The organism is Mesorhizobium sp. M0898 (assembly GCF_040319695.1).
Classification (GTDB): Bacteria; Pseudomonadota; Alphaproteobacteria; order Rhizobiales; family Rhizobiaceae; genus Mesorhizobium.
This window is the reverse complement of sequence record NZ_JAMYOE010000027.1, coordinates 54,334-95,634: the sequence shown is the minus strand read 5'-3', so window position 1 is coordinate 95,634 and position 41,301 is coordinate 54,334. Positions and strand designations below refer to the sequence as shown.

The window sequence follows — 41,301 nt, the reverse complement described above, 5'->3', positions numbered from 1 at the left end:
ACTTCCATTGTGGACGCTCCCTCTCTTACGGTGGCTGTCAAACACCACCATTCTGGCACATCGATGCCGTCGAGGGGGCGTCCACATGGGGTAATCGCGGGAGCGACGCGCCCTGAACCGATCATAGCCTTGGAGGGTGGCTGTTCCCCGATAAGATGAAATACGGGCTCACGACTGGACGCCGGGCCCAGCATCAACGGAGAACAGCCATGGAAGAACATATCGGTCTCGACGTGTCGATGAAAGAGACGGCAGTGTCGATCCGCCGTGAAGGCGAACGGATCTGGCGCGGGAAGTGCGCATCTGATCCCAGGATCATTGCCGAGCTTGTCCGCACGCGGGCGCCGGCCGCAAAGCGCGTCGTGTTCGAAACCGGCCCGCTGTCAGTTTGGTTCTATCATGCGCTGCGCGCCGAGGGATTGCCAGCCATCTGCATCGATGCGCGCCATGCCAAAGCCGCTCTCGATATGGCGGCGAACAAGACGGATGCGAATGACGCCGATGGTTTGGCGCGTCTTGCTGAAGCAGGATTCTTTCGCGAGGTGCGCGTGAAAGGCTTCGACAGTATGTTGACCCGCACGCTCGTGGCAGCACGCACTCGGCTGGTCCGGATCACCGTCGAGCTTTCCAACCAGATCCGAGGGATCATGAAAACGTTCGGCTTGCTCGTTCCCGCCGGTAAGGGAACTACATTCGAAAAGAATGTCCGGAGCCTTCTTATCGATCAGAGCGAGCTTGCTCCTGTCGTCCTACCGATGTTGGAAGCCTGGCGCAGCATTCGCATCCGTGCCGCCGAGCTTGGGCGCCAGCTTGTCGCAGATGCACGTCAAAGCCAAGCATGCCGCATACTCATGTCGATCCCCGGCATCGGCGCCATTACCGCAACCTCTTTCGCCACTGCCATTGAAGATCCGGGCAACTTCAAGAAGTCCCGCTCTGTTGCCGCTTGGATCGGCCTGACAACTCGCCGCTACCAATCGGGAGAAGTCGATTATGACGGCCATATATCCCGACGCGGCGATCGACATTTGCGGGGACTTCTCTATGAGGCTGCGGCGGTCATCCTGACACGCAGCTCGATCGACAGCAGCCTGCGCACGTGGGGCCTCAAGCTCCGGGAGAGGGTTGGCTTCAAACGAGCTGCCGTGGCTGTGGCGCGCAAACTGGCGGTGATAATGCATTCGATGCTCAAGACCGGTGAGTTCTTTGATCGAAATGCAGGCGCCACAGCATGAAATCTTGCGAATAGCGTTCAGGATCTGAGACGTCCCTGCCGGGACGTGAGCCGAGCCATTCCGCTGATGGGGTTGCACCGCTGTCTCAGCAAAGTGCGTCGTCCACATTGAAGGCTCGTCCGCGGAGCTCCATCATGCGGCGACTGATGTCGACCGCGAAGACAACCATGCACCCGGCAGCGTCGTCTCGACGCAATTACATGCTTGACGTCCCAGCGGCGATTAGACAACCCCATCACTATCGTTCATCGCGACAAGGGGTGGCGTGGCAGACAGGAGGACACGTCGCAATTCAGGGGCCGATGGATAGGTGAATCGCAGGGATGGGAGCCATGGCGATGACAAAGCGCGACTGGTGGCTCGGCTGACAGATCGGGAGGTGGCAAGTGCGCGCTATGTGCGCCGATTGCCCACGCCGAGCGCAGGCTCGGGTCGAAATGGGGTCGCTGCCGAAACGGGAAAAGCAAATCGCGGAAACTGATGACCGCGCAATGAGGACAGTCGGTGGACTGCCGCCGCCGTCGCCGAGGCGAGCAGAATCTGCGCTGCCAACGGTTCCCTCGCGGGTCGCTCACGTGGCGCGTAGCGCCTTGAGCCTTTTGATCTGTCCGGCCGTAGTGGCGATCATCCAGTCCGCGACGGCATACGTCTTGGCTTGCTCAAATGCGTGCTCGCCCTTCTGATCGCCGAGACCGATCAAGGCTTCGGCAATCGTGGCGTGAGCCCAGTACAGCTCTTCCATGGCGCCGGCGCTGGGCTGCCCATCGGCGCCGACAAGCCGCTCGGAGATGAGTTTGACGGCTTTTTCAGCTGCGGTAACCACGCGTCTGCGCACGCGGTCGGCGAAGACTCGATCTGCTATCTTCTGGTCGCCGCTGCTGATGCTGGCGCGGAGATCGAACAGGTAAGCGAGATTGATGCCGGTATAGTAGTCTTGCCGGATCAGAAAACCGCGTTCCGCCGTGTAGATGGCGGCTTCAAGATCGTTGAGGCGCTGCCCTTCGGAACGTCCCGGCAAATCGAAGCGTCGCTTGTGAACGCTGCTCCACAAGCCGAGCGTTTCGGGGTCTGTGGTCTGTTCGGGATCGAGCGTGCGGAGCAACGTGATGGCCTCCTCATAAGCCTTGGCTGCTGCTGCCGGATCGGCCTTGAGATGGCTGTCACCGATCTTATAGGTGCAGAATGCAAGTTCGCGTACGACGCGCGGCCGCGCGGCCTGCATCTGCTGACCAGGGCGCTGTGTCTGCTTGTCGTAAATCCCACTCAAGATGGCCTTTCCCTTCACGAAGTCGCCGGCGGCTCTGGCTGCGGCCACTTCGGCCCACAACGCGGCATGGGTTTCATCTGACGCCTTTGAGGCCTCGGCGACCGCGCCGGGGCGGCTTCCGACGTCGCCGGGGACCGCGGCTGCTGTCGCGGCAAGCCGCCTCGGCGGTTCTAGTCTCAATAATGAATAGATCGGACTATCCGGCTTCTCGGATGTGCAAATCTCGGTCATAAGCGTTTTAAGACAATTCTGCATCCGGCCGGCCTCGGTGTAGCCGATATCCGGTCCGAGGTGGGTGTATTTGCGGATAACTATGTGGTTGACGTCGAACGGGCTCTTGAACTGGCTTTCGGCGATGATGATGGTCGAGCGTGGACGAAGCGCGTGTCGCACACCAAGCTCGAACATGGCGTTGAGATTGGAGGCTGAGATGTCAGCGATCACCAGATCCGCGTCGAGCAGCATGTCGTACATCGGGATATCAATGACTCCGGAATGCAACACCTCGTCTGCGCGAATGCAGGTATAGCCGGCCGCCTCGGCCGAGGGCTTGATAATGTTGTGGTAAGTCGCATCAAGATTGAGCTTCCGCCCGGTCTCGAAATCAGTCTTCTCGCCGTATCCCATGATCACAAAGCAACTCGGCATCTTTCCGCACTCCCCTTGTACCGTCCCGAGATTCCGGCTAGCCGTCAAGATTCAACGGCGCGACTGCGTCGGCGATGTCGCCCAACCTTTGGGTCCTTCTCACCAGATCCGCCGTGCCGCCAGGCCCGTCGCCTGCCTTGCCGTCCCACAGGCAGATGAGGTGAACTCTGCCGTGCTGGCGCGCCAGATCCAGAAGCCGCGCATTGCATGCTTCGTAGGCTTTTCCCGAAACGGTCAGGCCGAGAACCTCCCGATGCTGTTGTGGCGTCGCCGTCCAGACATCCCAGAATCGCCGTTCCCAATTGCCGGTCGGGACGCCGGATACAGAGGTCTGCACGAACAATTCGGGTTCGAAAGGCAATACGATGTGTGTCTCTATGTGCTCGCGCTTGCATGCCTCAAGAAAAAGAATGTCGCCGCCCCGCGAACCGCTGCTGAATCCGGCGGCACTGCTTCCCCGGCTTCCGATTTCGACCTTTTTCTGAATCCAAGCCGCTGCTGCCCTCTCCCGATCGGCGGGGAACCGCGGCTGGCGACGGTTCGGAAGATCGATCATGTGACCGCTAAAGAGCAACGCAACTGCGGACGTCATTTTGCTTGACCCCTTTGGAGGAGCTTTCCCACATGCCGAATCTCCAACACAGCAAGAGTGATCGACGCGGGAAAATGTGAAGCATTGATATTTTTCTTGATTATAAACTAGTACCCTTGGCTGCCAAGGCCGGACAGCTTTTTGAGGCGGGAACATGCGCATCTACATATCGGCGACTTATTCCGATCTTATTGAACATCGCGCAGCAGTAGCTCTCGTCCTGAGGCAGATGGGCCATGAAGTCATAAGCATGGAAGAGTATGTCGCTGAGGGGACACGCCCGCTTGATCGATGCCTTGCTGATGCTCGCGATGCCGATGTCTGCGTGAGTATCGTTGCGTGGCGATACGGCTATGTTCCGGCCAAGACGGGCGCAGGTACTGCCGCTTGGCCATCGGGAGCCAGACCAGGGAGGACGTCGATCACCGAATGCGAGTTTCTTGCGGCAGTTCCCAAGAAGCCACTTGTGTTTCTCCTCGACCCGGCAGCCAGTTGTCCGGCAGCGTTCATGGATGCAGTGACGGGCGAGAACGAAAGTGGTGCCCGCATCAAGCGCTTTCGCGACGATTTGCTGAGTAATTGGCTCGCCGGCATCTTCAAGACTCCCGAAGATCTCGCGCGACAGGTCAGTTCTTCCATCTACCGCCGCGAAATCAGCGACCGTACAGGTATGGTCTCGCTGGCCCTGGAATCCGGGTTCACCGAAGCCCTGATGTACGGTGGGCCTGTCCAGGAGTCGACGCTAGGGGCGATGAAGCAGTCGCTCGCTGACGCCCCGCAACTGGCCGTGTTGAGGATTGACCTGCGCGACAAACCATATTGGTGGTCGACGCGATTGTTCTTCCTCGCCTGCGTTGTGGACGAGATCGGTGCGACGGACCTCCTAATTTTTCTTCAAGCCGGAGACACCTTCGTAGGTGCTGCAACGCCGGCAACAGTTCGCGATCGCCTTGCGAGAAGTAACCAACTGCTTCAGGAATTCGACCACAATTGTCGAAAGAGCCCCATCGACAGAAGCAACATTGACTACGCACTTGATCAACGGGGTGCGGAATGGAATGCGCTGTTCGTGGTGCAGTCGGAAGCCCAAGTCCGCATCCTGGTATCGCCTCGCGAGGTGCGGAGTTGGCTCGGTGGCGATCTGCTGCGGCGCGGGGTGGAACAGGATCGCGCCGGCCCTGCCTCTCCGTTCCTGAAAGGCATTCTTGACTGGCCACACCCGTGCGTACCAATTACATCGAACGGCGCATTGGTGAGGGTGGTCAGCCGGGTTGCCCTCATGGAACAGTTGGCGCGCATGTTCGTCCACGATCTGGACAGATCATCGCGCGCGGTGAGCGCGCCGGCCTAAACTCATCGTCAATTCAACAGAACCTGGTCCAGGGGGGGAATATCCAGTGGGCCGGTCTCGCCCTTGGCGCCGGATCACCCTTCGCCGACGCACCCAACGGTCCGAAGAGTGTCCCAGTTGATCGTAACCGAGCTATGAGCAGCGGCGTCAACGGAGGTGCCTCGCAACAGAGTCGTCTTTTTGGGTTGGGAATCGCCAGCGACGCGAAATTGACCGCACGCCAGTTCAACGCGCCGGAACGCAGAAATCCAGTTGCGCCGAAGTATCACCAAGACGGCAGCAACAAGTTTCGGGTTCGACGCCACCCGATGGGCGCAATGCCTGCAGGGACAGCAGCGGCTGTGAGCTTGAAGGCAGGGACAGGCTGCATGCGCCGAACGCTCATCCGGTCAAGGTTATCTCCCTTGCCTCATTTCACTTGAAGGAACATGTCTCCGCATGATTTACTGCCTTGGGTGGTGGATTATGAGAGTCTTCGTGAGCTACTCACGCCCGGACTTAGACCAGGCAATGCCATTGGCTGATGCGCTATGGGCAGAGGGTGAGTTTTTTTTCGCGCACACTCGAGCAATTCGGTGTTACGCATCCCTGGTCGCCCGTGTGCCAAAGGTCGGACTGCCGCTGCACCGATCCTTGGCAGGTGAGGGAGCATCGCAGCTAGCTGGGCGGACGGCATGATCGCGCCGGGTGTCCGCCAGCAGCGATCTGATGCTAGTGAAGTTACCGTCACCGATGTGTTTATCAGCTACGCATCTGAAGATCGCGGCCCAGCCGCGAAGCTCGCAAGCGCTCTCGGCGCGTTGGGATGGTCCGTTTGGTGGGATCGCAACATCGTAGCGGGTCAAACTTATGATCAAGCAATTGAGCGCGAGTTGGAAACCGCAAAGAGTGTCGTTGTTTTGTGGTCAAAACATTCGATCGCGTCAGAATGGGTAAAGAACGAGGCGACCGTAGCGGCGGAGCGGGGTGTATTGGTCCCGGCCAGCATCGAGGGCGTCAAGCTGCCGCTTGAGTTCCGACGCAAGCAAACCGCGGATTTGATGAACTGGAATGGGGATCCCGCACATAGCGGCTTTCGATCCTTGTGCGACGGCCTGGTTGCTGCAGTTGGCCGCGCCCCGGCGAACCACCTGCCCGCGGGTAGGACAAAGCCATCAAGCTCGTATCGGGCCTGGATGTTGGTCGCGACAGCGGTGATTATCGCCTCAATTGGATTCTTTCTTTTTGCGCGGGATGGATGGCGAACTGAACTTCAACAGCGCGTTTCTTCGAGCACCCAATCCGATCCCTCTGTCCAAATCACGGAGCCAGTCGGTTCAGTCGGTGGACTTGCTGAGATCGCGACCGGTAGCTACGTCGGCGATGTCATAGCGGATTCGAAGGGCGATTCACGCAGCGACGTTGCCTTGACAATCAGCATGCTCGACCAACGCAGAGTCCGTGTTAGGTCTGACTATGAGAGAATCGGAACCGTTGATATCGAACTCACGCGGATAGGTAACAAAATAATGAGCGCCGGCGGTGATACGCCATTCATATTGGATTTGGATCAAAATCCACCGTCACTGGTCTTCGACCCCCATGGTGAGTTGGCATATCGGGGGAAAAGACTGTGAGCAGCACAACGAGCATAACCTGAGCCTGGACAACTATACGGAACCTTCCCAAAACGAGCGTCGGATCGTCTGTCTAACGACATTTGAAGTCCGGTATGGATGGGGACTGCGGCGGTTCTGGGCAAATTGGGGCATCCAGAATCCAAGGGTACCTCGTCGCGAGCCATTTGAGAACTGCGTCCGTTCCGGCTTGTGCCCCAGGCGCGGTCGGGTTTCGAGCCTTGATCGCCTCAAGCAAAACCTCGGTCGCTGGCCCTGCAGCGGTTGGATAAGCAACCGCCGCAACTAGTTGCTCAGTGTTACTTTGTTCATGAAGCCGGGGTGATAGTGCAAGGAGTGACCGTGCCCACTCGACTGCTTCATCTTTACTGGAAGCCCACGCGAGCGATGAAGAGGCTGTACGAGATGCCTGCTGCGCCTGAGAATCTGTCAACTTCGGCGTGAGCGCCTCGAGCACCTCGGCGAGAGCACTGAGCACGTTGGAATCGATCGTACGGACTACCCTCAGTTGGAATTGGTCGAACACCTCCTGTGCCTGCGAGTCGGTCAGCTTGGGAACCAGCGCCCGGAGCGCTTGGGCCAACGCCTGAAGCGCTTCGTGATCGAAGGTCGTGGCGAGCTGCTGCAGGATCGGATGGAGGATTCGCCCAGCCTGTTCCTCAGTCAGTTTCGGCGCTAACGCCTGAAGCGCCTTTGCCAGTGCTTGGACTACGGAGGGATCTGTCGTGTACGCGAGGTGATATAGCACAGGGTCAAGCGCTTGCCCTGCCTGTGCCTGGGTCAGTTTCGGGGCCAATGCTTGCAGCTCGTGCCCGCCCATTCGCAGCGTCTTGGGGCTGGTTCCTTGGCCGCCGAATTGCTCCATGACCGAGCCCAGCGCTTGCCGTGTCTCAAATGCAGCCTGCTTTGTCACAAGGGCTTGGAGCGCCTGGCCCAATGCTTGGAGCGCGGAAGTATCTGTTGTTTCTCCGATCTGCTGCAGAATCGGGTCGAGCGCCACTTGGGCTTGGGCTTCAGTGAGTTTCGGCGCCAGTGACCGGATCGCCCCAGCCATGCGCTGGAGTTCGAATGGAGTTCTTCTTTGGCGAAAATTCCGCAACAACTGTTCGAATGCCTGCTGCACCTTAGATTCTGACGGATTCGCCGGTAGGGCTTGGAGCGCCTGAGCCAACGCTTCAAGAGAGGAGGGATCTATCGTCTCCTCGATTTGTCGCAGCACAGGATCAAGCGCTTGCCTTGCCTGCGCCTCTGTCAGTTCTGGTGCCAATACTTCAAGCGCCTGTGCCAACGCTATGATGCTCCACGGCACTTTAGCCTCAGCAAGACGCCGTAGTAATGGATCAAGCGCCCGTCGTACGTCAGCCTCAGACGACTTCGCGGACAGGGCCAGGAACGTCTGGACGAGCTGTTGGACCGCGATAGCGTCGGTTGTCTTCTCTAACTGGCGAAGCACAGGGTCGAGCGCCTTCGTCGCCTGCGTCTTGGTCAGTTTCGGCGCAAGCGCTTCGATCGCCGGCGCCACCCCCCGAAGTGCAAAGTCATTCGCCTGCCCGAGCTGAGGTAGAAGCCGGCCGAGAGCCTGCGTTGTCTGTTCTTCGCTCAGGCCTTCCGCCAAAGCGTTCAATACCGGCACAGAGAGGTTAGCGAGGCCGATGCTTCGGGAGCTGCTGACACTAAGGTCGAAGAGAATCTGTGCCTCGGCCTCCGACGGCCACATCAAGCCAAGCGCACGGGATATCTGAATGAACCCGGGGGCAGTTCGGAGCATTTCTCCGGGACTGGTTATGAGTGCTGATACAAAACTCCGTTTCACTGCTTTATCGGCAGTTGCCAAGGTCCAAAGCGCTTGGCGCGACCGCGTCGTAAATGGAATAACAGGCGCAAAATTAAACTCGCTGTTAATGGCGGCAGCGAGAGCATTGTTCGCCCGACCTAGCTCTTGTTGGACCTTAGATCGTTGATAAAAGGCATAACTTGAAAGCCCAAGGGCAAAAACGAGGCCTAGGATCAGGCTGGCTGTCAGTATGTTTCTTCGACGGGTTGTCGCAGCCCGGCTGTATTCAATGAACGATCGCGTCTCCTCCGTCGGGGTCGGCGCACCTTTGGGACGCGCAGCGATCCATCGTTCCGCTTCTTCAAGCAGGGGCGAGCGCAGGAACAACCCGTTGGGCCGCTTCGCTACAGACCACTGGCGCGCTGCGGCGCCAAATTCGGTGTGCAGTCTAACCCACTTAATGTCGATGCGCAGCGCTTCGGCGAGTTTGTCAGCACCTGTTTCGAAGTTGGCTTCGTCATCGAAAAAGACATGGTTAAGTTTCGCGAGCACCTCAGGAACAACCTGCCCGTCCACCCGGCGATATACGACCGGCGCCAAGCGCTTGTTTAGAGAGCCTGCGAACGAGATCTCCTTCTGCGCATAGGTGGAAGTGAGCGAATCCGGGCTGAGCACGAACACGACTGTGTCCGCTTGCGTGATAAGTGTCTCGATCCGCTCCCACCATTCCTCAAGCGCAGAGATCTCTCGACTATCGATGAATACCTGGAAACCTCGTGCGTTCAGGGCCGCTTCGATACGATCAGTGAAGTCTATGTCTTTGCGGGAATATGAGATGAATACCTTGGCCTTTACCGGCTGGTCCCCTATTAGCGCTGCGTCCTTCGCAGGTTCGTAGTCCATGGTGCAACGCCAACAGCCTCTTCCTAAACTTTTATAGAACTGAGGTTCGTCACTTTGGAAGCTCAACTGTAATGTGTCGCAGTAAAGAGAACCGACGACTGATGCGGCCGTTTGGCGTCGTCAGACCACCGAGGCGGTCTACCAGGTAGGGAACCGGGCGCCGCCCGATTGCCTACACTGACCACTGGAGTTCTCATTCAGCACCGGACTAATCTCCGTTTCCGGCCGACGACGCGCTAAGTGAAGACCCGGTTCGCTTGCCATTTCCGGTGAGATGAGGTGACTCTGCTCGTCGCCAATCCAAGAGCATAGTCATTGGTTGGAAATGCCGCTGGCTGGACTGGTTTCTCTGGCTGGTGCATACATCCACGATCACCTCAGAAATTCGGCAAGCTTGGTCCTCCGCGAAGGTCCCAACTCAAGTCAGCACCATTGTCGTCGGCCGAAAGAGTCATCACATAGTTGTCAGTATATCTCTTAATTTCACGAGATCCATTCTCTTTAATCACTGAATCACCAAGTTCTTTTGCAATATTATCGAATATTGGAATTTCATTCCCACAAAAAGACGCATTGTGTGAATCTATCTGTCCAGCGAACGAGTCCGAAACGAATCTAAGTTCCACCTTAAAAACGAAACCATGGTTAAAAAATAGTATGAACATGCTATAATGGGATACGCAATATGGCTCTTTCATGAAATGCCAGTTGTTCATGAAAGGGCCGGGTCTGGCAAAAACGCCATATCTGATGGACGGATTCTTGTACTCCTCAGGTGTCGGGAGGCCTTCCCATGTCGCGCCAGGAACGACCTCGCTGAAGTGCCTTCCGAGCAACTGGTCAAGGTCTAACGGCCGATCCCTCAGGAACGAAGTGAACTCGAAATCGGCAATGTGGGCCGGCGATGCAGCGCCGGCTGTCTGCTGTCCGTATGCAGGACTGGTCAGGAGGGCGAATGCCATCACCAGCCTGAGACCTGTGCAGCTGTTGCTCATCTTTGGTCAGTGCGCATAGACATCATGAAATGCCTGGCCTCAAGAAATAACGCAGCTGTGCGAGCCGGCGGCAGAAAATGTGAGAGCATGGATCTTTGCTCAGCCATTTCCAGGGCGTGAATGAAATCTCCGTCGACTTCGTAGGTATACTGCGCCTTCACATAATTCGAGAAGGCTGCTTCAAAATCATCTCGAGAAGTACCGTGCTGATCGTCGATCCAGGCAAGCCCGGCAAATCCGTCCGCGTCGCCCTGTTCAACAGCCTGGGTGAAGTAGGCTCTTGCCGCATCAACACCCTCATTCGTCCTGTCTGCGAGGAACAGCCAGCCTAGCCGAGAATTGGCAGAGGGAGCACCGAGCTTCCGCGCACGGGCGTACTCGTCCGCGGCCTGGCCGGTCTGGTCTCCGGCAAAGCCGTCTACCAAGTCAAGATCCCCTAAACCGATCGCTGCTTCGATGTTTCCGGCGTCAGCTGCCGCCCTGAATTTTCGTGCCGCTGCGGCAAAGTCGCCCTCGGCCTCTGCGATCATCGCCTCCCTGAAGATCGTCTGATTGCGTTCGTTTGCAGCAGGCCCGCAACTGGTCGGCAATACCAGGTGTTGTCGTGCACGCGAGGCGCCTGACAGCCGGTGGGGTGGAAGTCCGACGTGATGTTCACTGTCATATGGGCAGGTTTGCGACACTTGGGCCTGATCACTCAGAGATTCATCCAGTTTTCCCGCCAGCGAACCGGAAAGCGGCACGATGCTGCGGGCTAGAGGCAGAAGAATATTGTTGGCGAGGGTGAGTGCGGGTGGCACACTCCAGCTTAACAGGCGCCCTCGCGCGGTGGTCGCAGTTATCTGCGACCCATCGGGCTGGAACGAGAACCTGAGGATACCGGAGCCATCACCCTTCAGAAGCGCACGCGGAAGGCCATCAGGAATGTGCCAGATCTTGATGTCGCCACTTGCCAGGGACGCCACAAGCAGGCTGCCGGTCGGATCGAACTCGATTTGACCGATCGAGAATTCATCCGAGATGAGAATGCTCTCATGCCCTTCGAGAACGATTGGGCCGTTCACTTCTGTTGACGACGGAATCTTCCAGAGCCGTATTGCCGTGTCCTTGGAACACGTAGCGATCCATTCACCATCAGGGCTGAAGCCGGCAGTTGACAGGCGCCCCTTCGGTTCCACTAGCCGGACAACCTCTCTTGCCAGGCCGAGGTCCCAGATTCGCGCCGTGCCGTCCCATGATGCAGTGACGGCCCTTTGCCCCAGATGATCGAACCGGATTGATGACACTCGTTCTGTGTGTCCTTGAAATATGGCTGACTTGCTTGCGCCAGTATCCCGAACGAGGGCCTCCCCGCTGCTGCCTTCAACCCCGGAGGAGGCGCCGATCAAGTGACCATATTCACTACTTGCGACAGAGTATCCCCAACCCTGAAGTTGCTCGACCGCCTCGCATGACGAAGTTGTCTCTCCAATTCGGCATATCTGTAGCTTCGCGTTGACGCCAATGGCAGCCAATGTTTTCTGATCGGGCGAAATGGTAATGGAACTGATCACGCCATTGTCGCGGGAAATGAAAGTGGATGTCGTGCCGCTGGTCGCCCACTGAAGAATGTCGCCTGTCCGGGTGCCTATGAAGGCGTGTCTCCCGTCAGCCGAGATCGCCAAGGCGCTGGGCGGGCTTCCTGCCACAACTGATCGCACGAGCTTCCACGGTGGTCCGCTCCAGACGTGGATCGTCTTGTCCTCAGTGCCGGCACTTAGCGCCCAGCCTCCGCCTCGCGCCAATACATGTATCGCAGGTCCTTCATGGGCCTGTAGTGCCGCGGCGCGTGAGGCCGTTTGCACCCGCCAGATACGTGCAGTCCGGTCCGAGGATCCGCTCACAAGCCAGTTTCCGTCGGGGGTGAAACTCAGATCAAGGACAGCGCCTGTGTGGCCCCGTAGCCTCAGCGCCTCGAAGGGCGGCGACCCCAAGTCGCTGATATCCCAAATCGCGATTGTCCCGTCGGCATAGGCCAGCGCAATACTGCCGCCATCATATGACAGAGCAATGCGAGTGACGGGAAGGTTGCCCTCAAGCCTGAATAGCGGGTTCGGCCCTGATGCTGGCCGAAGATCCCAAACAAAAACGGTTCCATCAACGCTGGCAGATGCAGCAACGCTCGCCAGAGAAGAAACGGCTAAATCGATAACATTGCCGTCGTGCTTCCCCAGCACAGTCGGTATCTGCTGCTCCGAGATCCGCCATATCCTTCTGTCATCAGTGCTGAACAGGAATTTCCCATCGCCATCGAATACGCCTCTGGTCACTTTTCCTGAGGCCCCGCGAACAAGTGCTGGCTCAGCCTCGCCCCCCAAGTGCCATATCAACACATCGCCTGAATTCGTGCCGACAGCCAGACAGTCGCAACGATGGCCGAACTCGAGAAGCGATACCGAGGCAGCCGGAGTGGAGGTCGACCAGGCAAGCTCGTCCGTCGCAAGGTTCCACACTACCAGATTTCCGCGGGCACCTACCACCGCAGCAAGCTTGCTTTCGTCGCTCAACGCCAGCATGACTGGTTGCTCCCCAATGGTAAATGGCTTGGGCAGCAGCTTGGAGTCCAGTGGGGTCCAGAAAGCCACCTGTCCAGTTTGCGAGGCGGATGCGATCAGACTTCCATCCGAGTTGGCGGCAAAGACCCCCCCGACAAGCGCGGTGGTTCTGACCGGACGGATCGGGTGCTCATCGCTGCGATGCCAGAGGACTACCTGGCTGTCAGCTCCTACGGTCATCACGGAAGTACTGTCAGCTGCGATGATTGCCCTTAACACTGAGTCGGAATGATAACGCAGTGTGGCGTTAAGCGTCTGATCGGCGATGCTGCTCGATATGGCAGTGACAGAGCCGCTCACAATGACCTGGTCGGGTTCCGCCGGACTCGGTGTCTCCAGTCCGGCAAGCGCCGCTGCCAGGGCATGGTCCGGATCGTTCTTGCTCAGCTCCTCGGTGGCAAGACGAATGGACATCTGAGCACGCGTCGTAAGGGCGTTTTGAAGTGCTGCAAACGCATTGGATTGTTCGACGAAGCCCCACACGGCAAGCGCAGTTGTCAGAGCGGCGATGCAGAAGCCGGCAACTGTGAAACCAACGATTGTGCGCTGACGCCTTCTCCGCTCCTCCTGCCTCAAGACGGGCAGGTCCCGATCGGGAACATCATAAAGCGCTGCAATCAGCTTGGTTACGCCGTCATCGAGCGTCTCGCTGAAGGTATTGCCACGCCACCTGTTGAAGCCGCGCAGGTCTATCCAATCCCAGCGCAATCTCTCTGCCAGGCGTCCCGGATAACGATCTTCCAGTGCCCCAGGCCCTAGGATTAAATCGACCGGACGGTCTGCCAGATCTGCTCGTGTTCCACCTAGAAAGTGGTCAATCTCTCGAACCAGCCAGTTATCCTGGCTCTGCCCGTCCTTGCCGGCGATAGTGTCGAACGCCGCCGGCGTTGACACCACGATCATTCGTGCTGATTTGTTGAGGGCCGGAAACACCTTTCTGAGGAGAAAATCATCGCTCGATTTCTCGTATGAGGTGTCGAGCCAGATTTGTGGTCTGCGCTTATAAAGTTCGCGCTTCTCACGCGACAATCCGCGGATGACTTTCGCCGGAAGTCGAAACCGCTGCAGTTTATTCCGAATCCAGCGCGCGAGCTGGCCAGCATCGCTGCGACGGTACGATATAAACGCGTCGTACTCGTACTTGCGGCGGAATTGCTGTTCATGTTCTGACTCGGCGGAAGCTGCCGACTGGGTGACCGCAACAGCCGCTTCCATCTTTTTTGATCCTCGTTGCCATCTCGGTCGCGCAGTTGAGAATGCTCGGCGCTAGAACGCAAGCCGTCTCAATAAGACAAGAAAGTACTGGTCGGCACGTGGATCCAAGGCTATAGTACGTTTATTAAGAGAGTTCAATTCGAATTGCAGGAAATGAATAGATAACCGCAGCAGATGCGAAATACCGGAGAGACTTCGACTTTGCCCTGCATTTCGCCGGCTTTATGCAGGCTAGCCTCGACCACGCCGTAGGGGTTGCCCGCAGTTTCCACCGCTGTTTTCATATCGAGAAGGCGCGTGGCGCCAAGTGAAGTAGAGCGACCTCGTCGCGTAGACGTCACAAACACAAGCAGTTCTGTTCCGGACGCCGAAAAAAACTGTCATTTACTGTTTCACGCGGAGCGAATTGGTCTCGATAGGCGCCCACCTTTGCCACAGGATATGCGAAACGGCCCCGAAAGCGATGCATCGGTTACGCCTCGGCCCGCCCGATGCGTGTTTGCCGAGACGAACTGAGCTTCGCGCAATCGCCGACCTGCAGGCCGGCCGTCATCGCCTGAACCCCGGACGCATCAGCATACGATCACTACCAGGAGGACAAACTTGTTGACTGTCTAGCAAATGATGGAAATGGGGCTTCCACACTGCTCATTTGGTCCCCGTCGGCGACTGACTAAGTGGTGCCCTGGCAACTGCGTCACTCCAGGCCTGCCCAAGGGAAGCAGCGTCTATTTGAGCTCTTCTCAGACTTGGCGTCATCGCCGCTTCTAGTTCTGCTGCCGTCAATCCGTCTCCTGCGTCATGGTTGGTATGAAGTCGATAAGCATAGCCGCGTATGAATGACTTGGAGACGGCAACAAAATCAATATGTTGTAACTCCTTGCCGAAGAACGCTTCACCAAATTTCTCGTCATATTCTTGGGAGTCTATCACAACGTTCGAAATTGAACGTTGAGCCATAAATTTCTTAACTCTTTCATCGATCAATTCTCCATCCGACCTATAAGAAGTAGGGTCAGAATCACCAGGAAGAGTTGGCCAATACCAGTCAAAATTGACCGGGCAATCCAACAACGGTGTACCGTTCCTGAAGCAATCGGGTACATTCAAGAGGACAACCCACTCGCTATACGCAGCACTTTTCGACAGAGCTAGCCAAGGGAGGTCAATTCCAGTTGCAAGGTCAATTGTCATTGGAGTGGTAATGGCGAGGCACAACGTTGCTAAGCTAAATCCGCGTTGTTTGAAGTGGGCAAGCATCTGATCGGAAACTGCTACGTCAACAAGGTTTGGGATATAGGATGGGCATCGATTTGCCTGGCTCTTTTTGGCCGTGCTGAACCGTGGTTGGTCAAAGTCGGCGGCATACTTGAGGCTGATGCCTGCGTCGAAAAGCGCATCGGTAGTCGCCGGCAGTCCGTCAAGGGTGAGAAACCCAGCGTTGACCCATCCGGTTTCGTCGCCCCAACTGGATACTATCTCCATCCATTTCGAAGCTCCGTTATGCGAAATCCGGCCTGTCGACACGACACGGCGCTGGCCGGGCCCTAGTTCCCAGAGGATCTTCGCATCGGGAGCGGGTGATAACCTCACTTTCAACGTGTCTTCAGCAGATAGACCGGTAACCCTGAAACTGGCCCCGATGTCGGTCTGAGCTACGGCATCATTTGAACCAATCATAAGGGACCCGGCGAGCAGGCCAGCAGCGATCCATGGCAGCCGCAAGAGCCGTAAGCGATAAAAACAAATGAAGATGTGCACCAACCTCTTCGCCTCCCGCTGTCCTCCGACAACCTTGCCGGCTACTATCAACTAGCATGGCTATTGATTGCCCGTATTCCAAACAGTCCTGAGATCGGCGGGGTCGATCTGGGGTTTCACCTTCTTTCCTTCGGCTGCAGCCTTGACCACGGCAGGTGATGCTTCGGGGCCTGCCTCCCCATCGGCGTAGAGTGCGTAGCCGAAGCCAGTCGAAAGATTCCCCCCATAGGCGTAGAACGATACCTCGTCGCCGCCGTAGCCAGTCTGACAAAGGGCTCCCTTCAAAAGGGATTCTGATCCAATGCCTCTATATTCATCTGTTCTTTGATCAATGTTAGAGCCAGAGCAACTTTCCGTGCGTGGATGTTTGGCCAGCATCGCCGTAAGATTTACTCCGATGCGCGCATATTTAGCGGTCTTCGTCTTGGACAGCCGCTGTCCGCTGAGAGGATCGTAGTTCCAGCTACAGTCGGAATAGGGTAAGCCTCTCTTGAAACATTCGGGGATAGACAATGGCAATTCGTCGGACAGTGTTCCGGACTCAATTGCTCCCGCAGCTAATGCAGCAACATCATTGATCAAGATGTAGGTCGCCAGCCGTTTTCCGGTCACGGGATTGAACCGGATGCCGCTGATTAGCGCCAAGCAAAGGCTCTCTCTGGAAAAACCTTTATGCTGGTAGAATGCAAGGAGCGCAGGACTCACAGATATGTCCCATCCGCCATCGCCGTAATAATAACATCGCGCGTTGAAATGAATTGACTTGTTGACATTGAGGTCAAGAGCAATCCCGACTTTCTTCAGCGAAGAAACAGACGTGAATACCAAAGGAAAGTGGCTGTCCGATCCAGAGTCGGCCAAGGGAATACTCTCTATACAGCAGCTAGATACCCAGCCGGAATATCTTTGCCATTTTGCTCGACACCATGAGTTTTTGCTTTTTCCATCGTCTGGTTGCTGGCAATTGGACACGGCCAAGCCGCTCGCGCCTGCGGGAATTGCGATTATCACTCGATGACCGGTGCCTGGTCCGTTCCGCATATTGAGGATGCCGCCTGACGCGGATGCGCTGACCCGGTACGCGCCAGGAGGGGTGCTTGCCGCCGAACAGTTTGCGTTTGTGAAGCACACAAGAACGAAAAGGAGATAAAATAGCCGTATTCCCAATTTAGGCCTCCGGTCATCTCGCTATCGAATTTTGCGCGCGTTAATTTCTGCTCGTCTTAGTAATCTGTGCAGAAAGCTCTTCAATTACACCAAGACGGTCTAGGACGCGAAGACTTAAGCCATTGTCAGCGATGCTCTCACTGCGTTTGAAGTTTTCCAGCGCCGTGGAAACTTCAACCCCCCAAGGCAGTGAAACTTGATCTTTCACCAGAAAGCTTTTCTCGACAAGCTTGTTCTTGATTATTACGGACAGAGTGGGATTTGCTCCAAATACGTTCGAGAAGTCCGCGTGATAGTAGTTCGCTTCGGCTTGGACGATCCCCCCTTGGGCAGCATTTCCGTTGCCCTCGGCGGTTGCTTTTCGTAAAAGTGATACGCCTTGCGCAATATCCATGGGGACACCTCGCCCGTAGAGATAGAGAACGGCGAGGTTGTTCTCGGCTGGTACCCAGTTGAGATTGGCGGCCCATCGATACCACTCGGCTGCATCTCGATAGCGGTCAGCCCTGTCGTAGGCTCGGCCAAGATTGTACATCAGCCGGGGATTGTTAGGTTCGGCGCGAACCGCGGCCTCGCACGCAGGTATTGCGTGCCCGAAGTCAATTCGATCGTATTCAACACCAGGAACAAATACATTGTTGTCGACATCGGCGGCAAGAAGGTCGCACTGCGAGGCCGTCCGTTTGGCATACTGCGTCAGCAAGGCCCTTGTTCCGACGGTGCCTATGACAATCAAGGCGGCGATCATCACTGCTGCTATCTCAAGCCTGCGTTTCCATTCTTGCTTCCAGCTTGTCCGGATGAATGCAGCCTCTTCAAGAGACAGTCCGCTACGATGATCATGGAGCCATCGTCGCGCCCGCGCCAGCTGAAGTCCTTGCAGGAGCCCGGCACCTCCCCGTGCGGCAGCCTTCCAGTCAGCAAGTGCTCTCGCGAGCTGGGCCTTGCCGATCAGGAATGCTCGCTCTTCATTGAGCCACCCAGCGAGAAGTGGCCACGCCTTAAACAGAGATTCGTGCGATACCTCCACGACCGTGCGGGCCTCGTTTTCGATCTCCAGCGTCGTTTTGCTCAGAAGACGTGCACTAACAAAGTCTTCTATCAGTGGCCGAGCGGCGGCTGGAAGATCTGTCAGGAGCGCCGGCTGCCGAACGAACGTGCCATCGTCTCTGATATGGACCATATGGGGTATGAACGCGTTTTTTAGTGCCGCTAGATCGACATGGGCAGTAGATCCCCCCGCGATCACGTCGTCGGCCCGTCGACGAACGGCATATTCGATTGGACTGAAAGCCTCGGTTGGGTCCCCTACCTCTTGATAGTCGGAGATCGTCAGCCGCCCAGCTTTGCCACATCGTTCGTAGAGTTCGCGCAATGCAAAAGCGAGAATGGGGAGCGCTTCGACGGAATGAACGTCTTCTGCAATTCGCTGGGCTAACCCCCTTTCGAGCAACAGGGCAGCAACGCCCGCAGGCCCCTCAATGAGGTCCACTATCCGCTCGTGTTTCATGTTTCGCAATCCGTATTCGTCGAAGGGGCTGACGAACTGACGCGAGCGGAGCAGGTCCCCCAAGACGTCGGAGCGCACAGTTCCAGCCGCGAGGTACGGCAGTCCGGACCGAGGATCAGCGATTATGTGGAGCGCTGCCAGAAAGGTGCTACGTTCTTCAACATCGCCGATGGTAAAATTTTCTTCGAATTGATCAATCGGCACTAAGATTGACGCGTCGCGATCATCGCCGACGCGAAGCTTATCGGCAGCAGATCTGAGAGCGGACAGGGCGTCGGACTGAAGTCGTTCTTTCCAATCACGCCAGTTTTCAGATTCTCCTAATTTTTGGGCCAAGCTTTTGGCAAGGTTGGTGAGCGGTGAACGTTCAGGTCGAAAGGGGGGAATAGCAATCCAACGCCCGCGCTGGCGAACCAGTTGTGGTAAGATGCCAGCCCTGAGCAGGCTTGATTTACCGCTGCCCGAAGCGCCAACGATTAGAAGAAGTCGCTTGCCACCTTGGACGCGTCGGGCCTCAAGTCGCTCAATGACCTCGCGACTTTCCGTGTCACGTCCGAAAAATACGGCTGCGTCCTGATAGTCAAATGCGTAGATACCCGGATAGGGCGCGCGCGAACGATCCCATACGAAACCACGGGCTACCAGGTCCGTGATTTCCTTGATTCCACGTCGTAGACGCTCCTGGCCACTGGCGTTCCATTCGTCGAGATCAATTCCCTGAATTTCGGGCGCGACCCGCTTGCTCCCAAGAGGCGAAACAACCACCGGAAATATTGCCTTGCCCAGAGCTCGCGCTTGGGTAAATTCCACGAAACACCATTTAGAATCTAACCAGGCAGGCGTCAGAACAAGAATAACTGCATGGCATCGAACGATCTCTTCGTAGAGACGTTTCTCCCAATGCTCGCCGACTTGGATGTTGTCGAAATCTAAAAAAACCTGTTCGTATCCTTCGGCGGCGAGCCAATCTTTGATCTGCCGCGCGAATGAAGAGTCTTGACTAGAATGGCTGACGAAAATGGCAGGCAATTGCAACCCTCGAGCAGCCGACGATGGGCGCAGGATAACACAAGTTAGTTAGAGTTGGAGCTTCGATTGAATGTATTTTCGAAATTAAGCGCAACTACAAGTATCGACCGTGAACTATCCGCAAGCCATTGATCTGGCATGTTGATTGAGGCGGATAGCGGCTTTGGAATTGCAGGATTAGCGGTGTTTGGGCGCTGTTTTCCTACAAATCGGTTTTGCCGATCGCCCGCTTGCGGCCGCCACGGGGGCGAACGGCGAGCTTCTCCTCCCGATAGAGCCGGAACAGCTTCTTGTGGTTCACGACCAGACCCTCCCGCCTCAGCATAACGAGAAGACGCCGGTGCAGGTCGGCCCGACGAAACCCGTACCCCTTAGTGTCGGATCGAGCTTGATGTCGGCAGCTTATGGGGCTCAGGAATTCACTTTCTCACTGCGGCTGCCTGCCAGCGTAAGCGTCAGCGCGCCCGGTCAGGACACCCAAACCTTCCACGGCGAGTGCATCAGCAGTCTGCAACAATGAGACCGCTCACAAGCATTTTCCTCTCGATTTCGTTGTTGTCTGCAACGGTCCCAAGGCTGCACGGCGTATTCCGCCGATGGTTGAGATTCATCAAGGGCTTCGCGCAAATATTCAAATACCCGCCCGACCTCACGCAATCCAGACATTTTCAAATTCGCCGCACGAAAAACCGCCTCGGTTAGACCGAGACGGTTACTGTACTATTACAGAAGTGGTTGCGCGGAAACGATTTGACGCTGTAAACCGCCTATAGCTGGCAAGGAAGTCGAGTTAGCAAATGAATTCAGTTGCCGCACTGTATTGGCGGTATCCCTCTAGCGACTCGAATCCCCGAACACGTTTGAAGCCGCTAATCCTTGCCAGTCACTAGGTTAGAAAAGCAGGCGCTTGCTTGGTAGCGTAGGCCAAGCAGAAGCACAACGCTTCGATCCTTTCTGTCGCGGCCTCCCGGCTTCGAGCATCCTCTGTGAAATGGCTTGCTGCTGCTGGCGCAGGTGATCACTCAACAGCTTGTTGCGTGTGATGTAGCCTGCATTAACACCCGGGATGGAGTGGTTCATCAGAAGGTGAACGTCCAGCTCGGCAACGCCCGCGGCCTGGGCGATGGTGCGGAACGTCTGCCGCAGGTCATTCCCCCATTTCGACAGATCGCGGCGTTTCTCCTTGTGCTCGATGACGTGACCGCTTTCGCTGTCGGCCGGGAACAGCCATTGACGCGATTGCTCGCCGTAGAGAGCTCGACCAATGCGCATCACTCGAACCAGGCAGCGGATCATAGCTCTCGAAAGCGGTATGTCGAACGCCCTGACCTCGCCACCCTTCGGCCTGGGTATGTGCAGGACACGCGCGCGAAAATCGACATGCTCGATCCTCGCCTTCCTGATCGCTTCAGGGCGATGGCCTGACAACAGCATGAACAGATGGAGTTCCCGACGAACCGGGTTCTTCAAGGCCGCGAGCTGTGTGAACCATTCCTCCAGATCCGAAAGCCCGAGCGCGGTGTTGCGCCGATATTCGGCATTCCAGTCTATGGCCGACACCGGGTTGTCAGCAGGCAGCGTGCGGGCGACTTTGCGAGCATGGTTGTAGACGGCTCGTAGCGTTCGCATGCAGCCGTTGGCGATATAGGCACCGTTCTCCTTGGAAAGTTTCTCGTGTCGCACAGTCACGAGGGAAGGATCATTACCGAGCTTGGACAGTGGCTCGTCAAGCCAATCGGCCAACAGTCGCTCGACGTGGTCACGATAGTTGTTGATCGTCCCATCGCTGCGGCCTTTGTTCTTCATATGCCCGTCGCGGTAGCGTTCCCAGGCAATGCGCAGCGTGGGGTTTGCAATCGAAGACAAATCAGCCGCTGCAGCTTCGCCGTCCCGCTTGCGCGTCGACGCGCGAGGGTCCACGCCGTTGGCGATCTTGCCGAGAATATCCTTGGCCTTCGCCCGCGCCGCACGCGTTGTGAGTTCTCCAACCTCAGCAACCTTCATCCGGACGGAAAGACGCTTGCCCGCCTTCATTCGATCACCCTGGACGACGAACGTTTTTTTCCGTTTGCCTACGAGTACCATGAAGCCCGGCAGGTCGGGGTCCCGAGCAAAATATTGGCCCGAAGACGCCGGCTCGAGGCTTGCAACGGCGCGGTCTGTAAGGGGGATTCTAAGGTCTGTCATGACAATTAGTACGGGATTAGTACGGGGATTGCGCCATGTTCGATCTGTTGGTCTGTCTACGCCATCATAGCCGCGCCGTACGAAAATGACAACAACTTGAATATGTTATAGCCTGCTCAATCATACAAAGACCGGCATTTGGAAACAATAGGAAAGGCCGTCTGACAAATTCCTAATCTGTAGGTCACAGGTTCGATTCCTGTCGGGATCACCACGCTTTCAACTGGTTACCTGACGGTCGCGTCGGTGCTCGGCTGTGAACGCGTGCGAGGAAGTCGCGCACCAACGCAAGCGCCTCATCGAAATGGGTTTCCAGTAGCCAGTGGCCGGCGCCATTGAGGAGATGGAGCTCTGCTTGCGGCAAGTCGCGCTTGTAGGCGCGGGCCGATGCGGCCGGCATATAGCCATCCTCGGGACCCCAGACGATCAGTGTCGGTGGTTGCCGTTCGCGCAGATAAGCCTGGTATTTCGGGAACCAGTTGAGGTTCGCCTCCAGCTTCTCCATCAGGCCGACCGCAAGCCGCCGACGGGGCGGCGTGTCCATCAGAGGCCAATGGAGTTTCCACAGATCCGGTGGCACGCGCTCGGCCACGGCCTCGCCAACCTCACCGATGAACTCGTGCCGGAAGCCCTCCTCGCTCACCGCTTCTTCCAGCGGGCGATGCTTGTCGGGCGTCTTGTCGTTCCAATACGCCTTGATGGCTGCGTATTTCGGGCCGAGCACGTCTTCGTAGATGTCGCCGTTTTGGATGATAAGCGCGGCAACGCGCTCCGGATAGGCGATGGCGTGGCGCAATCCGATCTGCGAGCCGTAATCGTGCAGCCAGAGCGCATAGTGAGACAGGCCGAGCGCGTCCGCGAAAGCCGCCAAAAACCCGGCATAGGTCTCGAAATCGTAGCCGAATGCAGCCATGTCGGGCGTAGCGCTGTAGCCGAAGCCAGGAAAATCCGGGGCGAACGTGTGCCAGCGATCAGCCAGTCCGGGCATCAGCCTTCGAAACTGATAGGACGAACAGGGATAGCCGTGCGGCAGCAGAAGCACGGGAGCGTCGGCCGGGCCTTCCTCGCGAAAGAAGACAGTAATTCCGTCAACTCTGATTTGGCGGTGTCGCAACTTTGCCTCCTCGATCGAAAGGCTCCGAAAATGACTGGTAACCCCCGCATCCCGTTGTGAGCGCCTGGATCCGAAACTCATGATCAGGTCGAGGGTTCCCGGTCGCGCCGGTGACAGCGGCCAAGGAACCTGCCGCCGATCAGATCGTTTCGCGGTATGTGGCTAAGGCCAATCGGAGCGGAGGCAGACATGCCGCATGCTCACAATCGCGGGACACCGAACACGGGCCGGCTCTGCCAGTTCGGGGCTTGGCGCGATGCTGCGTGACGATGCTGCGTGACGTCGACTATGTCCTGCAAAAACTCGACTGGATGCGCGCCGAAGGCATCTGGCCCAACGGCTTGCGTTATCTCTGGACCGATGCATTCGGGGTCGTGCTCTACGTCTCGCTTTGCACAGAAACTGGCGAAGAGCGCTGGCTGGGCGAAGCCGCGCGGCTGGTGGCCGATGTCGAGCGTGTGCTCGGCCGCCGGCGCGGACTGAGGATCGGCGAAGCGGCCGATCGCGACGGCCAGTACTTCCACTATCTGGCGATGTGGCTGTTTGCTTTGGCGCGTCTCGGCGATCTGAGGCCGGAATACCGCGAGCGCGGCATTGCGCTGGCGCGGGACATTCACCCGGCGTTTGTGGTCCCTGGCCGCGGCGTGATCTGGAAGATGCAGGAGGATCTGAGCAGCCCATATCCTGGCTATGGTCTCGGCAGCATGGATGCCTATGACGGCGACGTGGCGAAGCGGTTTGCCGAACTGGAAAAATAGGCGAGAAAGAACCTTCCGGTCGGCGACGTCGTGGGGCGCTGGTGCAATGAGGATTATGATACGGCCGACAGGATTCCATATGCCGGCGAGCCCGATCCAAAAATGGGCTCGAGCGCGACCCGGCGATCGTAATCATTGCCGCGATCATGCGCGGCGCCGACCCTCCCGCCACGAAGCCAGCAGCCGCATGACAAATTGGGGGGCAGATCACAAGGAGAAATCCCATGCATGCAAAACTCGTGACCGGAGCAATGCTGATCGCGATGTCGGCGCTGCTCCAACCGGCATCGGCGGCACCCGATTGGCAAACAATCGCTAAGGCGCTCGGCAAATCCGGAACCGAGACGCCTGATGGCGTCTACCGGGTCGGGCTGCCGCGAACGGACCTGAAGGTTTCGCTCGACGGCGTGGCCCTGAAACCCGGATTTGCGCTTGGAGGCTGGATTGCGTTCGAACCCATGGGAGATCAGGCAATGGTTATGGGCGACATCGTTCTGACGCAGGACGAGGTGAACCCGGTCATGAAGAAGCTTGAAGAAAGCGGGATCGAGATCACTGCGGTACACAACCACTTGCTGCGCGCGGAGCCGATGACACTCTACATGCACGTCTTCGGCCAGGGCGACCCGGTTACGCTCGCCACAGCGCTTCATGCCGGATTGGCGCTGAGCAAAACACCGATGGGAGGCGGCGCCCAGCCGCAAGCCGCACCACAGATCGAGTTCGACACGGCCGGTGTCGACCAAACCATCGGTTATAAGGGTAAGGCCAATGGCGCGGTCTACCAGTTCACGATCTCGCGCGCTGAGCCGGTCGAGGAAAATGGAATGGAAGTGCCGGCGGCCATGGGCTCGGCAATAGCGATTAACTTCCAATCGACAGGTGGCGGCAAGGCGGCGATCACGGGTGATTTTGTGCTGACAGCAAAGGAGGTCAATCCGGTTATCAAAGCCATGCTGGATAACGGCATCGAGATCACCGCGTTGCATAGCCACATGCTCGATGAGCAACCGCGGCTCTTCTTCATGCATTTCTGGGCGTACGACGATGCGCAGAAGCTGGCGAAAGGACTGCGCGCAGCCCTCGACAAGGTCGCCGTCAAAAAGAGCTAGATTGGGCGTCCGCGCGCGCGTCCAACGGCGGAGTTCGGCCGACTCGGAGCGATCGTCGGCCTTCTTCCCGCCGCCTCGGGAATGGTTCTCTGGCACGGCGTCTCTCCGCCACCAGCATTGCGCCTGAGATCACCTTTCCATCGCACACGAGACTCAAGGGGCGGGCCGGGCTTTTGCGAACTAACGCGTTCGGAACGATCAAAGGTCCGCTTCGTTCTGATCGGATGGACTGGATTAGACTAGGCCTCCTGGCGTTGGCGGGGTTCCTCACCTGGACACTGAACACCCTCTCGGCCGGAGGCGGAGGTCTATTGCTGATCCCCGCCGTGACTTTCATCACAGGGAGCGCGGCGGTTGCGCCGGTCATCACCTTGACCGAGCTCATCGGCAATCCCATCCGCGCCCTGGCCTTCCGGCGCGACATCGATTGGAGCCTGGTCCGTTGGTACCTGCCCGGCGCCATCGCCGGTGCCGTTGCGGGCTCCTGGCTCTTCGCCAACAGTCGGGCGGAATGGCTCCAGATACTCATAGGGATCTATCTGATCAGTGCAGTCTGGGAATTTCGCGGCGGCGCGCGCGAGCGGAGCTACCGAGCCCGCCGCTGGTGGTTCCTCCCGGCCGGCCTGATCGTCGCGCTGTTGTCGGCGCTGATGGGCACGGTGGGACCCGTCTTGAATTCGCTCTATCTGAACTACGGTTCGGAGAAGGAGACGTTGGTCGCCACGAAATCGGTGAACTCGTTTGTGACCGATGTCGTCAAGATCGCGGTATTCACCGGACTCGGCGCGCTCGGTGGTCAGGCGGTCATGTACGGCGCAGCCGCGGGTTTGGGCGCTGCGCTTGCCAATCTGCTGGCCAAGCGCTGGCTCGAACGCCTAAGTGGACGACAGTTCCGCGGCCTTGTGGTCGCGCTCATGGCTGTGAGTGGAGCGCTGATGATCTGGAACCAGCACAGCTTCGTTGTGCAGGCCTGGCGCGCGGCCACAGGAATGTCTTAACAATGTCGATGTTGGCTGGAGCGCTGCGCCGTAGCTTGGTTGACCGGTCGCGCGATACGCAGAAGCTGGCAAAAGGCCTGCGCGCAGCCCTCGACAAGGTCGCCGTCAAAAAGAGCTAGCGCTTCCCGTCCGCGCGCATCATACAGGGCTCTTCGAACCAGCCGACCTAACCAGCTCAGCTTCGAGAAGCTTCGTGAGATTAGATCGCGCTCAGGGTCACGGCGGCAAGAACCAGATAGCGGCCGACCTTGGCGGCAGTGACCAGCAAAAGGAAAACCCGAAAAGGCTCGCGCGCAGGACGCCCGCGACGACGGTTAGCGGATCACCGACAACCGGCAGCCAACTCAGCAGGAGCGACCACTTTCCATAGCGGCGATACCACACTTGCGCGCGGTCCAGTTGCGCTTGGTTCATCGGAAACCACCGTTGGCCCCGAAAGCGCTCGATGCCTCGCCCGAGCCGCCAGTTGATCACCGATCCAAGCACGTTGCCGACGCTCGCGACTCCGATGAGCAGCCAGGGCGAGTAATCCGCAAGCACGAGCTCGACCAGCACTGCTTCCGATTGCATCGGCAGGATCGTAGCGGCGAGCAAGGCCGCCAGGAACAGACCAGCACAGGCCGCGAGATCGGTCATTGAACCGCATATCCGCCAGTCGACCTAATGATGGTGACCTTCGGGTTCGACCATCTTGAACGGCAGCACCTGTTCGCGATCTTTCGCGGTCAGCACCAGACCTGCCTGGAACTCATGCGGTTCGGCAGGGGCGACGGTGCTCTCAAGGCGGTGATGGTTGTCGCCGACAGGTTTCGAGGCGAAGCGTCTCCGGCCCGCCGGGCCGGTCGATGATCACCGTCGCTGCCAGATCGTCGGCCTGGCGATCGATGGTCAGCCGCGTCCGCTCGCCGGCCGGTGTGTCGACGATTTCCAACGTCCCCGCAGCCAGACCGCAGGCGACCTTAAAGGGCTCCGGCGCAGCGTCAGTTGCGATACCGGTCCGTGGCCAGCGCAGCGCATCATAATTCTGCTGTTCCTTCAGCCTGCAAAGTCTCCGCGAGAATCGTGAGGGTCGCGCCGGTGAAAGCGGCCAAGGAACCTGCCGCCGATCAGATCGTTTCGCGGTATCTGGCTAAGGCCTACCGGAGCGGAGGCAGATATGCCGCATGCCCGCAATCGCATGGAACCGAACATCGGCAAAGTCTGCCGTGGATTCGGGGCTTGGTGCAATGCTGCGTGACGTCGATTATGTCCTGCAAAAACTCGACTGGATGCGCGGCGAAGGCATCTGGCCGAACGGCTTGCGGTATCTGTGGACCGACGCATTCGGGGTCGTGCTCTACGTCTCGCTTTGCACAGAAACTGGCGAACAGCGCTGGCTGGACGCGGCCGAGCGGCTGGTGGCCGATGTCGAGCGTGTGCTCGGCCGCCGGCGCGGACTGAGGATCGGCGAAGCGGCCGATCGCGACGGCCAGTACTTCCACTATCTGGCGATGTGGCTGTTTGCTTTGGCGCGTCTCGGCGATCTGAAGCCGGAATACCGCAAGCGCGGCATTGCGCTGGCGAGGGACATTCACCCGGCGTTTGTGGTCCCTGGCCGCGGCGTGATCTGGAAGATGCAGGAGGATTTGAGCGGTCCTTACCCCGGCTACGGCCTCGGCAGCATGGATGCCTATGACGGCTACGTCTCTTACCGAATGCTCGACGACGAGGAACTGGCGCCCGAGATCGCGCAGATGCGTGCCCTGATGGAGCGCGATTGGCGCAGCCTCGACATCGACCAGGACCTCGGCCTCGGCATGATGCTGTGGCTCGCCCATTTCTCTCCCGACGAGCCGTGGGCCGAGGCCCAGACGAGGCGTTCGCTGCGAACCCTGGAAACGATGTGGGTCGACCCGCCCGGTTATTTCAGCCGCGCGCCATGGCTGCGCGATACCAAGTTCGCCTTCACCAATTACGGCGTTTCGCTCGGCCTGCAGGCCGCCGGTATCTGGCCGGGGCGTGTCGATAGGCTGAACGCCTTCTTCGAGGACTGGCGCTCCGGCGACGAATACGACCGCGAGGCGATCACCTGGGTGATGGCCTGCACCTCGCACCTTCCCGGCGCTTTTCTGACCCGGGGTGGCGAGACAATGATTGAAAGCGACCAAGCTCGGGAACGTTCCTCCGCCGGCGCGGTTGTCGATGGAAGTGCATGGAGACGCAAGGGGCGGGGTTGAAATGGCCATTCTCTTGGGAAAACCGGGAAGCTGTTGGGTGGCGGCAGCCGCCTCCACGAACTATCCCCAGCTCGAAGGTTCGATCCGTGCGGACGCCGTTGTCGTGGGTGCTGGAATTGTCGGGCTGACGACGGCGCTTCGGCTTTGCGAGGCGAGCCGGTCGGTGGTCGTCCTCGAAGGCCTGCGCACAGGCGGCCAGGTGACCGGCCGCTCGACGGCCAAGATCACCACGCAGCATGCGCTGATCTATCGTCATCTCATCGACAGCGTTGGCCGGGACCTGGCGCAGACCTATGCCGATGCGAATTCCGCCGGCGCGCGCCAAATCCGCGATTGGGTTAACAACTGCGCCATCGCCTGCGATTTCGAGAGCAAGGACGCCTATACCTACACCTGCAGTGAAAGCCGCTGCGCGGAGATTGCGGCCGAGGCGGAGGCCGCGCGCCAGGTCGGGCTGGAGGCCGAGATCCTCGACCGCGCACCGCTGCCTTTCGTAACGGCCGCCGCGCTACGGTTCCCCGACCAGGCGCAGTTCAATCCGGCGATGTATCTGGTTGGCCTGGCGGAAGCGGTGACGGCTCGTGGTGGTCGGATCTTCGAAAACAGCCGCGCCACCTCGATCGACGAGGCAAGCCGCTGGCGCATCGTCACAGATGGCGGCGCCGTTGATGCCGGGCATGTCGTCGTCGCCACCAACATGACGGTGAAGAGCCCGATCGGCATGGCGAACCGGACGCAACCGCGCTGCCACACCGCCATGGCCTTTCGGATCGACGATCCCCTCCCTGTCGACGGCATGTTCATCGGCATCGACGACCCGACGCATTCCATCCGCACGGGCCGTGATGCCGAAGGGCCACTGCTGGTCACGCTCGGCCCCAAGTTCAACACCGGCTGGGACGGCGACGTGGCCAAGCGGTTTGTCGAACTGGAAAACTGGGCAAGAAAGAACCTTCCGGTCGGCGACGTCGCGTGGCGCTGGTGCAATGAGGACTATGATACGGCCGACAGGATCCCATATGCCGGCGAACCCGATCCCGCCAAGGCCGCCGGCTTCCACATTGCCACGGGCTTCAACGCCTGGGGCATCACCAACGGGACGGCCGTGGGCGCGATGATCGCCGACCTGATCTGCGGCCGCCCGAGCCCATGGCAACAACTCTACGATCCGGCCCGGCCCTATCCTGAGGACTTCCACAAGAACGGCCGCAGTCAATCGATCGTCTCGAGCACCCACGACATTGCGCCTGGTATGGGCGGCGTGATCGTCAGGGGAGACGAAAAGATTGCGGCGTGGAGAGACACCGAAGGCGCACTCCAGGCGGTTTCGGCGATTTGCACCCACAAGGGCTGCACCGTAACCTGGAACAATGCGGACCACACCTGGGATTGTCCCTGCCACGGCTCGATCTTCGCCGCCGACGGTTCGGTCATCCACGGCCCTGCCCGAAAACCGCTTGCCCAGATTACATTGTGAAGGCGGCGACCGACACGGCCCGCGTCACGCCGGCCGTTCGTAGGTTCCGACCAGCTCCGTCTCCTCCAATGCGTGTTTCTGGGCTTGCTTCCAGACCTGATGCACGCCCGCCTGTCCTGGTACGCTGAGGCTCGGCACATCGAGCGCGGCCAGCAGGAAGTGGTAATGGTGGACGCCGTGCCCTGCAGGCGGCTGCGGACCATCGTAATACGCATTGCCGAAATCGTTGGTGCCTTGCCTGAGTGCCGACGGGCCGGGCTTGCCGTCTTCGGCCTCGGCGAGTCCCCCGGCATCCGGCGGGATGTTGAACACCGCCCAGTGCCCGAAAATCCCGCTTGGTGCATCGGGATCCCGCACGACAAGAACAAGGCTCTTGGTACCATCCGGGACACCGGACCACTTCAGTGGCGGCGAGACGTTCTGGCCGTCACGCGTATATTTTTCGGGAATTTTTCCGCCTGCCGGGAACGCCGGGCTGATAAGGGTGAGTGGCATTGCTATTTCCCCAAGGAGGTTGCGACCGAGAAGCCCGCGCCGGCGCCGTTCACGCCGCTTGCTGAGCTTCGGCGACGCGTCTTATCTCGCCCGGCAGGGATTCCCAGACCTTGTGCATCTGTCCTTCTCCGACGTGATGGGCGAGTACCTTGGACACGACCCTGAATGCATCCTTGGAATCGACCGGACGGGTAAATTCCAGCTCCGCCTTGATCTTGGCCAGAAACTCGTCGAGCGACCGCATCTTCTCGGGAGCTTTGGAAGGCTGATATTGGTCATAGAAGGCGCCGCGCACCAGGATCGGCAGCTGCGAGCCGAGGTGGGCTGCCAGATCCGGCTGCATACGGTCGCGAAGGGCGTGCAGCACCGCTCCGAGAACGTGCCAGGCGACCTGCCGATCCGGTCCAATCTCGTCCATGATCTCGTCGAGCCAGATGTTCGTGGTCTGCAGTGTCTTGTCGAATACGTCGAGTCCGGTGGCATTCATCGAAATCCTCCTTCCGTTCAAATCCGACTAGGTGATGTGACCAAACAGCCGTACCTGCCCGTTGTTCCCCCATGCGCATGTCCTGATGCGCATTTATTGTCGGAGGTCCCGTCTGTTGTCGGAGGTCCCGTCATGAGGGAATTCGGGCCGGCTTTTTTGCCGCTGTTTTTCGACCACCTTTCTTGGCCGGCACCGGAACATCCTCATGGGTGGACGAGTTTTGTTTGCCGTCGCCGATCACATGGCGACGAGTGATGCAGACACAAAAAACAGGAGAAGAACCATGGCACATCACGATTTGGCGCCCCGGACGCCATCGCGCAGCCTCTACCCATCCGCGCGCGACCCGCTCACGTCATTCCACCGGCAGATTGACCGCCTGTTCGACGACTTCTTCGCGCCGATGGCCGAAGCGACTACGGCCGGCGATCTTTGGCCGAGCGTCGACGTACATGAAACAGACCAAGCCTATAAGGTCACCGCCGAATTGCCGGGGCTCGAGCAGAAGGACGTTGAGCTCAAGCTGCGCGAAAACACCCTCTTTATTACGGGCGAGAAGCGTTCGGAGCACAAGGAAGGCGAAGGCGGCCGCACCTACAGCGAACGCAGTTATGGCCGGTTTCAGCGGACCATCCCGCTGGAGGCGGAGATCGATGCCGACAAGGTGCAGGCCACTTTCAGAAACGGCATTTTGGCTGTCGAGCTTCCGAAGAACCCCGCTGCAAAGGACAAGACACGCCGCATAGAAGTGAAAGCGCGATAGTTGCCAAACTGAAGGCTGCCTGAGCAGGCGGCGTTCAGCCCAGATGGAGAAGAACGGCGAGCACGGCGGCAACCGCCCAGCGAGCGTCTAGCGCCGGGGATCGTCCGTTGCCTCGGAAACGCCTTCGAGAGCGATTTTGGCGGCTTCCTCATCGGTCCGCCCGAGGTCGGCCAGGGCGATGACGCCGACGAGGCGCTTGTCGTGATTGATCACCGGAAGACGACGCACCTGATGCTTGGCCATGATCTTTGCCGCATCGGTGATATCGGCGTCATCGAAGCACCAATAGACATGCTCGGACATGACCTCGCGAACGGTCGTGTTGCCGGCTGAGCGCTCCTCGGCGACGCCGCGCATCACGATGTCGCGGTCTGTCACCATGCCGACCAGCCTGTCATTCTCGCCGACCGGAAGGGCGCCGAGATTGTCGGCCCGCATTTTCCGGGCGGCATCCCTGATTGTCGTGTTCGGGCCGACCAGTTCGGTCCGACGGCTCATGATCTCCTGAACTTGCATGGGATCTTCCTTTCCCTGATTGCTGAGGCAACAAGTCGCCTCCCTGATTGCTGAGGCAACAAGTCGCCAGACGGACCTGTTGCGACGCATCGCTAGATTGCCAGCTGGCCGGACGAGGCATGTACGGATCACTATCTTCGATCTTCCCGATCCGCGCTGAGGCCGCGTGCCGGTGCCGGCACCTCGCGATCGAAACTATTCTTGGAACGTCCAGGCAGCGAGCGAGTTCCAAAATGGTACCGGTGCCGCAGCCATCCCACGGAATGTGGACGCAGGCTGGTGAAAAAACATCCACCGGGAAAACAGATGCACGCGGATTGAAGGTCATGGCTATCATCTTTTCAGATCGCCGCGAGGCCGGGCGGCAACTCGCCGGGGAACTCGTTCGCTTTGCCGGCCGCGACGATGTGATCGTATTGGCGCTGCCCCGAGGCGGCGTGCCGGTCGGCTACGAGGTCGCGCAGGCACTCAAGGCACCGCTCGACGTCTTCGTCGTGCGCAAGCTCGGCGTCCCCGGTCACGAGGAACTGGCCATGGGGGCGATCGCGCCCTCAGGTGTACGTGTCCTGAACGACGAAATCGTCAACGGTCTCGCGATCCCGCCACATGTCATCGACGCGGTCGCTGCAAAGGAGGAAAAAGAGCTTCTGCGCCGCGAGCACCTCTATAGGGACGGGCGACCCCCACCGCAGTTGAATGGACGAACCATTATCCTCGTGGATGACGGGCTTGCGACCGGATCGACCATGCGGGCCGGGATCAAGGCGCTGCGAAAAAACCACGCCGCCTATATTGTCGCGGCCGTTCCCGTCGGTAGCCCCGACACTTGCGACGCGATGCGGGCGGACGCCGACGAGGTCGTTTGCGCGACGACACCAGAGCCGTTGCTGGGTGTCGGGCGCTGGTACGTGGATTTCTCGCAGACGAGCGATGAAGAGGTCCGCGCGCTCCTCGCCAGGTCCGTGCCCAAGCCTGCGGCTTCCCACAAGCCTGCCGCTTCCGAAGAGGAATTGGCTGGGCGCGCGAGCGCGGGTCCGGCGCCTGGCACCAGATCGACATAGCGGAGGTGGATATGGACCGGGATAGCGAGCACGTCGTGCATGTTCCCGCGGGGCTTGTCACGCTTGAGGGCAATCTTTCGTTGCCCCCGGATGCTCGCGGCCTTGTGCTCTTCGCCCACGGCAGCGGAAGCAGCCGCCACAGCCCGCGCAACCGCGACGTGGCCGGAAGGCTGAACGAGGCGAACCTCGCCACCTTCCTCATCGACCTGTTAACGGCCGAAGAGGAGCGGATCGACCAGGTCACGGCGGAGTTGCGCTTCAATATCGGATTGCTCGCCGACCGGCTGGTCGGCGTCACGGATTGGCTCGGCGCCTTGCCGAACACGTCGGGGTTGCGTCTTGGCTATTTCGGCGCGAGCACGGGCGCCGGTGCCGCCCTGGTGGCGGCGGCCGAGCGGCCCGACCAGGCCGCGGCCGTAGTTTCGCGTGGTGGCCGGCCCGATCTTGCAGCGCACGCCCTGCCGCGCGTCCGGGCGCCGACCTTGCTCGTCGTCGGAGGCGCGGACAAGCAGGTGATCGCGCTCAACCGCTCGGCGCTGGCGGCGCTCCGCTGCGAGAAGGAGCTCGCCATCGTCCCTGGCGCGACGCACCTGTTCGAGGAGCCCGGCGCCCTGGACGAAGTCGCGGGTCTGGCGAGCCGATGGTTCTTGCGCCATCTGACTTCGGACAGATCGGCGTCAACGTCCTGACAGCTGGGGCTTGGATCACCAGTCCCGGGACCATTTGCGTCCTCAACGCGTTATGATTCTCATAAGACCGCGCGCAGCTGCAACCCGAATGGCTGTCGCAACCCGTATGAGGGAGAAAGACAATGCCGGACAAGAAAACCATCGAGAAGGCCCGAAAGGACAAGCGCGAGGGCAAATCGCCGAGCACACAGGCCGGCGAGTTCGTGCACGAGGAGATCGATAAAATCCGCCGCGGCGAGCACGGCGCGCGCTCGACGCAGCAGGCCATCGCCATCGGGCTTTCCGAGGCAAGACGCGCAGGCGTAGACCTGCCCCCGCCCAAAAAGGGCAAGGTGAAGGAGAGCACGCGCAAAAGCGCCGAATACGCCTATGAGGCCGGCCAGGGTGAACGCACGCCGAAACGCCGCCCGCGGGTGTCGAAAGCCGTCTCCAAGGTGCTCGAGCACGAGCCGAAGAGCACGGCTTCGCACGAGGCGCTGGCGCAGCAGGCCAAGCGTGCGGCCTCGCGCCGGACGGCTGAGGAGCGCTCGGCCGCCGCCAAGAAGGCCGCCGAGACGAAAGGCGCCAGCGGAAGGAAGGCGGCGGCGCAGAAGGCCGCCAGAACGCGCGCGCACCACGCATAGTTCAAAGACGGCAGTTCGCCTCCTGGAAATCCGATATGGCCCAAGCGACCGGTATCGAGATCTGCCCCGGCAGCGCGGGACAACGCCGCTGCCCAAGGCGAACCAGAGCCTGCATCTGCGGGACAACATCGACTTCGAAATCACCGCTGACGACACGGTGGCGCTGAACGAGCAATACGCGTCACTCGCGACGCTGCCTGACGCGTAACACCGACCGGAGGTACTCGGCGGCAAGGGCAGCGGGAGACCGGTCAGGAAAGCGCAGCCTGTTTCTTGAGCATGATGCGTATCGCCCATAACGCGGAGAACTCTGATCATGACCTCAGCTGCCAGCACGACAATGCCGCGAGACACCACTCAGACGAGACATATCGCTTTGCTCGGCGCGCCCTCTAATCTTGGGCTGATGCCGCAGGAGGGTGAGCCGGAGCCCGGCGTGTGGAAGGCGCCGGAGACACTTCAATCGCTTGGTCTCGCCGACCGTTTAGGCGCCGGTCCGTTGCGCTCGGTTCGGGCTCCGCCTTATCGGCCTGAAGTGGATCCTGCGACGGGCGTGCGCAATGCCCAGGCCCTGCGCCAGTATTCCAAGACGCTTGCCGAAGCGGTCGACGAGGAGCTGAACTCGGGAGGGTTCCTGCTCATGCTCGGCGGCGATTGCAGTGTGTTGCTTGGCCCTGCGCTCGCGCTGCGGCGTCGTGGCCGCTACGGCCTTATCTTCTTCGATGGGCACACCGATTTCAAATTGCCGGATACCTCGCCGTCAAAGGGAGCCGCGGGCATGGATTTGGCCTTCGTGACCGGCCATGGCCCGACGCTCCTGACCGATTTCGGCGAGCACACTCCTTTGGTCCGTGAGGCCGACGTAGTCGCGTTTGGCTATCGCGATGTGCAGGACCCCGCGACTTACACGTCCAAGGCCGTCTTCGAAACCGATGTTCACCGGATGGATTTGGCTGACGTGCGGCAGCGCGGCTTCGCCGATGCGGCACGCATAGCGCTTGACGCGATCACAGGGCAGGACGTCGAGGGTGTATTCGTTCACTTCGATGTCGACGTGCTGGACAGCGAGATCATGTCGGCTGTCGATTCGCCGGAGGCCGGCGGTGTCTTGCCCGACGAAGCTGTCGAAGCCCTTCGCACATGGTGCAACGATCCACGCGTGATTGGGATGGAGGTGACGATCTATGATCCCGACCGCGATCCGGATCGTCGCTGCGGCAAGCTGCTGATCGACATTCTGGTCGCTTCCCTTCGCGGCCGGTAGACCAATGGGAGTCCTGCACTTGTGCACGAACGCAATCCGCCGGCACGAATGGCCGTCGGTCTGACGGATCGCCGCGCGCACCCATTCTGTGGTGCTACCTCATCGGGAACCGTTCTCAACGAACATGGTTCCGAGTGTGCGACCGAAGCATTCGGCTTCTTCTACCCGGCTATCGCCAAGGAGATTCGCCATGACCGGCAAAACCCGTCCCACCGTCCTGATCACAGGCAGCAGCGGGTTTCTGGGCCAAGCCATCGCTCGCGGCTTGATGGAGCGCTACGACATCATCGGCCTTGATGTTGCCAGACGATCCTTGCCCGGCGTCGAGACGATCGAGATCGACCTTACCTCGGACGCGAGCGTGGCGAAGGCACTGGCCGAGGTGCGCGAGCGGAGCGGCGGCCGCGTTGCCTCGGTAATCCATCTCGCGGCTTATTACGACACGACCGGCGAGGATAATCCGAAATACGGCGCGGTGACCGTCGAGGGAACGCGCCGGCTGCTGAACGCGCTGAGGGGGTTCGAGACGGAGCAGTTCGTGTTTTCGAGCACGTTGCTGGTGCATGCGCCGAGCCCGGCGAAGGGCGCTAGGATCGACGAGCGATCGCCGATCGATCCGGCCTGGGCCTATCCGAGATCGAAGGCCGAGACCGAGACGCTGATCCTGAAGGAGCACGGCGACATCAAGGTTGCGATCCTGCGACTGGCGGGTGTCTATGACGAGGATTGTCACGCGGCCTTCATCGCCCAGCAGATCGCCCGCATTTTCGAGCGCATGCCGACCGCCTATCTTTTCACCGGCGACATCACCACCGGCCAGCCCTACCTGCATCTGGACGATCTCGTCGACGCCGTGGTGCGCACCGTCGACCGGCGTAGCGCGCTTCCCAACGAGACCGTACTGCTGATCGGCGAAGAAGAGACGCCGTCCTACGACGACATGCAGAAGCAGATCGGGCAGCTCCTGCATGGCGAAACCTGGCGGACCCTGTCCCTGCCAAAAGAGGTGACGAAGCTCGGCGCCTGGATGCAGGAGAAGGTTCTCGATCAGGAGTCCGACATCAAACCATGGATGATCGAGAACGCCGACGATCACTACGAGATCGACATCTCCCGCGCCAGGCGCCTGCTTGGCTGGAACCCGCGGCACAGCCTGACCGCTACCTTGCCGGAAATGATCCGGCGGCTGAAGGCGGATCCTACCGACTGGTATAAGAAGAACAAGCTTGAACCGTCGGCGGCCGCCGCTTCCGCGCCCGAGCTCGACCAGGCCGCCGAACGGCTGCAGCGCCCGCTCGAGCGCTCGGACGACGAGGTCGAGGCGGAAACCGAACGCCGCCGGGCCGCAACGCTCTGGGCGCCGCTGACCAACGTTGCGATCGGGCTGTGGCTCGTGGCGTCGCCCTTCACGCTCGGCCTGTTCGATCCCGCTTCAGCACCGATTCCGCCGGCGCTCGGACATGAGATCGCCTCGCCGGAGACGCGCGACGGCAGGCTCGGCATCAGTGAGATTGTATCCGGCCTCGCCATCCTGTCGCTGGCGCTAGTCGGCACGCGCCGGCGCTGGCACGGGCTGCAATGGATCACCGCCTCGATCGGGGTTTGGGTGATGTTCGCGCCGCTGCTGTTCTGGACCACCAGCGCCGGAGCCTACGCGACCGACACGTTGGCCGGCATGCTGATCGTCGCGTTCGCGGTGATGATCCCGCCGACGCCGGGTATCAGCCGGCGTGCCCTTGCCGCCGATGACGACCGCCCGCTCGGCTGGAGCTATTCGCCCTCCCTCTTCACCCAGCGCATTCCCATAATCGGCCTCGCCTTTGTCGGCCTGTTCGTCTCGCGCTATCTCGCTGCCTATCAGCTAGGGCACATCGACAGTCTTTGGGATCCGTTCTTCGGCCCGGGCGAAACGCCGGCCGGCAATGGCAGCGAGGCGGTGGTCACCTCCTGGGTCTCCAAGGGTTTTCCGATCGCCGATGCCGGGCTGGGCGCCTTCGCCTATGCGCTGGATATCCTCGCGGGCGCGATCGGCGATCGCCGCCGCTGGCGCACCATGCCGTGGATGGTGCTTTTGTTCGGCTTGCTGGTCGTTCCGCTCGGTGTGGTCAGCGTCGGCTTCATCATCATCCAGCCACCGCTCATCGGGGCGCTGTGCACGCTCTGCATCGTCCAGGCTGCCGTCACCGTCGTCCTCATCCCTTATTCGGTCGACGAGGTGCTGGCGAGCTGCCAGTATCTTTGGCACGCGAAACAAGCGGGAGAGCCGTTCTGGCGCACATTCTGGTGCGGAGGTCCGGCACTTTCGGAGGACCAGACGCCAACGCCGGATCTCGACCGGCCGCTATCGGCAGTGGCGCGGGACTTCGTCACTGGCGGTGTGAATTTCCCCCGGACCCTTGTCGCCAGCACACTCGCCGGCGCCCTGCTGATGATCACGCCGCTTGTCTTCGGCACCAGCCCGCCGCTCTACTTCAGTGACCATGTCACCGGCTGCCTGGTCATCATGATCGCCGTTACGGCGATGGCCGAGGTGGCGCGCGCCGTCCGCTTTGTGAACATAGCGCTTGGAGCCTGGATCGCCCTCTCTCCGTTCATGCTCGCCGGCGGCGCGGCGGCGAGCCTCGCCAATCTGGCGATCGGAGCGCTGCTGGTCGGGCTCAGCCTGCCGCGCGGCACGCGCAGCGCTGCGCATTATGGCGGCTGGGACCGGGCCATCGTCTGAGAATGTTCGGCGGCGCAGAACGGTCGGCCAGGTGGCTGCAAAGATTGATCCGCATCAACCTGTCGAACACATCGAGCGGGAAGTCGGCGAATGGCGCAAAGGCGGCCGTACCCTTCCAACTTGAATTTTCCGCGTATCTGCATTTCACAAGTCGGCAAATAAATTAGGGAGGAATTTCAGCATGATAAAAGGGGAATTCTCTGCGCCGGCATCCTCGCCGCCGGTATGTGGGCCGCGTCGTCATCGGCGTCCGCCGAAATGTCTTGCGGCGTTGACGAGGTCTGGTGCCAGCAGACGGCGCGGGCGTTCGAGGAGAAGACCGGCATCACCGTCAATATGACCCGCAAGAGCGCTGGCGAAATCCATGCGCAATTGTGCGCCGAGGCCGCCAACCCAAAGGGAGACATCTGGTGGGGCGGAGCCGGCGATCCGCATCTGCAGGCAGCCGAGGAGGGCCTGACAGTGGAATACAAATCGCCGCTGCTCATGCGGACCGGTTCTGATCAAAGCTTGAAGGATTGCACGCAGAGCTGGCGGACCTGGGCGAACACGCCGCTGCCGGCGCAAATCACCAGCGCGCCGTTTTCCAGCACCGTCTTTGGGTCGGGCTTGACTATAGTGCCACCGGCTTCTTCCACCAGCAGCATGCCTGCCAGGCAGTCCCAGGCGTTCATATGCTCTTCGACATAGCCGAGCAGCCTGCCGGCGGCCGCATAGGCGAGCATCAACGCGCCGGATGCGTTACGGAAAAACACGCCGCCCTGTGAAAACAGCAAACCGATGAGCGTTGCGACGTTCTGCATTTCGGCGCGGTTGGAAAAGCCGGTGCCCAACGAGCCGTCGGTCAGGCTGGTGGCCGCGCTTGCCCTGATCGGCTTGCCGTTGAGAAAAGCGCCGCCGCCCTTACGGCAATGGAACGTTTCGCCGGTAGAGGGCTCGTGGATGACACCCACGACAGTGTCGCCGTCCTTGGCGCAGGCGATGACCACACACCAGGCCGGAATGCCCCGCACGAAATTCGCGGTGCCGTCGATCGGATCTATCACCCAGACATGCCCGCTCGATCCGGTGACCGAGGCATGCTCCTCGCCGACAATTCCATCGGTCGGGTAAGCGGCTTTCATTGCCGCACGGATGAACAGCTCGACCTCGCGGTCAGCCTGCGAGACCATGTCCTGATGACCTTTGTTCTCGATGGCGAGGCTGTCGAGGTCGCGAAAATACTTCAGGCCGAGCGCGCCGGCACGCCGCGCGAGATCGATGGCGAACTGTTCGCGCGTTGCTGTGTCGGGTGTCATGAGATCCTTGGGATGGCGAATGTGATCTGAGGAAAATACCCCAGCCAAAGAAGCTTAGCGGTGAAGCTAAGAGCGTGCAAATGACGAGCCCTGCCTTTTGCGGGGCAGCCCCGAGGCCGACCGGTCTTCCATGCGCCCGACAGCGACAGTCGCGCTCATACGGGTCCGGGTCATGTCGCCTTCGATATAGATGATCTGGCCGGTCATGAAGCTCGACGCGTCGGAAACCAGGAAGATCGCGGCACCGCCCAGTTCATCGACCTCGCCCACCTTGCCAGCGGCCGACCAATGCCACGGCTGAGATTGCCGGCGATAAACGCCTATCCCCGCCAGACATCTTCGCGGCGCAGATCGTCCATCGCGCGCGAAATGCCTTTGCGCAGGATCGACACCATATCGTCGATCTACTGGCGCTTGATGATTAATGGCGGCGACATCACGCACATGTTGATCAGTAGCCGGACCAACAGGCCGAGCTCGTGGCAATGCGCGTCGAAGCCGGTCGGCACCTCGATCCGCCTCGCTTATGACCCTGAGGCTCTGCTGGCGATAACCGACTGAATAATTTTTTGCGCAGCAGTGCGACCGGCGACGATCGCGCCCTCGACATAGCCCGGAAATGACGGCGACAGCTCCGACGAGGCAAAATGCACCGGCGGGGCGCCCGCCCGGATAATGCGTTCGGCATCCGTTGCCGCCGCATCGACGATCGAATCGCTGTAACCGCCGCCACTCCAGTGATCCCCGGTCCAGTCGCGATAGCTGAGATCGGTGACGCCGGCGGCCTCGATACCGAGCGCATCTTGCAGCTTTGATGTCACCGTTGCGCGTAGCGCCGCGCTGTCCATATCCCGCCAGCGCTGCGCCAGCGGCCCGCCGATGAAGACGACAAGTGCTGCATGATCCTCGTCCTTGCTGGCATCGCAGGCAAAAAGTCCGTGCGGCTCCCGCCACATCACCATGCCGCTCAAGCCCCTGTCGCGCCAGAAAGCCTTGGGATAGCGCACCAGCATTTTGATAACTGCGCCGCTTTCCCAGACGCCGAGGGCTCTCTCCAGCGCAGCCGGCAGCGGCGGCACGAAATCGACTCTCGAGGCCATCATCGGCGGTAGCGCGACCAGTACCGCTCGTGCCTCGGTCACGCCGGCAGGCGAAACGACGCGAACCCCTCCCGGCCCGTGCTCAATAGCCTCGACAGCTGTATTCAGCCGCAGTCGATCGCCGAGATCCCGCGCAAGATCATCCGCCAGCGAATGCATGGTTTCGCCCACGAAATACTGCAGCTCCGACACCTCGTTGATGATGCGGCGATCATTGTCGATTAAGTACCACAGCGGCAGCCTTTCCATTGCCAGGCACCACAGGCCCTCGATCATCGACCGAAAGGCGGCCTTGGCATCGTCGGGATCGTTCTGGCGATCGAGCCATGCCGCGACTGTCAAGCCGGCGATGGCCGGGTCGGTCGGTGCGATCGCGTTCATCCGCTCGCGCATTCGCATCGCGGTGCCGTAAGTGCGCCCGGCTTGCGCCTCGCTCATTCGCGGCTGCGTGACGAATTCGCCTGCGACATGGGTCTCGACCAATGTCTTGCCGCGCGCTCGCACCAGCGCCATTAATTCCGGCATGTCTTCGCACAAGAACTGGCCGCCGCTGTCGATCCGCTCGCCGAGCCCGTTCTGCACGGCTTCGACGCGGCCGCCGACACGGTCGCGGGCTTCGAGCAGCACGACATCGATGCCGGCGTGGTTCAATTCACGCGCGGCCGACAGGCCGGTGAAGCCGGCGCCGACGATGGCCACATCGGCTCGTTCGATCTTGAACTTCATTAGCCGGCCTTGATCTTCTCGAATGTCAGGCGCCGGAT

The 41,301-nt window shown here is 59.8% G+C and carries 31 protein-coding genes and 3 pseudogenes; 14 read left to right on the top strand and 20 right to left on the bottom strand.

Going from position 1 to position 41,301, the window contains the following annotated elements:
- Positions 1-209 precede the first annotated feature (209 nt).
- Entirely contained in the window at positions 210-1,235 is a 1,026-nt protein-coding gene (locus tag NKH90_RS24010) for an IS110 family RNA-guided transposase (protein ID WP_352821369.1), read from the top strand.
- Between the two features lie 571 nt (positions 1,236-1,806).
- On the opposite strand, the gene NKH90_RS24005 is transcribed toward NKH90_RS24010, so the two are convergent.
- Together NKH90_RS24005 and NKH90_RS24000 are read right to left on the bottom strand one after the other, a co-directional pair.
- Positions 1,807-3,150, bottom strand: coding sequence for a tetratricopeptide repeat-containing protein (locus NKH90_RS24005; RefSeq protein WP_352821367.1), 1,344 nt, complete (start codon positions 3,148-3,150; stop codon positions 1,807-1,809).
- Between the two features lie 37 nt (positions 3,151-3,187).
- On the bottom strand, positions 3,188-3,742 hold the full coding sequence (locus NKH90_RS24000; RefSeq protein ID WP_352821364.1) for a hypothetical protein: 555 nt from the start codon (positions 3,740-3,742) through the stop codon (positions 3,188-3,190).
- A 154-nt stretch (positions 3,743-3,896) separates the two neighbouring features.
- Between NKH90_RS24000 and NKH90_RS23995 the strand changes: the two genes are divergently transcribed.
- Both NKH90_RS23995 and NKH90_RS23990 read left to right on the top strand, forming a co-directional pair.
- Positions 3,897-5,093 (top strand): DUF4062 domain-containing protein, encoded by a 1,197-nt coding sequence (locus NKH90_RS23995; RefSeq protein ID WP_352821361.1) that lies wholly within the window; start codon positions 3,897-3,899, stop codon positions 5,091-5,093.
- Between the two features lie 674 nt (positions 5,094-5,767).
- A complete protein-coding gene (locus tag NKH90_RS23990; RefSeq protein WP_352821359.1) occupies positions 5,768-6,709 on the top strand; it encodes a toll/interleukin-1 receptor domain-containing protein in 942 nt (313 codons plus the stop codon).
- A 73-nt stretch (positions 6,710-6,782) separates the two neighbouring features.
- On the opposite strand, the gene NKH90_RS23985 is transcribed toward NKH90_RS23990, so the two are convergent.
- The 9 genes and pseudogenes from NKH90_RS23985 to NKH90_RS23945 all read right to left on the bottom strand — a co-directional run bounded on the left by NKH90_RS23985 (position 6,783) and on the right by NKH90_RS23945 (position 22,958).
- On the bottom strand, positions 6,783-9,386 hold the full coding sequence (locus NKH90_RS23985) for a toll/interleukin-1 receptor domain-containing protein (protein WP_352821356.1): 2,604 nt from the start codon (positions 9,384-9,386) through the stop codon (positions 6,783-6,785).
- 377 nt (positions 9,387-9,763) lie between these two features.
- Positions 9,764-10,381 carry a hypothetical protein gene (locus NKH90_RS23980; RefSeq protein WP_352821355.1) on the bottom strand — a complete coding sequence of 206 codons (618 nt, stop codon included), beginning with the start codon at positions 10,379-10,381 and terminating at the stop codon, positions 9,764-9,766.
- Positions 10,378-14,190 carry a hypothetical protein gene (locus NKH90_RS23975; RefSeq protein WP_352821352.1) on the bottom strand — a complete coding sequence of 1,271 codons (3,813 nt, stop codon included), beginning with the start codon at positions 14,188-14,190 and terminating at the stop codon, positions 10,378-10,380. Before NKH90_RS23975 ends, NKH90_RS23980 begins: the two co-directional genes overlap by 4 nt.
- A 648-nt stretch (positions 14,191-14,838) precedes the next feature.
- Positions 14,839-15,951 carry a hypothetical protein gene (locus NKH90_RS23970; protein WP_352821349.1) on the bottom strand — a complete coding sequence of 371 codons (1,113 nt, stop codon included), beginning with the start codon at positions 15,949-15,951 and terminating at the stop codon, positions 14,839-14,841.
- 60 nt (positions 15,952-16,011) lie between these two features.
- Entirely contained in the window at positions 16,012-16,812 is an 801-nt protein-coding gene (locus NKH90_RS23965) for a hypothetical protein (RefSeq protein ID WP_352821346.1), read from the bottom strand.
- Between the two features lie 346 nt (positions 16,813-17,158).
- Positions 17,159-19,657: an nSTAND1 domain-containing NTPase gene (locus tag NKH90_RS23960; RefSeq protein WP_352821344.1), complete on the bottom strand. Its 2,499-nt coding sequence runs from the start codon at positions 19,655-19,657 to the stop codon at positions 17,159-17,161.
- Between the two features lie 217 nt (positions 19,658-19,874).
- Positions 19,875-20,015: pseudogene (locus NKH90_RS23955) on the bottom strand (IS3 family transposase); the annotation flags it as partial.
- A 533-nt stretch (positions 20,016-20,548) separates the two neighbouring features.
- A complete protein-coding gene (locus tag NKH90_RS23950) occupies positions 20,549-21,844 on the bottom strand; it encodes a tyrosine-type recombinase/integrase (protein WP_352821341.1) in 1,296 nt (431 codons plus the stop codon).
- Between the two features lie 208 nt (positions 21,845-22,052).
- Entirely contained in the window at positions 22,053-22,958 is a 906-nt protein-coding gene (locus tag NKH90_RS23945; protein ID WP_352821338.1) for an alpha/beta fold hydrolase, read from the bottom strand.
- Between the two features lie 263 nt (positions 22,959-23,221).
- On the opposite strand from NKH90_RS23945, the gene NKH90_RS23940 reads away from it, so the two are divergent.
- The 3 genes from NKH90_RS23940 to NKH90_RS23930 all read left to right on the top strand — a co-directional run bounded on the left by NKH90_RS23940 (position 23,222) and on the right by NKH90_RS23930 (position 25,826).
- On the top strand, positions 23,222-23,716 hold the full coding sequence (locus tag NKH90_RS23940) for a hypothetical protein (RefSeq protein ID WP_352821336.1): 495 nt from the start codon (positions 23,222-23,224) through the stop codon (positions 23,714-23,716).
- A 224-nt stretch (positions 23,717-23,940) separates the two neighbouring features.
- Positions 23,941-24,828 carry a DUF1259 domain-containing protein gene (locus tag NKH90_RS23935; RefSeq protein ID WP_352471465.1) on the top strand — a complete coding sequence of 296 codons (888 nt, stop codon included), beginning with the start codon at positions 23,941-23,943 and terminating at the stop codon, positions 24,826-24,828.
- Positions 24,829-25,052: 224 nt separating this feature from the next.
- Complete coding sequence (locus NKH90_RS23930) at positions 25,053-25,826, top strand: sulfite exporter TauE/SafE family protein (protein ID WP_352821333.1); 774 nt, start codon at positions 25,053-25,055, stop codon at positions 25,824-25,826.
- Positions 25,827-26,025: 199 nt separating this feature from the next.
- Here NKH90_RS23930 and NKH90_RS23925 read toward each other — a convergent pair.
- Together NKH90_RS23925 and NKH90_RS23920 are read right to left on the bottom strand one after the other, a co-directional pair.
- A pseudogene (locus NKH90_RS23925) lies at positions 26,026-26,462 on the bottom strand (YqaA family protein).
- Positions 26,463-26,604: 142 nt separating this feature from the next.
- Positions 26,605-26,757 (bottom strand): hypothetical protein, encoded by a 153-nt coding sequence (locus NKH90_RS23920; RefSeq protein ID WP_352564561.1) that lies wholly within the window; start codon positions 26,755-26,757, stop codon positions 26,605-26,607.
- Positions 26,758-27,052: 295 nt separating this feature from the next.
- Here NKH90_RS23920 and NKH90_RS23915 point away from each other — a divergent pair, with 295 nt between their 5' ends.
- Both NKH90_RS23915 and NKH90_RS23910 read left to right on the top strand, forming a co-directional pair.
- Entirely contained in the window at positions 27,053-28,042 is a 990-nt protein-coding gene (locus NKH90_RS23915; RefSeq protein WP_352814990.1) for a hypothetical protein, read from the top strand.
- 1 nt (position 28,043) lies between these two features.
- Entirely contained in the window at positions 28,044-29,519 is a 1,476-nt protein-coding gene (locus NKH90_RS23910; protein ID WP_352821330.1) for an FAD-dependent oxidoreductase, read from the top strand.
- Between the two features lie 24 nt (positions 29,520-29,543).
- Here NKH90_RS23910 and NKH90_RS23905 read toward each other — a convergent pair whose 3' ends face one another.
- Entirely contained in the window at positions 29,544-30,014 is a 471-nt protein-coding gene (locus NKH90_RS23905; RefSeq protein ID WP_352821328.1) for a YbhB/YbcL family Raf kinase inhibitor-like protein, read from the bottom strand.
- A 49-nt stretch (positions 30,015-30,063) separates the two neighbouring features.
- Positions 30,064-30,501: a DUF2267 domain-containing protein gene (locus tag NKH90_RS23900; protein ID WP_023677864.1), complete on the bottom strand. Its 438-nt coding sequence runs from the start codon at positions 30,499-30,501 to the stop codon at positions 30,064-30,066.
- Between the two features lie 283 nt (positions 30,502-30,784).
- Here NKH90_RS23900 and NKH90_RS23895 point away from each other — a divergent pair, with 283 nt between their 5' ends.
- Positions 30,785-31,264 (top strand): Hsp20/alpha crystallin family protein, encoded by a 480-nt coding sequence (locus NKH90_RS23895; protein ID WP_352471471.1) that lies wholly within the window; start codon positions 30,785-30,787, stop codon positions 31,262-31,264.
- An 87-nt stretch (positions 31,265-31,351) separates the two neighbouring features.
- On the opposite strand, the gene NKH90_RS23890 is transcribed toward NKH90_RS23895, so the two are convergent.
- Positions 31,352-31,780, bottom strand: coding sequence for a CBS domain-containing protein (locus tag NKH90_RS23890; protein ID WP_023677862.1), 429 nt, complete (start codon positions 31,778-31,780; stop codon positions 31,352-31,354).
- A 326-nt stretch (positions 31,781-32,106) separates the two neighbouring features.
- Here NKH90_RS23890 and NKH90_RS23885 point away from each other — a divergent pair, with 326 nt between their 5' ends.
- The 5 genes from NKH90_RS23885 (at position 32,107) to NKH90_RS23865 (ending at position 38,139) form a co-directional block, all read left to right on the top strand.
- Positions 32,107-32,841 (top strand): phosphoribosyltransferase, encoded by a 735-nt coding sequence (locus NKH90_RS23885; RefSeq protein ID WP_352821325.1) that lies wholly within the window; start codon positions 32,107-32,109, stop codon positions 32,839-32,841.
- Between the two features lie 11 nt (positions 32,842-32,852).
- Entirely contained in the window at positions 32,853-33,530 is a 678-nt protein-coding gene (locus NKH90_RS23880; protein ID WP_352821322.1) for a dienelactone hydrolase family protein, read from the top strand.
- A 122-nt stretch (positions 33,531-33,652) separates the two neighbouring features.
- Entirely contained in the window at positions 33,653-34,153 is a 501-nt protein-coding gene (locus NKH90_RS23875; RefSeq protein ID WP_023678569.1) for a DUF6496 domain-containing protein, read from the top strand.
- A gap of 376 nt (positions 34,154-34,529) precedes the next feature.
- Positions 34,530-35,417 (top strand): arginase family protein, encoded by an 888-nt coding sequence (locus NKH90_RS23870; protein WP_352768170.1) that lies wholly within the window; start codon positions 34,530-34,532, stop codon positions 35,415-35,417.
- A 190-nt stretch (positions 35,418-35,607) separates the two neighbouring features.
- Positions 35,608-38,139 carry an NAD-dependent epimerase/dehydratase family protein gene (locus NKH90_RS23865; RefSeq protein ID WP_352821320.1) on the top strand — a complete coding sequence of 844 codons (2,532 nt, stop codon included), beginning with the start codon at positions 35,608-35,610 and terminating at the stop codon, positions 38,137-38,139.
- Between the two features lie 503 nt (positions 38,140-38,642).
- Here NKH90_RS23865 and NKH90_RS23860 read toward each other — a convergent pair.
- From NKH90_RS23860 to NKH90_RS23845, 4 genes and pseudogenes are all read right to left on the bottom strand, one after another.
- Entirely contained in the window at positions 38,643-39,437 is a 795-nt protein-coding gene (locus tag NKH90_RS23860) for an inositol monophosphatase family protein (protein WP_352821318.1), read from the bottom strand.
- A 66-nt stretch (positions 39,438-39,503) separates the two neighbouring features.
- A complete protein-coding gene (locus NKH90_RS23855; protein ID WP_352471478.1) occupies positions 39,504-39,707 on the bottom strand; it encodes an SDR family oxidoreductase in 204 nt (67 codons plus the stop codon).
- A gap of 50 nt (positions 39,708-39,757) precedes the next feature.
- Positions 39,758-39,937: pseudogene (locus tag NKH90_RS23850) on the bottom strand (aspartate aminotransferase family protein); the annotation flags it as partial.
- Positions 39,938-39,961: 24 nt separating this feature from the next.
- On the bottom strand, positions 39,962-41,263 hold the full coding sequence (locus NKH90_RS23845) for a flavin monoamine oxidase family protein (RefSeq protein ID WP_352821316.1): 1,302 nt from the start codon (positions 41,261-41,263) through the stop codon (positions 39,962-39,964).
- Between the last annotated feature and the right edge of the window lie 38 nt (positions 41,264-41,301).

Coding starts and splice junctions, on each gene's coding strand:
- NKH90_RS24010 (WP_352821369.1), top strand. CDS start 210: ATGGAAGAACATATCGGTCTCGACGTGTCGATGAAAGAGACGGCAGTG.
- NKH90_RS24005 (WP_352821367.1), bottom strand. CDS start 3,150: ATGCCGAGTTGCTTTGTGATCATGGGATACGGCGAGAAGACTGATTTC.
- NKH90_RS24000 (WP_352821364.1), bottom strand. CDS start 3,742: ATGACGTCCGCAGTTGCGTTGCTCTTTAGCGGTCACATGATCGATCTT.
- NKH90_RS23995 (WP_352821361.1), top strand. CDS start 3,897: ATGCGCATCTACATATCGGCGACTTATTCCGATCTTATTGAACATCGC.
- NKH90_RS23990 (WP_352821359.1), top strand. CDS start 5,768: ATGATCGCGCCGGGTGTCCGCCAGCAGCGATCTGATGCTAGTGAAGTT.
- NKH90_RS23985 (WP_352821356.1), bottom strand. CDS start 9,386: ATGGACTACGAACCTGCGAAGGACGCAGCGCTAATAGGGGACCAGCCG.
- NKH90_RS23980 (WP_352821355.1), bottom strand. CDS start 10,381: ATGAGCAACAGCTGCACAGGTCTCAGGCTGGTGATGGCATTCGCCCTC.
- NKH90_RS23975 (WP_352821352.1), bottom strand. CDS start 14,190: ATGGAAGCGGCTGTTGCGGTCACCCAGTCGGCAGCTTCCGCCGAGTCA.
- NKH90_RS23950 (WP_352821341.1), bottom strand. CDS start 21,844: ATGACAGACCTTAGAATCCCCCTTACAGACCGCGCCGTTGCAAGCCTC.
- NKH90_RS23935 (WP_352471465.1), top strand. CDS start 23,941: ATGCATGCAAAACTCGTGACCGGAGCAATGCTGATCGCGATGTCGGCG.
- NKH90_RS23930 (WP_352821333.1), top strand. CDS start 25,053: ATGGACTGGATTAGACTAGGCCTCCTGGCGTTGGCGGGGTTCCTCACC.
- NKH90_RS23915 (WP_352814990.1), top strand. CDS start 27,053: ATGCTGCGTGACGTCGATTATGTCCTGCAAAAACTCGACTGGATGCGC.
- NKH90_RS23910 (WP_352821330.1), top strand. CDS start 28,044: ATGGCCATTCTCTTGGGAAAACCGGGAAGCTGTTGGGTGGCGGCAGCC.
- NKH90_RS23905 (WP_352821328.1), bottom strand. CDS start 30,014: ATGCCACTCACCCTTATCAGCCCGGCGTTCCCGGCAGGCGGAAAAATT.
- NKH90_RS23900 (WP_023677864.1), bottom strand. CDS start 30,501: ATGAATGCCACCGGACTCGACGTATTCGACAAGACACTGCAGACCACG.
- NKH90_RS23895 (WP_352471471.1), top strand. CDS start 30,785: ATGGCACATCACGATTTGGCGCCCCGGACGCCATCGCGCAGCCTCTAC.
- NKH90_RS23890 (WP_023677862.1), bottom strand. CDS start 31,780: ATGCAAGTTCAGGAGATCATGAGCCGTCGGACCGAACTGGTCGGCCCG.
- NKH90_RS23885 (WP_352821325.1), top strand. CDS start 32,107: ATGGCTATCATCTTTTCAGATCGCCGCGAGGCCGGGCGGCAACTCGCC.
- NKH90_RS23880 (WP_352821322.1), top strand. CDS start 32,853: ATGGACCGGGATAGCGAGCACGTCGTGCATGTTCCCGCGGGGCTTGTC.
- NKH90_RS23875 (WP_023678569.1), top strand. CDS start 33,653: ATGCCGGACAAGAAAACCATCGAGAAGGCCCGAAAGGACAAGCGCGAG.
- NKH90_RS23865 (WP_352821320.1), top strand. CDS start 35,608: ATGACCGGCAAAACCCGTCCCACCGTCCTGATCACAGGCAGCAGCGGG.
- NKH90_RS23860 (WP_352821318.1), bottom strand. CDS start 39,437: ATGACACCCGACACAGCAACGCGCGAACAGTTCGCCATCGATCTCGCG.
- NKH90_RS23845 (WP_352821316.1), bottom strand. CDS start 41,263: ATGAAGTTCAAGATCGAACGAGCCGATGTGGCCATCGTCGGCGCCGGC.